At 72.6% G+C, this 56,285-nt stretch carries 53 protein-coding genes, 1 pseudogene and 1 riboswitch (2 of these 55 only partly in view); of the genes and pseudogenes, 16 read left to right on the plus strand and 38 right to left on the minus strand.

The window, feature by feature from the left end:
- The 5 genes in view from ACGFIS_RS07980 to ACGFIS_RS08000 are tightly spaced (at most 50 nt apart) and all read left to right on the plus strand, a layout consistent with a single transcriptional unit that may run on beyond the window.
- Positions 1-550, plus strand: partial view of a DUF2877 domain-containing protein gene (locus ACGFIS_RS07980; protein ID WP_392902776.1) — the 3' portion only. The gene continues 413 nt to the left of window position 1, outside the view; 550 of the gene's 963 nt are visible here — the last part of the coding sequence; the start codon falls outside the window, past its left edge; its stop codon occupies positions 548-550.
- A gap of 50 nt (positions 551-600) precedes the next feature.
- Positions 601-2,226 carry an FdrA family protein gene (locus tag ACGFIS_RS07985; protein WP_392902774.1) on the plus strand — a complete coding sequence of 542 codons (1,626 nt, stop codon included), beginning with the start codon at positions 601-603 and terminating at the stop codon, positions 2,224-2,226.
- On the plus strand, positions 2,223-3,647 hold the full coding sequence (locus ACGFIS_RS07990) for a DUF1116 domain-containing protein (protein ID WP_392969997.1): 1,425 nt from the start codon (positions 2,223-2,225) through the stop codon (positions 3,645-3,647). The genes ACGFIS_RS07985 and ACGFIS_RS07990 overlap by 4 nt, the downstream gene beginning before the upstream one ends.
- 29 nt (positions 3,648-3,676) lie before the next feature.
- Positions 3,677-4,585 (plus strand): aldose 1-epimerase family protein, encoded by a 909-nt coding sequence (locus ACGFIS_RS07995; protein WP_392902768.1) that lies wholly within the window; start codon positions 3,677-3,679, stop codon positions 4,583-4,585.
- Positions 4,586-4,632: 47 nt separating this feature from the next.
- Positions 4,633-5,847 (plus strand): DUF6986 family protein, encoded by a 1,215-nt coding sequence (locus ACGFIS_RS08000; RefSeq protein ID WP_392902765.1) that lies wholly within the window; start codon positions 4,633-4,635, stop codon positions 5,845-5,847.
- On the opposite strand, the gene ACGFIS_RS08005 is transcribed toward ACGFIS_RS08000, so the two are convergent.
- From ACGFIS_RS08005 to ACGFIS_RS08050, 10 genes are all read right to left on the minus strand, one after another.
- Positions 5,848-6,474 carry an NTP transferase domain-containing protein gene (locus ACGFIS_RS08005; RefSeq protein WP_392902763.1) on the minus strand — a complete coding sequence of 209 codons (627 nt, stop codon included), beginning with the start codon at positions 6,472-6,474 and terminating at the stop codon, positions 5,848-5,850.
- A gap of 18 nt (positions 6,475-6,492) precedes the next feature.
- Positions 6,493-7,617: an XdhC family protein gene (locus ACGFIS_RS08010; RefSeq protein WP_392902760.1), complete on the minus strand. Its 1,125-nt coding sequence runs from the start codon at positions 7,615-7,617 to the stop codon at positions 6,493-6,495.
- Positions 7,610-8,827: a VWA domain-containing protein gene (locus tag ACGFIS_RS08015; protein ID WP_392970000.1), complete on the minus strand. Its 1,218-nt coding sequence runs from the start codon at positions 8,825-8,827 to the stop codon at positions 7,610-7,612. Before ACGFIS_RS08015 ends, ACGFIS_RS08010 begins: the two co-directional genes overlap by 8 nt.
- On the minus strand, positions 8,824-9,702 hold the full coding sequence (locus tag ACGFIS_RS08020) for an AAA family ATPase (RefSeq protein ID WP_392902898.1): 879 nt from the start codon (positions 9,700-9,702) through the stop codon (positions 8,824-8,826). The genes ACGFIS_RS08015 and ACGFIS_RS08020 overlap by 4 nt, the downstream gene beginning before the upstream one ends.
- A 204-nt stretch (positions 9,703-9,906) precedes the next feature.
- The gene (locus ACGFIS_RS08025) at positions 9,907-10,485 is read right to left on the minus strand and encodes a Uma2 family endonuclease (RefSeq protein ID WP_392902756.1); all 579 of its coding nucleotides are present in this window, start codon (positions 10,483-10,485) and stop codon (positions 9,907-9,909) included.
- Positions 10,486-10,588: 103 nt separating this feature from the next.
- Positions 10,589-11,035 (minus strand): PH domain-containing protein, encoded by a 447-nt coding sequence (locus ACGFIS_RS08030; RefSeq protein ID WP_392902754.1) that lies wholly within the window; start codon positions 11,033-11,035, stop codon positions 10,589-10,591.
- Positions 11,028-11,903: an ATP phosphoribosyltransferase gene (gene hisG / locus ACGFIS_RS08035; RefSeq protein ID WP_392902751.1), complete on the minus strand. Its 876-nt coding sequence runs from the start codon at positions 11,901-11,903 to the stop codon at positions 11,028-11,030. The genes ACGFIS_RS08030 and hisG overlap by 8 nt, the downstream gene beginning before the upstream one ends.
- A 175-nt stretch (positions 11,904-12,078) precedes the next feature.
- The gene (ribH, locus tag ACGFIS_RS08040; RefSeq protein WP_392902749.1) at positions 12,079-12,585 is read right to left on the minus strand and encodes a 6,7-dimethyl-8-ribityllumazine synthase; all 507 of its coding nucleotides are present in this window, start codon (positions 12,583-12,585) and stop codon (positions 12,079-12,081) included.
- Positions 12,582-13,808, minus strand: coding sequence for a bifunctional 3,4-dihydroxy-2-butanone-4-phosphate synthase/GTP cyclohydrolase II (locus ACGFIS_RS08045; protein WP_392902746.1), 1,227 nt, complete (start codon positions 13,806-13,808; stop codon positions 12,582-12,584). Before ACGFIS_RS08045 ends, ribH begins: the two co-directional genes overlap by 4 nt.
- Complete coding sequence (locus ACGFIS_RS08050; protein ID WP_392902743.1) at positions 13,805-14,422, minus strand: riboflavin synthase; 618 nt, start codon at positions 14,420-14,422, stop codon at positions 13,805-13,807. The genes ACGFIS_RS08045 and ACGFIS_RS08050 overlap by 4 nt, the downstream gene beginning before the upstream one ends.
- Before the next feature lie 74 nt (positions 14,423-14,496).
- A riboswitch (FMN riboswitch) is annotated at positions 14,497-14,625 on the minus strand.
- A gap of 292 nt (positions 14,626-14,917) precedes the next feature.
- Between ACGFIS_RS08050 and ACGFIS_RS08055 the strand changes: the two genes are divergently transcribed.
- Complete coding sequence (locus ACGFIS_RS08055; RefSeq protein ID WP_392970003.1) at positions 14,918-16,669, plus strand: P-loop ATPase, Sll1717 family; 1,752 nt, start codon at positions 14,918-14,920, stop codon at positions 16,667-16,669.
- Here ACGFIS_RS08055 and ACGFIS_RS08060 read toward each other — a convergent pair.
- The 8 genes and pseudogenes from ACGFIS_RS08060 to ACGFIS_RS08095 all read right to left on the minus strand — a co-directional run.
- Positions 16,558-17,088: pseudogene (locus tag ACGFIS_RS08060) on the minus strand (HAD-IA family hydrolase); the annotation flags it as partial. The gene ACGFIS_RS08055 and the pseudogene ACGFIS_RS08060 overlap by 112 nt on opposite strands.
- Entirely contained in the window at positions 17,085-17,762 is a 678-nt protein-coding gene (gene rpe / locus ACGFIS_RS08065; protein WP_392902736.1) for a ribulose-phosphate 3-epimerase, read from the minus strand. The pseudogene ACGFIS_RS08060 and the gene rpe, both read right to left, overlap by 4 nt.
- 12 nt (positions 17,763-17,774) lie before the next feature.
- Positions 17,775-18,629, minus strand: coding sequence for a phosphatase PAP2 family protein (locus ACGFIS_RS08070; protein ID WP_392970006.1), 855 nt, complete (start codon positions 18,627-18,629; stop codon positions 17,775-17,777).
- Positions 18,630-18,727: 98 nt separating this feature from the next.
- Positions 18,728-20,134: an RsmB/NOP family class I SAM-dependent RNA methyltransferase gene (locus tag ACGFIS_RS08075; protein WP_392902732.1), complete on the minus strand. Its 1,407-nt coding sequence runs from the start codon at positions 20,132-20,134 to the stop codon at positions 18,728-18,730.
- Positions 20,134-21,057 (minus strand): methionyl-tRNA formyltransferase, encoded by a 924-nt coding sequence (gene fmt, locus ACGFIS_RS08080; protein ID WP_392902730.1) that lies wholly within the window; start codon positions 21,055-21,057, stop codon positions 20,134-20,136. Before fmt ends, ACGFIS_RS08075 begins: the two co-directional genes overlap by 1 nt.
- A complete protein-coding gene (def, locus tag ACGFIS_RS08085) occupies positions 21,058-21,603 on the minus strand; it encodes a peptide deformylase (RefSeq protein WP_392902727.1) in 546 nt (181 codons plus the stop codon).
- Positions 21,604-21,701: 98 nt separating this feature from the next.
- Positions 21,702-23,510, minus strand: coding sequence for a hypothetical protein (locus ACGFIS_RS08090; RefSeq protein WP_392902724.1), 1,809 nt, complete (start codon positions 23,508-23,510; stop codon positions 21,702-21,704).
- Between the two features lie 70 nt (positions 23,511-23,580).
- On the minus strand, positions 23,581-25,728 hold the full coding sequence (locus ACGFIS_RS08095) for a primosomal protein N' (RefSeq protein ID WP_392970009.1): 2,148 nt from the start codon (positions 25,726-25,728) through the stop codon (positions 23,581-23,583).
- A gap of 132 nt (positions 25,729-25,860) precedes the next feature.
- On the opposite strand from ACGFIS_RS08095, the gene ACGFIS_RS08100 reads away from it, so the two are divergent.
- Positions 25,861-27,534 (plus strand): MFS transporter, encoded by a 1,674-nt coding sequence (locus tag ACGFIS_RS08100; RefSeq protein ID WP_392902720.1) that lies wholly within the window; start codon positions 25,861-25,863, stop codon positions 27,532-27,534.
- A gap of 94 nt (positions 27,535-27,628) precedes the next feature.
- Here the strand turns inward: ACGFIS_RS08100 and metK are convergent, their stop codons facing one another.
- The 13 genes from metK to pyrR form a co-directional block, all read right to left on the minus strand.
- On the minus strand, positions 27,629-28,822 hold the full coding sequence (gene metK, locus ACGFIS_RS08105) for a methionine adenosyltransferase (RefSeq protein WP_392902718.1): 1,194 nt from the start codon (positions 28,820-28,822) through the stop codon (positions 27,629-27,631).
- 168 nt (positions 28,823-28,990) lie between these two features.
- Positions 28,991-30,211 (minus strand): bifunctional phosphopantothenoylcysteine decarboxylase/phosphopantothenate--cysteine ligase CoaBC, encoded by a 1,221-nt coding sequence (gene coaBC, locus ACGFIS_RS08110; RefSeq protein WP_392902715.1) that lies wholly within the window; start codon positions 30,209-30,211, stop codon positions 28,991-28,993.
- A gap of 64 nt (positions 30,212-30,275) precedes the next feature.
- The gene (gene rpoZ / locus ACGFIS_RS08115) at positions 30,276-30,530 is read right to left on the minus strand and encodes a DNA-directed RNA polymerase subunit omega (protein WP_021597645.1); all 255 of its coding nucleotides are present in this window, start codon (positions 30,528-30,530) and stop codon (positions 30,276-30,278) included.
- 26 nt (positions 30,531-30,556) lie between these two features.
- The gene (gene gmk / locus ACGFIS_RS08120) at positions 30,557-31,150 is read right to left on the minus strand and encodes a guanylate kinase (protein ID WP_392902895.1); all 594 of its coding nucleotides are present in this window, start codon (positions 31,148-31,150) and stop codon (positions 30,557-30,559) included.
- A 159-nt stretch (positions 31,151-31,309) separates the two neighbouring features.
- Complete coding sequence (gene mihF, locus ACGFIS_RS08125) at positions 31,310-31,636, minus strand: integration host factor, actinobacterial type (RefSeq protein ID WP_026405770.1); 327 nt, start codon at positions 31,634-31,636, stop codon at positions 31,310-31,312.
- A gap of 771 nt (positions 31,637-32,407) precedes the next feature.
- Positions 32,408-33,109, minus strand: a complete 702-nt coding sequence (pyrF, locus tag ACGFIS_RS08130; protein ID WP_392902713.1) for an orotidine-5'-phosphate decarboxylase — start codon at positions 33,107-33,109, stop codon at positions 32,408-32,410.
- Positions 33,106-34,098, minus strand: a complete 993-nt coding sequence (locus ACGFIS_RS08135) for a dihydroorotate dehydrogenase (RefSeq protein WP_392902711.1) — start codon at positions 34,096-34,098, stop codon at positions 33,106-33,108. Before ACGFIS_RS08135 ends, pyrF begins: the two co-directional genes overlap by 4 nt.
- Complete coding sequence (locus tag ACGFIS_RS08140) at positions 34,095-34,982, minus strand: dihydroorotate dehydrogenase electron transfer subunit (RefSeq protein ID WP_392902708.1); 888 nt, start codon at positions 34,980-34,982, stop codon at positions 34,095-34,097. Before ACGFIS_RS08140 ends, ACGFIS_RS08135 begins: the two co-directional genes overlap by 4 nt.
- A gap of 78 nt (positions 34,983-35,060) precedes the next feature.
- A complete protein-coding gene (gene carB, locus ACGFIS_RS08145) occupies positions 35,061-38,444 on the minus strand; it encodes a carbamoyl-phosphate synthase large subunit (protein WP_392902706.1) in 3,384 nt (1,127 codons plus the stop codon).
- Positions 38,444-39,562: a glutamine-hydrolyzing carbamoyl-phosphate synthase small subunit gene (carA, locus tag ACGFIS_RS08150; RefSeq protein WP_392902704.1), complete on the minus strand. Its 1,119-nt coding sequence runs from the start codon at positions 39,560-39,562 to the stop codon at positions 38,444-38,446. Before carA ends, carB begins: the two co-directional genes overlap by 1 nt.
- Positions 39,559-40,842, minus strand: coding sequence for a dihydroorotase (locus ACGFIS_RS08155; RefSeq protein ID WP_392902702.1), 1,284 nt, complete (start codon positions 40,840-40,842; stop codon positions 39,559-39,561). The genes carA and ACGFIS_RS08155 overlap by 4 nt, the downstream gene beginning before the upstream one ends.
- A gap of 61 nt (positions 40,843-40,903) precedes the next feature.
- The gene (locus ACGFIS_RS08160; RefSeq protein WP_392902699.1) at positions 40,904-41,845 is read right to left on the minus strand and encodes an aspartate carbamoyltransferase catalytic subunit; all 942 of its coding nucleotides are present in this window, start codon (positions 41,843-41,845) and stop codon (positions 40,904-40,906) included.
- Positions 41,845-42,417, minus strand: a complete 573-nt coding sequence (pyrR, locus tag ACGFIS_RS08165; protein ID WP_392902697.1) for a bifunctional pyr operon transcriptional regulator/uracil phosphoribosyltransferase PyrR — start codon at positions 42,415-42,417, stop codon at positions 41,845-41,847. The genes ACGFIS_RS08160 and pyrR overlap by 1 nt, the downstream gene beginning before the upstream one ends.
- 445 nt (positions 42,418-42,862) lie before the next feature.
- On the opposite strand from pyrR, the gene ACGFIS_RS08170 reads away from it, so the two are divergent.
- A complete protein-coding gene (locus ACGFIS_RS08170) occupies positions 42,863-43,357 on the plus strand; it encodes a transcriptional regulator (protein WP_021597992.1) in 495 nt (164 codons plus the stop codon).
- An 81-nt stretch (positions 43,358-43,438) separates the two neighbouring features.
- Here ACGFIS_RS08170 and ACGFIS_RS08175 read toward each other — a convergent pair whose 3' ends face one another.
- The gene (locus ACGFIS_RS08175; RefSeq protein ID WP_392902694.1) at positions 43,439-44,866 is read right to left on the minus strand and encodes an MFS transporter; all 1,428 of its coding nucleotides are present in this window, start codon (positions 44,864-44,866) and stop codon (positions 43,439-43,441) included.
- Between the two features lie 106 nt (positions 44,867-44,972).
- Here ACGFIS_RS08175 and ACGFIS_RS08180 point away from each other — a divergent pair, with 106 nt between their 5' ends.
- On the plus strand, positions 44,973-45,527 hold the full coding sequence (locus tag ACGFIS_RS08180; protein ID WP_392902691.1) for a hypothetical protein: 555 nt from the start codon (positions 44,973-44,975) through the stop codon (positions 45,525-45,527).
- 26 nt (positions 45,528-45,553) lie between these two features.
- Here the strand turns inward: ACGFIS_RS08180 and ACGFIS_RS08185 are convergent, their stop codons facing one another.
- Genes ACGFIS_RS08185 through ACGFIS_RS08195 form a run of 3 tightly spaced genes read right to left on the minus strand, consistent with a single transcriptional unit; the run spans position 45,554 to position 49,258 of the window.
- The gene (locus ACGFIS_RS08185) at positions 45,554-46,735 is read right to left on the minus strand and encodes a CoA transferase (protein WP_392902689.1); all 1,182 of its coding nucleotides are present in this window, start codon (positions 46,733-46,735) and stop codon (positions 45,554-45,556) included.
- Positions 46,732-47,817: a Zn-dependent alcohol dehydrogenase gene (locus tag ACGFIS_RS08190; RefSeq protein WP_392902687.1), complete on the minus strand. Its 1,086-nt coding sequence runs from the start codon at positions 47,815-47,817 to the stop codon at positions 46,732-46,734. Before ACGFIS_RS08190 ends, ACGFIS_RS08185 begins: the two co-directional genes overlap by 4 nt.
- A gap of 22 nt (positions 47,818-47,839) precedes the next feature.
- On the minus strand, positions 47,840-49,258 hold the full coding sequence (locus ACGFIS_RS08195) for an aldehyde dehydrogenase family protein (RefSeq protein ID WP_392902684.1): 1,419 nt from the start codon (positions 49,256-49,258) through the stop codon (positions 47,840-47,842).
- Between the two features lie 148 nt (positions 49,259-49,406).
- On the opposite strand from ACGFIS_RS08195, the gene ACGFIS_RS08200 reads away from it, so the two are divergent.
- Positions 49,407-50,138, plus strand: a complete 732-nt coding sequence (locus tag ACGFIS_RS08200; protein WP_392902683.1) for a GntR family transcriptional regulator — start codon at positions 49,407-49,409, stop codon at positions 50,136-50,138.
- 278 nt (positions 50,139-50,416) lie between these two features.
- On the opposite strand, the gene ACGFIS_RS08205 is transcribed toward ACGFIS_RS08200, so the two are convergent.
- On the minus strand, positions 50,417-50,914 hold the full coding sequence (locus ACGFIS_RS08205) for an SAV_6107 family HEPN domain-containing protein (RefSeq protein ID WP_392902680.1): 498 nt from the start codon (positions 50,912-50,914) through the stop codon (positions 50,417-50,419).
- 271 nt (positions 50,915-51,185) lie between these two features.
- Entirely contained in the window at positions 51,186-51,953 is a 768-nt protein-coding gene (locus ACGFIS_RS08210) for a peptidoglycan-binding protein (protein WP_392902677.1), read from the minus strand.
- A gap of 23 nt (positions 51,954-51,976) precedes the next feature.
- On the opposite strand from ACGFIS_RS08210, the gene ACGFIS_RS08215 reads away from it, so the two are divergent.
- The 3 genes from ACGFIS_RS08215 to ACGFIS_RS08225 all read left to right on the plus strand — a co-directional run bounded on the left by ACGFIS_RS08215 (position 51,977) and on the right by ACGFIS_RS08225 (position 53,510).
- Positions 51,977-52,441: a YbaK/EbsC family protein gene (locus ACGFIS_RS08215; protein ID WP_392902674.1), complete on the plus strand. Its 465-nt coding sequence runs from the start codon at positions 51,977-51,979 to the stop codon at positions 52,439-52,441.
- A 16-nt stretch (positions 52,442-52,457) separates the two neighbouring features.
- The gene (locus ACGFIS_RS08220) at positions 52,458-52,808 is read left to right on the plus strand and encodes an arsenate reductase family protein (RefSeq protein ID WP_392902671.1); all 351 of its coding nucleotides are present in this window, start codon (positions 52,458-52,460) and stop codon (positions 52,806-52,808) included.
- A 99-nt stretch (positions 52,809-52,907) separates the two neighbouring features.
- The gene (locus ACGFIS_RS08225) at positions 52,908-53,510 is read left to right on the plus strand and encodes a GNAT family N-acetyltransferase (protein WP_392902669.1); all 603 of its coding nucleotides are present in this window, start codon (positions 52,908-52,910) and stop codon (positions 53,508-53,510) included.
- Here the strand turns inward: ACGFIS_RS08225 and metF are convergent.
- The gene (gene metF / locus ACGFIS_RS08230; protein WP_392902668.1) at positions 53,447-54,382 is read right to left on the minus strand and encodes a methylenetetrahydrofolate reductase [NAD(P)H]; all 936 of its coding nucleotides are present in this window, start codon (positions 54,380-54,382) and stop codon (positions 53,447-53,449) included. The genes ACGFIS_RS08225 and metF overlap by 64 nt on opposite strands.
- Positions 54,383-54,531: 149 nt before the next feature.
- Here metF and ACGFIS_RS08235 point away from each other — a divergent pair, with 149 nt between their 5' ends.
- From ACGFIS_RS08235 to ACGFIS_RS08245, 3 genes are all read left to right on the plus strand, one after another.
- A complete protein-coding gene (locus ACGFIS_RS08235) occupies positions 54,532-55,584 on the plus strand; it encodes a polyprenyl synthetase family protein (RefSeq protein WP_392902667.1) in 1,053 nt (350 codons plus the stop codon).
- A gap of 78 nt (positions 55,585-55,662) precedes the next feature.
- Positions 55,663-55,794, plus strand: coding sequence for a hypothetical protein (locus tag ACGFIS_RS08240; RefSeq protein WP_392970014.1), 132 nt, complete (start codon positions 55,663-55,665; stop codon positions 55,792-55,794).
- Positions 55,794-56,285, plus strand: the start of a protein-coding gene (locus tag ACGFIS_RS08245) for a beta-glucosidase (RefSeq protein ID WP_392902664.1). It continues 1,650 nt past the right edge of the window; 492 of the gene's 2,142 nt are visible here — the first part of the coding sequence; its start codon is at positions 55,794-55,796; the stop codon falls past the right edge of the window. Before ACGFIS_RS08240 ends, ACGFIS_RS08245 begins: the two co-directional genes overlap by 1 nt.

The raw sequence follows: 56,285 nt of genomic DNA on the forward strand, positions 1-56,285 counted from the left end.
GGAGGCCGCGTTCACCGACGCCGGGATGGCGGGCGGCGGCCTGTCCGGCCACCCCGATCCGGACGTGCTCGCCGAGTGCTGCGCCGGCGGCGACCTCGCGGGCGCCGTCGAGGCGGCCGAGCGGATCGTGGGCCTCGGCCCTGGCCTGACGCCGAGCGGCGACGACATCCTGTGCGGCCTGCTGGTGTCCCTGCGCCTCGTCGGGGACGCGGTCCGGCACGGCAGGACCGCGGTGCGGCTGGCCGACTGGCTCGGCGCCGCCGTCACCGCCGACGCGGGCACCCGCACGACCGCGCTGGCCGCGACGCTGCTGCACTGCGCGGCGGCGGGCGGCGCGGGCGCCGAGGTCGCCGCGGTGCTGCGCTGCGTCGCCGGACATGAGCCGCCGACCGCGGCCGTCCGCCGTCTCCTCGCGGTCGGCCACACCTCCGGCACCGACCTGGCGCACGGGGTCCTCGCCGGCTGCCGCGCCACCCTCGCCCTCACGGCGCACACCGCGAACGCGGCGCACACCGCGAACGCGCGCCGCAGCCCGAGGGTTTCTGCATGAGCGAAGCGAACCGGGGGGTGTGGGGGGTCGCCCCCTCACAGGAGACGGGCATGAGCGAAGCGAACCGGGGGGTGTGGGGGGTCGCCCCCTCACAGGAGACGGGCATGAGCGACTGGGTCGAGGTGCGGCGGGGGAGATACCACGATTCGGTCACGCTCATGCGGGTGAGCCGGTCGTTGTCGGAGCGTCCCGGGGTGGCCGGGGCGATGGTGGCGATGGGCACCGAGCTCAACCGGGAGATGTTCGTCCGGATGGGCTTCGATGTGCCGGCGGACGCGGGGCCGGACGACCTGATCGTGGCGATCCGGGTGGACGGCGCCCAGGAGACCGGACCGGGCGAAGGCGCGCAGGGCGAAGGCGGGCAGGGCGGGGACGGGCGGGGCATCGACGAGGCGCGCGTGGCGCTGGACGGGCTGCTGCGCGAGGCGTCCCGGCCGCCCGCCGGGTCCGGGGTGCTGGGCGCGCCGGTGCCGGCGCGGACGACCGGGTCGGCGGCGGCCCGCGCGGACGCGACCGTCGCGCTGCTGTCGGTGCCGGGCCCGCACGTGTTCCCGGAGGCGATGGACGCCCTCGACGCCGGGCTCAACGTGATGATCTTCAGCGACAACGTGCCGCTCGCGCAGGAGGTCGCGCTGAAGGAGGCGGCGGCGCGGCGCGGCCTCATCGTGATGGGGCCCGACTGCGGGACGGCGATGATCGGCGGCGCGGGCCTCGGGTTCGCGAACGCGGTGCGACCGGGGCCGGTGGGGATCGTCGCGGCGTCCGGGACGGGCGCCCAGCAGGTGATGTGCCTGCTGGACGAGGCGGGCGTCGGCGTCACCCACGTTCTGGGCGTCGGCGGCCGGGACCTGTCGCCGGAGGTGAGCGGGCGGTCGGCGCTGGCGGCGCTGGCGGCGCTGGACGCCGACCCGCGCACCGAGCTGATCGTCCTGGTGTCCAAGCCGCCCGCGCCGCAGGTCGCGGACCTGATCCGGGAGGCGGCCCGGCGGCTGGACACCCCGGTCGTGTTCGCGTTGCCGATGGCCGCTGAGGACGATCTCACGCAGGCGGCGGAGAAGACGGTGAAGGCGCTCGGCCGGACCGTTCCGGAGTGGCCGCGCTGGGCGGCGGCCCGGCGTCCGGTGCCGGTCGCCGGGCGGGCGCTGCGGGGGCTGTTCGCGGGCGGGACGCTGCGGGACGAGGCGGAGATGATCGCGCGGGGCGCGCTGGGCTGGGATCTGGTGGCGCGGGGCACCGACGCACACGGTCACCGGTTCACCGACTTCGGCGACGACGCCTACACGCGGGGCCGCGCCCACCCCATGATCGACCCGACGCTGCGGCTGGAGGCGCTGGCCGCCGAGGCGTCCGGCGGCGAGTGCGGCGTCCTGCTGCTGGACGTCGTGCTCGGGCACGGCGCCGAGCCCGACCCGGCGGCGTCGCTGGCCCCGGCCATCGCCGCCGCGGTGAAGGACCGTCCCGGCCTGGCCGTCGTCGTGTCGCTGTGCGGGACGCCCGCGGACCCGCAGGACCGCGACCGGCAGGCCGCGGCGCTGAGCGGCGCCGGCGCGGACGTGTTCGCCTCCAACGCCGAGGCGACGCGGCACGCCCTGTCGATGCTGGAAGGGCCCGTGGAAGAGAGGCCCGTGGAAGAAGAGCCCGAGGAAGAAGAGCCCGAGGAAGAGGGGCCCGGATGAGCGACCAGCGGCACCTGCTCGGCGGGCTGCTCACGCGCGACCCCGTGGTCGTCGCCGCCGGGGTGGAGATACTCACCGGCGCGCTCGCCGAACAGGCCGTCCCGGTGGAGACGGTCGACTGGCGGCCGCCGCCCGCCGGGACCGAGCAGGCGCTCGCGGCGGTCCTCGGCGACCCGGGCCACGCCGGCGCCAACGCCCGCGCCGTGGAGCGCATGGTGACGGCCCGTCCCCACCTCGTGGACGTGCGCCCGGCCCGCGAGGTGCTCGGCCTGGACGCGGGAACGTTCCTGCACGCCGGCCCGCCGCTGGAATGGGAACGCGCGTCCGGCCCGATGCGCGGCGCGCTCATCGGCGCGATGCTCCTGGAGGGGCTGGCGGAGACGCCGCTCGGCGCGGAACGTGAGCTGGAGCGCGGGGCGGCGACGCTCGAACCGTGCCATCACCACGCCACCGTGGGGCCGATGGCCGGTGTCGTCAGTTCGTCCATGTGGATGTGGGTGGTGGAGGACGCCGAGCACGGCGGCAGGTCGTACTGCTCGCTCAACGAGGGGCTCGGGAAGGTCCTGCGGTACGGGGCGTACGGGCCGGAGGTCATCGAGCGGCTGACGTGGATGGGCGAGGCGCTCGGGCCCGCTCTCCAGGCGGCCGTCCGCCGGCACGGCCCGCTCGACCTGATGTCGCTCATCGCGCAGGCGCTGCAGATGGGCGACGAGCTGCACAACCGGAACCGGGCGGCGACGTCGCTGCTGCTGCGCGAGCTGGCGCCCGACCTGGCCGCCGCCGAGGACGTGCCGCGAGGCGTGGCCGCCGAGGCGCTGCGGTTCGCGGCCGGCAACGAGCACTTCTTCCTGAACCCGGGGATGGCGGCGGCGAAGGCGTGCGCGGACGCGGCCCGCGGCGTCCCCGGCTCCAGCCTGGTCGTGGCGATGGCCCGCAACGGCACCGACTTCGGCATCCAGGTGTCGGGGACGGGCGACCGCTGGTTCACCGGCCCCGCCGGGGTACCGGACGGCCTCTACCTGGGCGGCTACGGCCCGGACGACGCCAACCCCGACATCGGCGACTCGGCGATCACCGAGACGGCCGGGATGGGCGGGTTCGCGCTCGCCGCCGCGCCCGCGATCGTCCGGTTCGTCGGCGGCGAGGTACCGGACGCGGTGGCCGCCACCCAGCGGATGTACGAGATCACGCTCGCCGAGCATCCGTCGCTGCAGATCCCGCTGCTGTCGTTCCGGGGCACCCCCGCCGGCGTCGACGTCACCCGCGTCGTCCGCACCGGGATCCTGCCCGTCATCGACACCGGCATCGCGGGGCGGGAGGCGGGCACCGGCCAGGTCGGCGCCGGCCTGGTCGAACCGCCGGCGGAGATCTTCACCGACGCCCTGCACGCCCTGGCGGAGAGCGCTCACGGGCCCGCGTAGGGGGCACGGCAGCGGGTAACGTCCCGGACATGAGCGAGTCGATCACCGGGGAGCAGTACGCCCTCAGCGCCGGGCCGTACCAGGCCGTCATCACCGAGTCGGGCGCGAGCCTGCGCGAGCTCACGCACGAGGGGCGGCCGCTGGTGCTGTCGCACGGCGCCGACGAGCCGGCCCCGGCGGCGTTCGGGCATCTGCTGATCCCGTGGCCGAACCGCGTCGACCACGGCCGCTACGACTACGGCGGCGTCTCGCACCAGCTCGACATCTCCGAACCCGCCCGCGACTGCGCCATCCACGGCCTCGCCCGCTGGGCGCCGTGGCGGGCCGCCGAGCACGAGCCGCACCGGGTGCGGCTGACGCACCGCCTCCTCGCGACGGCCGGGTACCCCTTCCGCCTCGACCTGGAGGCCGAGTACTCCCTGGACGCGGCGGACGGCCTGCGCGTCCGCGTCACCGCCCGCAACCCCGGCACGGTGACCGCCCCGTACGGGCACGGCTCCCACCCCTACCTGACGGTCGGCGAGCCCATCGACGGCTGCGAGGTCACGCTCCGCGCGGACCGCTACGTCCCGGTGGACGAGCGGATGATCCCGTCGGGGCCGTCCCTCGACGTCACGGGCACCAAGTACGACCTGCGCGCCGGCCCGGTCCTCAGCGACCGGCGGATCGACACCGCGTTCGCCGGCCTGAACCGCGACGGCGACGGCCGCGTCTGGGTGACCCTGGCCGGCGGCGGCCGGACGGTGCGGCTCTGGGCGGACGAGGCGCACCCCTGGATGATGATCTACACCGCCGACAACGCCCCGGACCCCCGCGAGGGCCTGGGCGTCGAGCCCATGACCTGCCCGCCCAACGCGTTCGCGACCGGCGAGGGCCTCATCGACCTGAAGCCCGGCACCGGGCACACCGGCACCTACGGCATCGCCGCGGGCTCCTGACGCCCGGCGGGTTCCCTAGCCGGTGCGGGTTGGGGGATCATGGCGGGGTGAACTTCAGCGTCTCCTCGTTCGACGACCTGTCCGCGCGCATCGCCGCCGTCCGCGACGAGCACGGCGAGCGCCATCCCGGCGGCGCCGACGGCCGGCAGCCGGTGCACACGGTGTACGTTCCGGCCGACCGGTTCTCCCGCTCGACGCCGGCCGACTTCGGCGCCGAGGCACTGCGGCTGCTGAACACGCACACGCCGGGCGCCGGGTCGTTCGGCGCGGCGTTCGGGCTCGACCCGGAGATCGCCGGGCTGGTCCGCGAGCGGGTCGCGGCGAAGCTGTCCGCCGAGCCGGTCGAGGACGTGCGGATCGACTTCGAGGACGGCTACGGCGTGCGGCCCGACGCGGAGGAGGACGCGCACGTCGAACAGGTCGTCGAGGCCGTCGCCGCCGCGTACCAGGTCAAGGGCCTCCCCCACTACTGGGGGGTGCGGATCAAGTCGTTCGCCGACGGCGGGCACGAACGCGCGATGCGGACGCTCGACGGGTTCCTCACCGCCCTGCGCGACCGCCTCGGGCGGCTGCCCGGCGGGTTCACCATCACGTTCCCGAAGGTGGTCGCGGCCGAGCACGTCGCGCTGTTCGTGGAGTACCTGGACCGGCTGGAGACCGCGCTCGGCCTGCCGTCCGGCATCCTGCGGTTCGAGATCCAGGTCGAGACGCCCGAGGCGATCCTGGACGGCGACGGCCGGACCGCGCTGCGCGGCATCGCGGCCGCCGCCGGCGGCCGTCTCACCGCCGCCCACTTCGGCGTGTTCGACTACACCGCCGCGCTGGGGCTGCCGCCGCACGAGCAGCGCCTCGACCATCCCGCCTGCGACTTCGCCCGGCACGTCATGCAGGTCACGTTCGCGGGCACCGGCGTGCGGCTGTCGGACGGCTCCACCAACGTCATCCCCCGCAACGACGGGCCGGACGAGGTCAACGCGGCCTGGGCGACGCACGCCGGGCATGTCCTGCATTCGCTGCGGCACGGCTTCTACCAGGGCTGGGACCTGCATCCCGCGCACCTGCCGAGCCGCTACGCCGCCGTGTACGCCTTCCACCTGAGCGGCGTCGACGACGTCATCGGGCGGGTCCGGGCATGGCACGAGCAGGCGGCGGGCGACCCGGGCGTCCTGGACGAGCCCGCCACCATCAAGGCGCTCACGTCCCGCCTCCGCCGCGCCGTGGACTGCGGCGCCCTCGACGAGAGCGTCCTCCCGGTCTCGTGATCACGGGCGGGGCGGGCGGCGGGTGAAGGCGCCCCGTTCGTAGCTGAGCAGGTCGCCGGGGGTGTCTATGTCGTCGGGTGCCGCCACGTCGTCGCAGGGGACGTGCGTGGTGACGCCGGGGTGTGCGCGCAGGTAGCCGCGTGCGCCCATGTCGCCGACCGCGGCCTCGGCGGCGGCGGCGAAGTGCCCGGCGCGCAGGAGGACGGGGTTGCGCGGCGCTCCCCCGTAGGTCGCAACGGCGATCTCGGCGCCCTCCTCGTAGGCCGCGATCAGGCGTGTCACCGCCGCGGAGGTGACGAGGGGCTGGTCGACGAGCGCGACCACGACGGCGGGGCAGGCCGGCGGCAGCGCGGCGAGCCCGGCGCGCAGCGACGAGCCCATGCCGTCGCGCCAGGCCGCGTTGGGGACGACGACGGCGCCGATGACCTCGACCGGTTCGGCGCCGGCCACCACGAGGACCGGGGAGCAGCCCGCGTCCCGCAGCATCCGCACGCCCCGGTCGACCAGCCGTTCACCGTCCAGTTCGAGCGTCGCCTTGGGGCGTCCGAGGCGCCTGCCCTCCCCCGCCGCGAGCAGCAGGCCCGCGGGGGGCTCCGCACCGTGTCCCCCGAAAGACCGCACCGTCATCCTGTGAGGGTAGTCCGGTCACGGCGCGTCGGCGTGGATCCTGCCGGAGGTGTCGGTCAGCGGACGCCCGGACCCGCCCCAGCGGAGCTGGACGAGTTCGGCCGCGATCGAGACCGCCGTCTCCTCCGGGGTGCGGGCGCCGAGGTCGAGGCCGATCGGCGAGCGCAGCCGCCCCAGCTCCGCCTCGGTCATCCCGGCCTCGCGGAGCCGGGCGAGACGGTCGTCGTGGGTGCGGCGCGACCCCATCGCGCCGACGTAGCCGGCGCCGGTGCGCAGCGCGACCTCCAGCAGCGGGACGTCGAACTTGGGGTCGTGGGTCAGGACGCAGATCGCCGTCCGCTCGTCGATGGCGGCGCCCGTCTCCTGCAGGAACTTGTGCGGCCACTTCACCACGACCTCGTCCGCCTCCGGGAACCGCTTGGGCGTGGCGAAGACGGGCCGCGCGTCGCACACCGTCACGTGGTAGCCGAGGAACTTGCCGACCCGGGCCACGGCGGCGGCGAAGTCGATCGCGCCGAACACCAGCAGCCGGGGCGGCGGGGCGTACGAATGCACGAAGACGGTCAGGTCGTCCAGGCGCCGCTCCCCCTCGGGCCCGTAGTGGCGCTGCCCGGTGAGGCCCTGGGCGAGCATGCCGCGCGCGTCGTCGTCGACCGCGGCGTCGAGGCGGGCGGCGTGCGGGGCGTCCGGCGCGAGCGACCCGGACGCGCGGTCGGTCCAGACGACGCGGCGGGCGCCGATCCGTCCCGGGCCGGCGACGACGGTGGCGACGGCGACGGGGTCGTGCCGCTCGATCGACGCGGCGACGTCGGCGAACTCCGGAAACGTGCCGGGTCCGACCGGCTCCACCAGCACGTCCAGGATCCCGCCGCAGGTCAGGCCGACGGCGAACGCGTCGTCGTCGCTGACCCCGTACCGCTGCACGACCGGCTCACCGGTCTCCAGCACCGACTGCGCCAGCTCGTAGACGGCCCCTTCGACGCAGCCGCCGGACACGCTGCCCGCCACCTCCCCGCCGGGCGACACCGCCATCGCCGCGCCCGGCGGACGCGGCGCGCTGCGGAAGGTGTTCACGACGGTCGCGAGCCCGAACGTCTCCCCGGACGCGTACCAGCCGGCGATGTCGCCGAGGACGTCACGCATGTGCGTTCCCCTTCCCGGAGTTGCCGGAGTTGCCTGTGCTGCCGGAGTTACCTGTGCCGCTGGAGTTCCTCGGGCCCCGGCGCCCGGCGCCGGCCACGAGGCGGGCCAGCTCCTCCAGCGCCGCGAGGCTGTGCCCGGACGTGAAGTCGTCGACGTGCGGGAGCGCCGCGGCCATCCCCGCGGTCAGCGGCTCGTACCCGGGACGCGCCTTGTGCGGGTTCGCCCACACGACCCGGTGCGCGAGCCGGTGCAGCCGCGCCATCTGCTCGCCGAGCAGCGCCGCGTCGCCGCGCTCCCAGCCGTCGGACGCGATCACCACGATCGCGCCGCGGGCCAGGCCGCGCTGCCCGAACCGGTCGAGGAACTCCTTCAGCTCCTCGCCGAGCCGGGTGCCGCCGCTCCAGTCCGGGATGGCCGCGGACGCCGCCGCCATCGCCGCGTCCGGGTCGCGGTGCCGCAGCTCCCGGGTGAGGCGGGTCAGCCGCGTCCCGGCGCTGAACACCTCCACGTCCCGGCCGCCGGAGCGGGCGGCGGCGTGCGCGAACCGCAGCAGCGCGTCGGCGTAGGGGCTCATCGATCCGCTGACGTCCACGATCAGCACGACGCGGCGCGGGCGGGTGCGGTGCGTGCGGCGCCGCAGCAGGGACGTCTCGCCGCCGCGCCGCAGCGTCTCCCGGACCGTCCGGGCCGGGTCGAGGCGGCCCGTCGGCGACGGCGCGAACCGCCGTGATCTGCGCTGCTCGGCGCCCGCGTCCAGCACCGCGATCAGCCGGGCGACCTCGGCGCGCTCGGCGGCGCTGAGCCGCGCCATGTCGCGGTCGCGCAGCACCTCGGCCGCGCTGGCGGTGACGGCCTTCAGGTCCCCGGTCTGCTCCTCGCCCGCCTCCGCGCCCGGGTCGGGCATCGTCATCCGGCGGACGACCACGGGCGGCGGCGGGCGGCGCCCCGGGCGGACGGTCGCGCCGGAGAAGTACGCGGCGAAGCACCGGTCGTAGCGGGCGAGGTCGTCGGGGTCGGCGCACAGCGTCAGGCGTCCCGCCCAGTACACGTCGGACGGATCGAGGACCTCAAGGTGGTCGAGGGCCGCCAGCATCGCCTGCACCCGCTCGGGGTCGGCGGCGCCGCCCGCCGCGCGCACCGTCCTGGCGAAGCCGACCATCGTCTCGGTGACGTCCCGCTCCACGCCCGGCTCACCCCCCGTTGAGCTCACCCCCCGTTGAGCAGGGCCTCTAGGCCGCCGCCGAGCACCCGCTGCTGGTCCTCGCGGTACTTCAGGACGGCGCCGAGGGTCACCGCCGCGGTCCCCGGGTCCAGCTCGCGGACGCCGAGCGCGACGAGGGCCTCGGTCCAGTCGAGGGTCTCGGCGACGCCGGGGGGCTTCAGCAGGTCCGTCTCGCGCATCCGCTGCGCGGCGCCGGCGACCTGCCCGGCGAGGCGCTCCGCCGCGTCCGGCAGCCGCCGCCTGATGATGGCGACCTCGCGGTCGAACGACGGGTGCTCCAGCCAGTGGTACAGGCAGCGCCGCTTCAGCGCGTCGTGGACCTCGCGGGTGCGGTTGGAGGTGACCACGACGACCGGCGGGCGCTCCGCGCGGATCGTGCCCAGCTCGGGGACGGTGATCGTGAAGTCGCTGAGGACTTCGAGGAGGAACGCCTCGAACTCGTCGTCGGCGCGGTCTATCTCGTCCACCAGCAGGACGCTCGGCGAGGTTTCGAGGGCCTGGAGCAGCGGCCTGGCCAGCAGGAACCGCCGGTCGTACAGCTCGCCCTCCAGCCGGGTCACGTCGCTGACGCCCGCGGCCTCGGCGGCGCGCAGGTGCAGGAGCTGGCGCGGGAAGTCCCAGTCGTACAGGGCCTGGGACGCGTCAAGGCCCTCGTAGCACTGCAGCCGGATCAGCGGTGCGCCGAGCGCCCGCGCGAGCGTTTTGGCCAGCTCGGTCTTGCCGACGCCCGCCTCTCCCTCCAGGAAGAGCGGCCGCCCCATGCGCAGGGCGAGGAAGCACGCCGTCGCGAGCCCCTCGTCGCACAGGTAGGCGTGCCTGTCGAGCAGGCCCGCGAGCTCCGCGGGCGACCCGACCTGGTCCATCGTCACCTGGTCCACCGTCACCGGCGCCGTCTCCCCCACGGCTCTCAGGCTACTCAGCCCGAGGCGCAACTCACATGCTCGGGCCCCTTGCGTTTTCGCGGTCCGCCTCCCGCCATCACGGCGGCTCGGCGCCGGTCACCTTCACGGCCTCCGCCGCCACCTGGACGGGTCGCCGCGCCCGAGCCGCGCGAGATCGGCCCCTCGTCAGCGCCTGACCGCGGTGAGGTCGATCTCGATGTCGAACGGCACCGTCACCTTGAGCTGGTCGTGATGGATGCCGGTCAGAAAGAAGGAGTTGCTGGAGGGGTCGAGCTCATACACGTAGACAACTGCGCGGCCTTCGATTCTCTCCACCCGCCAGAAATTCCGGATCCCCGCGGCCGCATACCTCCGGGGCTTGGTGTCCCGATCGCGCTCCTCGGAATCCGGCGAGACGGCCTCGACCACAAGCACGAGATCTTCCGGAAGGTAGTACGTGTCCGGATCGTCACGATCGAAAGCCTCTCGAGTCACGACCATGACGTCCGGCTCCGGCACCTGGCGCCTGGCGAGTCTCACCGCCATCTCCCGGTCGGCCTTCAGGTGCTCGGGCGCCTGTCGGTTGAGTTCGTCCTTGAGTAGGTCGATCACTCCGACATGCCACTTGCGCTGCGGGCTCACGAAGACCAAGCTCCCGTCGATCAGCTCCGTGTGCCGGGGCAGACCACGCATGCGAAGGAAGTCATCAGCAGTGAAGCCGTCCGGCGGGGGGATCACCCAGTCTGGCAGCGATGCAGCACCCATGTAGCTACTTTCTGCATATGCCTCGACACTCTGAGCACTCACGGGGCCCACTGTGGCACACGACGGCGCTCTCGGACCGGACAACAGCCTAGAACAAGCCCGATCAGGTGGGGTCGGGGGCTTCGCCTCGGGTGTGGAGGAGCGCCTTGAGCTCGGTGAGCTGGCGGGCGGCGAGGGTCTTCTCGGCGCCGTTGATGCCCATCGCGCCGATGGACGTGCCGTCGGCCAGGTCGAGGGTGGGCCAGGGTTCGCCGATGGACATGGAGACGTCCACGACCTCCGGCCACTCGAAGCGCCGGGTCCGGAACGCATTGACGACGGTGAGGCCCGACTCGTCGGCGGCGACGCGGCAGCGCGCGAGCATGTGCAGGATCCACGCCATGAAGACGCCGAACGCGACCATGAGGACGCGGTCGAGCAACCCGAACTGGGGCGCCACCACCACGGCGAGCACGATCAGGCCCAGCACGATCACGCCCGCCGTGATGTAGGCGACGATCCGGGTGGTGCGTGGGCGCCACACGGTCGGCAGTGCCGGAACCTCAGTCAACGATCTTCGCGATCGGGATCTCGAGGATGTCGTGGGCGCCGGCGGCCTTCAGCGCCGGGATCAGCGTGTTGACGCCGCGCTTGGCGACCACGGACTCCACGGCGTTCGACTCGCCGCCCGCGAGGGAGGTCACGGTGGGCGACGCCATCGCGGGCATGATGTCGAGGACCTTCTGCAGGTCGCCCTGGGCGACGTTCAGCTTCAGCAGCACCTTGCCGCGCGCGCGGATCGCGCCCTGCAGGAGCAGGGAGACGTCCTCCATCGCGGCGCGCTTCTCCGCGTCCTCGTAGGCCTCGCGGTTGGCGACCAGCTCGGTGTAGCTCGTCAGGAGCGTGTCGAGAATGCGCAGGCCGTTCTTGCGCAGGGACGAGCCGGTCTCGGTGAGGTCGACGATCACGTCCACGATGTCGGGGACCTTCGCCTCCGTCGCGCCGTAGGACGGGACGACCGTGGCCTTCACGCCGTGCTGGTCGAGGAACCGCTTGGTCATCGCCGGGAACTCGGTGGAGATCCGGACGCCCTCCGGCAGGTCGGACACCGTCTGCCAGGGCGCGCCGTCCGGCACCGCCATGATCACGCGGACGGGGTTGGACGTCGCCTTCGAGTACTTCAGCTCGCCGAGGCTCACCACGTCGGAGTCGGTCTCGGTGATCCAGTCACGGCCGGTGATGCCGAGGTCGAACAGGCCCTGCTCGATGTAGGTCGGGATCTCCTGCGGGCGCAGGACGCGGACCCGGTCGATGCGTGGGTCGTCGATGGATGCGCGGTAGTCGCGGTCCGACGCCCGCTGGACGGTGAGGTCGGCGGCGTCGAACAGCTGCATGGTCGCCTTCTCCAGCGACCCCTTGGGCAGGACTAGTGACAGCACGGAATTGCCTTTCGGTGAGATGAGAGTGAGATACCCGGTTCGTTCAGGAGCGCTGATGCGCAGGTCATTCAGGGACGGAGCCCCTGGACCCCTACATATGCACGAGTCATTCAGGGACGGAGCCCCTGGACCCCTACATATGCACGAGTCATTCAGGGACGGAGCCCCTGGACCCCTACATATGCTCCATACCGTGCCCGGCGTGACCGTGATGCCGCAGACCTCGCAGGGTCAGTGCCGTGTCGAGTGCGGCCACAGTCGCCTCCCATCCCTTGTCCTCGGAGCTGTCGGGCAGCCCGCTGCGTTCCAGTGCCTGCTCAATGGTGTCACACGTGAGGACACCATTGCCCACCGGAGTCGCCTCGTCGAGCGCGACACGGGTCACACCCGCGGTGACGGAGTCGCAGACGTAGTCGAAATGGGCGGTCGCGCCCCGGATGACCGCGCCGAGGCAGACGACGGCGTCGAGGTCGCGGGCGAGCTGCTGCGCGATCACCGGCAGTTCGAGCGCGCCCGCGACGCGGGCGACGACGGGCTGGTCGACGCCGCACGCCTTCGCCGCAGCGAGCGCGCGGTCCAGGAGCTGGTCGGTGATGCGCCCGTGCCAGCGGGTGCAGACGACGCCGAGCGTGATGCCGGCGGCGTCGACGGTGATGTCCTCGGGGCGTCCCGCGCCGCTCAAGAGAGTCCCTCGATCTGGTGTCCGAGACGGTCGCGCTTGACCGTCAGGTAGCGCCGGTTGTGTTCGGTGACGATGACGGGCATCGACTCGCGTCCCCGGACGTCCAGGCCGAAACCGTCCAGGCCCCTGAGCTTGTCCGGGTTGTTGGTGAGCACCCTTACCGAGCGTACGCCGAGGTCACGCAGCATGTGGGCGGCGTTGGAGTACTCGCGCGCGTCGGCGGGGAGCCCGAGCTCCAGGTTGGCGTCGACGGTGTCGGACCCGTTGTCCTGGAGCGCGTACGCCTGCAGCTTGGCGAGCAGGCCGATGCCGCGTCCCTCGTGGCCGCGCAGGTACAGGACGATGCCGCGTCCCTCTTCCGCGATGCGTTCCATGGCGGCGTCCAGCTGCGTTCCGCAGTCGCAGCGCTCGGAGTGCAGGACGTCACCGGTGAGGCATTCCGAGTGGGCCCGGATCAGGACGTCCTCACCGTCGCCGATGTCCCCGAGGACCAGCGCGACGTGCTCGCCGCCGTCGATGGCGCTGGAGAACCCGACCGCGCGCCACGTCCCGTACCGGTTGGGCAGCCCGGTCTCCACGACGCGCGTGACCATCGCCTCGTGGCGCCTGCGGTACTCGACGAGCTGCTCGATCGAGATGAGCCTGAGCCCGTGCTCCTTGGCGAAGACCTGGAGTTCCGGCAGCCGCGCCATGGTGCCGTCCTCGTTCACGACCTCGGCGAGGACGCCCGCCGGGGTGAGCCCCGCCATCCTGGCGAGGTCGACGGAGGCCTCGGTGTGGCCCCGGCGGCGCAGCACGCCGCCCTCGCGGTAGCGCAGCGGGAAGATGTGGCCGGGGCGGACCAGGTCGCGCGGCTCCGACGCCGAATCGCACAGCGTCCGGATCGTGTGGGCCCGGTCGGCGGCGGAGATGCCGGTGCTGACGCCGAGCCGCGCGTCGACGCTGATCGTGTACGCGGTGCGCATGCGCTCGGTGTTCTGCGCCGTCATCAGCGGGATCTGCAGCCGGTCGAGGTCGCCGCCCTCCATCGGCACGCAGATGACGCCGCTGGTGTAGCGGATCGTGAACGTCAGCAGCTCGGGCGTCGCCTTCGCCGCCGCGAAGATGATGTCGCCCTCGTTCTCGCGGTCCTCGTCGTCGACGACCACGACGGCGCGTCCCGCCGCGATGTCGGCGACCGCCGATTCGATGGAGTCGAAGATCCCGTCGTCGTTGCCACTCATGAGTGCCTCCTGTAGGGGGACCCGGAGCGGTCACCCAGCATGCGTTCGACGTACTTGGCGACGACGTCCACTTCGAGGTTCACCGGGTCGCCGGTCTTCTTGTGGCCGAGCGTGGTGAGCGAGAGGGTCGTCGGGATGAGGGCGATGCTGAACCGGTCGGCGCCCGCTTCCACGACCGTGAGGCTGATCCCGTCCACGGTGATCGAGCCCTTGTCCACGAGGTAGCGGCTCAGGTCCGGGGGCAGGGACACGGTGACGACGTCCCACCGCTCCCCCGGCTCCCGGGAGATGATCTCGCCGACGCCGTCCACATGGCCCTGGACGAGATGCCCTCCGAGCCGGTCGGAGAGCCGCACCGGACGTTCCAGGTTGACCTTGGAGCCGGTTTCGAGCGCGCCGAGGCTGGACTTGTCCAGCGTCTCCTTGATGGCGTCCGCGGTGAAGACGTCGTCCTTGACGTCCACGACGGTGAGACAGACGCCGTTGACGGCGATCGACGCGCCGTGCACGGCGTCCCGGGTGACGAGCGGCCCGCGGACCGTGAGCTTGACCGAGTCACCCTGGGGTTCGATCCCCACGATTTCGCCGAGTTCCTCGACGATGCCGGTGAACATCCTCTCCCGGGCCTCCTAGATCAGGGCTCCGGGGACGTCCATACATCAGCGCACGCCCTGGTCAGGGGCGTACCGCGCGCCGCCTCCCATCCGGACTTTAACCGTCGGTCCCGGAGTTTCACCGGGTCAACCGGCCGATGGCTTCGGCCGGGTCGCGGACTGTCACCGCCGGTTCGGAATTTCACCGACCCCGGAGCACGCGTTTCATGCTTGGCAACCAGTGTGCCACGCCATCCATTCCCGCCCGATGTGACCATCGCCACCACCCGACGGCACATCCCGGTTAATTCAACGTTCAACGATCTTGAATGCGGGTAGAGCACGGGACGCAAGTGACGCATGACGACGGCCCCGCCGGCGGGGCGGGGCGTGCGTACGGGTTTCGGACCGTCCGGCGGACGTGCGCGAGGCGTCCGGTTTGTGGTGGGTCTTGCCGGGGCGAAGGGGGTGGGCGAAACTCGTTTGCGGAAGCCGTGCCGCTCGCTGGGGAGGCCCATGGGCAGGTTGAGCCTGTCGCCGAAGATCTTGGATGTTCTCGACTTCGGGACGCCGTCTGCCGAGCGGGACATCTCGCGGGGGCTGGAGAAGTACTTCGTCGAATCCGATGCCTACCAGCGGGTCCGGTCGGGGGCGAAGACGATCCTGATGGGCAACCGCGGGGCCGGGAAGAGCGCGATCTTCAAGGTGCTGGCCAAGCGGGAGCGCGCGGCGGGCAGCCACGTCATCGAACTGAGCCCCGAGGACTACTCCTACGAGCTGCTCAGCTCGACGATGGAGGCGGAGGACGCGGGGTCGTGGGCGAAGCACGGGGCCTATGCCGCCGCCTGGAAGTACCTGATCTACATCCTCGTCATGAAGGCGCTGGCGAGGAAGGGCATGCGGCTGACCAAGGGCGGCGGACGGGAGATCCACAAGTACATCCGCGACAACCACGGCGCCAGCCAGCTCGGCACGCTGTCGCTGCTGGTGTCGTATCTGAAGCGGCTGGAGGCCATCAAGATCGGGCCGATCGAGGCCGGTCTGCGGACCCGCGAGCTGGACCGCCTCTACAAACTGGAGGAGATCCAGAACCTGCTGCCGGCGCTGCGGAAGGTTCTGGACGGCCAGCGGGTCGTGGTGCTCGTGGACGAGCTCGACCGCGGGTGGGACTCGTCCGAGGACGCCAAGGCGTTCGTTTCGGGGCTGTTCCAGGCGTGCGTGTCGATCAACGCGCTGCACCCCAACCTGCGCGTCTACGTCTCGCTACGGCAGGAGCTGTACGACGACATCCCCGCCCTCTACGAGGACGCCCAGAAGCACCGGGACCTGCTGGAGAAGATCTACTGGTCCGAGGAGTCGCTGCTGGAGCTGATCGCCAAGCGGATCCGGTACTCGGCCCACGAGAAGGGCTTCGACGTGGAGGCCCTGGAACAGGCCGGCGACCGGGCCTGCTGGTCGGCGGTCTTCGCCTCGCCGCCGGGCCAGACGAGAGACGGATCCTTCCGCTACATGGTCGACAGGACGCTGTACCGGCCGAGGGAGATCATCCAGTTCTGCTCGGAGGCGCTGGCGCAGGCCAGGGGACGGACGTCCAGGCTCCCGGTGCCGTATTCGGCGATCGAGCGCTGCGAGTACGGCTACTCGGCCGAGCGGACCAAGGACATCGCCGCCGAGTACCGCTCCCAGTACCCGGGCCTGCTGAGCGTCTTCGAGGTCTTCCGCAACCATCCGCACACCTTCGGCCGTGACCAGATCGAACTGCTGTGCCTGGAACTGGCGGTCGGCGACATCCCCACGCACGGGACCGAGTCGTGGCTGCCGTTCTGCAACCCGAACGACCTCATCGAGGTCCTCTGGCGGGCGGGCCTGCTCACCGCGGAGGCCAACGCGAGCGGCAGGTTCCTGGGAAGCCACCAGGTGCAGCACCTCAACCTCGGGGCCGCCAAGCGCTTCCAGGTCCATGAGATGTTCCGCTCCGCCCTCGGCATCGGCACGGAGACGGGAGGCTCGTCACCGTGGCTCTGGCCGGGATCGCACCGGCTGCGGATTCAGCGGGCGGTGAGGTGTAGGGCGGTTCGGGTCGTGGTCACCACCGTCAGGTCCGGGATGATGCGGTGGGCTTCGGTCAACACGGCGGAATCGTGGCTGGTGGTCACGGCCAGGACGGTGGCGCCGGCGGCGCGGCCTGCGGCTATGCCTGCGGGGGCGTCCTCTATGACGATGCAGGCGGCCGGGTCCACTCCTAGCCGTCGGGCTGCCCGCAGGTAACCGGACGGGTCCGGTTTGCCGTTCTCGACGTCTTCGGCCGTTATCACCGTGGGCGGGAGCGGGATGGCGGCCACGTCCGTGCGGAGTTTCAGCTGCGCCCTGTCCATTGAGGTGACGAAGGCACAGGGCAGGCCGTTCATGTTGGTGAGGAGGTCCACGGCGCCGGGGAGGGCGGTTATGCCGTCGGTGCCGGAGGATTCCAGGGCGTCCAGGCGTGCGGCGGCCTCGCGGACCTGGTCCGGGGGGAGGAAGTCGGCCACACGGTCGCCTGTCCGGCGGCCGTGGGCGTCGGACAGGAACTCGTCGGCGTCGATGCCGTATTCGGCCGCCCATTCGCGCGCCGCCCATTCGACGAGGGGCGTGGAGTCGACGAGGGTGCCGTCCACGTCGAACAGGACGGCGGCGCAGGGCAGGATCACCAGTCGGCCTTGGCCGTCGCTTCCTCGGCCTGGCCGCGGAGCCTGCGGACGGCCTCGGCGGGGTCGTCGGCTCCGTAGACGGCGCTGCCCGCGACGAACACGTCGGCTCCCGCTTCGGCGCAGCGTTCGATGGTCTCCGCGCTGACCCCGCCGTCGACCTGGAGCCAGACGGGGAGGTCGCGGCCCTTGATGAGCTCGCGGGCGCGGCGGATCTTCGGCAGGACGACGTCCAGGAACTTCTGGCCGCCGAAGCCCGGCTCGACGGTCATGAGCAAAAGCATGTCGATCTCGCCCAGGAGGTCTTCGAACCCGTCGACGGGGGTGGCCGGGTTGACGCCCAGTCCCGCGCGCGCGCCCGCGGCGCGGATGGTGCGCAGGGTGCGGATGGGGGCCTTCGCGGCCTCGGCGTGGATGGTGACGCTCTTCGCGCCGGCCTCCGCGTACTCGGGAGCCCAGCGATCCGGGTCCTCGATCATGAGGTGGCAGTCGAGCGGCAGCGCGCTGTGCTTCAGCAGTGCCTTGACGATGGGCAGCCCCAAGGTGAGGTTCGGGACGAAGTGGTTGTCCATGACGTCGACGTGGACCCAGTCGGCGGAGTCGGCGACGCGCGCGACGTCGTCGGCCAGGCGGGCGAAGTCAGCGGACAGGATGCTGGGTGCGATCTGAGGAGCCATGATGTCCCGATCCTATTGCCGCAGTCCCGTCCGCTCATCACCCGGCCGGGTGAGCGCGGGGGTGGTGCGGCCGGCCAGGCGGAGGCGGACGAAGACCTCCGGCGCACCGGCCGTGACCCACAGGCCGAGCACCGCCTGGACGATGAACGACTGGACCACGTTCGCCCCGGCGAAGGCGGAGACGACGGCGGTGCCGAGGAGGCCCACCGGGAGGCGTGCCAGGCGTTGCCAGAGCTTTCCGCCGGGATCGAACCAGCCACGGGCGGCGAGCAGGGATATCCCGGCCAGGACTCCGCAGAACCCGCCCGTGGCTCTGGCCGCTTCGACGAGGTCGACAGGGTCGATGTCACCTCCGGCCGCTCGGATGGCGCGGACCCAGGCGCTCGGCCACTGCCAGTCTTGGAGCGGCTGCAGGGCCGCCCAGGCCGCGCCCAGCAGCAGCAGAGAGACCGCGAGGGCGAGCGCCATCTGCACGGCCAGGTGACGGCGTCTCCACCACGGGACGACGATGGGTTCCAGCGCCAGGGCGGCCACGAGAAGGGTCAGGCCGATGGCTCCGCCGCCCAGGACCTGGCCGATCGAGTGGACGCCCAGTTGGACCCGGGAGGCTCCGATCAGGACGACGATGACGGCCGCGGCCGCCCAGAGGAGCCGGCGCCGTGTCTGGGCGGCGAAGAAGCCCCAGGCCACCGGGGCGTTCTGGGCATGGCCGGACGGCATCCCGAACGACGAGTGCGACTGCTCGCCTTCGACCGCGGGGTCCGTCCAGTAGGGACGCGGATCGTGGAAGACGAGTTTGAGGAGCGTGTTGAGGAACGCGCCGAACAGCAGGATCACCGCGGCCCGCGCTGCCAGGCGTGGAGCCACGCACCAGAACAAGACCACTATCAGGGGGACGTAGAAAGCCGCGCTGCCCAGGAACGACATGACATGCCAGAAGCCGGTCAGCACGGAACCCCCAGAGGCTAGGTGCGACGCAGGAGGGCCAGGAACATCGCGTCCGTTCCGTGGCGATGCGGCCAGAACTGCGCGTAAGGCCCCTTCCCCAGGCCGGTGAGGTCATGCGCGAGCGACGTCAGGACGGCCGGGGCGTCGAGCCGTTCCACGTCGTCGCGGCCGCGCAGGACGTCGTCCACGACCACCCGGGTCTCGGCGAGATGGGGTGAGCAGGTGACGTAGGCGACCACGCCGCCGGGGCGGACGGAGTCGAGGGCCGATCCGAGCAGCCCGCGCTGGAGGGGACCGAGTTCGGCGACCGACTCGGGGCCGCGGCGCCAGCGGGCCTCAGGGCGGCGGCGCAGCGCGCCGAGGCCGGTGCAGGGCGCGTCCACCATGATCCGGTCGAAGGACCCGGGACGCCATGCGGGCCTGGTCCCGTCCGCGGCGACCACTCCGGCACGGCCGTCGACCGCGCCGCGGACGAGACCGGCGCGGTGCGGCTGGATGTCCGCGGCCAGGAGCCGCGCGTCGCGCTGGGTCGCGAGGCCGGACAGTAGGCCCGCCTTGCCTCCGGGGCCCGCACAGAGGTCCGCCCAGCGTGCGTCCGGGCCGTCCAGTGGCGCATCGGCCAAGGCGAGGGCGACCAACTGGCTGGCCTCGTCCTGGACGGCGGCGCGTCCTTCACCGACGGCGGCGATGGCCGCCGGGTCGCCCTCGGGCAGAAGGGCCGCGTAGGGCGAGTACGCGGCGGGCTCCGCACCCGTGTCGTACAACTCTTGGACGGTCGCCCGGCCGGGGCGGGCGACCAGGGTGACGCGCGGCCGCGCGTTGTCCGCGGCGAGGAGTTCTTCGATCTCGTCGGCGCCGACGGCGTCCCGAAGGGCGGACACGATCCACTTCGGGTGGCTGTGCGCGACCGAGAGGCGGGTCGTCGTGTCCGCGTCGGCCGGTGCCACGATCTCCAGCCACTCGTCCATGTCGCGGCCGGCGACCTTGCGCAGTACCGCGTTGGCGAACTTGGCCTGCCCGGGGCCGGAGACCGAGCGCGCCAGCTCGACCGTCGTCCCCACCGCGGCATGCGGTGGGATGCGGGTCGCGAGGATCTGGTGGGCGCCGAGGCGCAGGACATCCAGGAGGGGCGCGTCGATGCGGCGCAGTTCACGGTCGCTGCACAGCGCGAGCACCGCGTCGTAGGTGCCCCGGCCGCGCAGCGTGCCGTAGGTGAGCTCGGTGGCGAGGGCGGCGTCGCGGCCCGAGAGGCCGCGGTCGCGCAGGCGCGTGGGGAGCAGGAGGTTGGCGTAGGCGTCGCGTGTCTCGACCGCGCGGATCACGTCGAACGCGGTGCGCCGGACGAGGTCCTGGGGACGTCCCGTCTTGCGGGGACCGCCGGGCCTGCGGTTCGGTGCGCGTCGGCGGTTAGGGGCGGGCGGCATCAGTGCAGCGTGTCCTTGTCGATGTCGATACCGCGGGTCCAGTCGGCGGCGGCCATGCGGCGCTTGCCCTGCGGCTGGACGTCGCCCAGTGCGACGGGGTGCGTGGCCGTCCCCACCAGTACCTCGCTCTTTCCCGGACGCAGTTCGCCGGGTGACAGCTTCTCCGCGTCGGGTACCGGGCGTACCGGCCCCAGTTTGACCCGCGTGTCGCGGAAGTTCGTCCACGCGCCGGGAGCGGGTGTGCATGCGCGGATGAGGCGGTCGATGTGCAGTGCCGGGCTGCGCCAGTCGACGTGACCGTCCTCGGGCGTCAGCTTGGCCGCGTGGGACACGCCCTCCGTGGGCTGTGGCCGGGGCTCCAGTACGCCCTCCTCAATGCCGTTCACGGTGTCGAGGAGGAGGCTCGCTCCGGCGATGGACAACCGGCCCAGCAGGTCGCCGGTGGTGTCGGCCGGACGGATCGGCTCGGTGAGGACGCCGTAGACGGGACCGGTGTCCAGCCCCTCCTCGATCTGGAACGTGGCCGCGCCGGTCATGTCGTCGCCGTGCAGGATCGCACGCTGCACGGGTGCGGCGCCGCGCCAGGCGGGCAGCAGCGAGAAGTGCAGGTTCACCCAGCCGTGCCGGGGGATGTCCAGGGCCTCGCGGGGCAGCAGCGCCCCGTAGGCGACGACGGGGCAGCAGTCGGGCGCGATCTCGCGGAGCCGGCCGAGGAACTCGGGATCACGGGCCTTGGCGGGCTTGAGGACCTCGACACCGGCCTCGGCCGCGAGCTCCGCGACCGGGCTGGCGCTCAGATGGCGCCCACGGCCCGAACGTCCGTCCGGCCGGGTCACGACCGCGGCGACCTCGTGCGAGGACGCCAGAAGCGCTCTCAGGGACGGGAGCGCGGTCTCGGGTGTTCCAGCGAAGACGAGCCTCACCTAGATCGCCTTCCCGAAGGTGCGGTGCGGGGACTCCTTGACGATCGGGGCCGGGGCGCCGAACCACTCGGCCTCCCTGATCGCCTTCATCGCGGTCTTGCGCTGCTCGGGGTCCATCCGGTCGATGAAGATGACGCCGTCGAGGTGGTCGGTCTCGTGCTGGACGCAGCGGGCCAGCATGTGCGTGCCCTCCAGCGTGATCGGCTCCCCGTGCATGTTGAAGCCCTTCGCCACGGCCCGGACGGCGCGCACCGTGGGGAACGCCAAGCCGGGAAGGGACAGGCAGCCCTCGTCGTCGGTCTCCTGCTCGTCCGACAGGTCCAGGGTCGGGTTGACGACGTGGCCCAGCCGGTCGTCGACGTAGTAGGTGAACACCCGCAGGCCCACGCCGAGCTGCGGCGCGGCCAGGCCCGCCCCCGGAGCGTCGATCATCGTGTCGGTGAGGTCCTTGACGAGCTGCCGCAGCTCCTTGTCGAAGTCCTTCACCGGATCCGCGGGCGTGCGCAGCACGGGATCGCCGAAAAGGCGGATGGGCTTGACGGCCAACGAGGACTCCGTTTCCTGCGAGGTACCCGCGTTCGTGCACAGTGGGATGCACCGTGTGGGATGCACCGTCCCAGTCTACGGAGGCGTCCCGTGAACATTCACACGCTGCGGCGTGCCCCCTGGTACGCCGAACGCGCCTTGTAGGCGGCGGTGCGGGCCGCCTTGGCGGTCGCCTTGTCGGGGTGGTGCGCGCCCAGGGCCTCCAGGACGTCGGCCACACCGGGATGGTCGGTGCGCCAGAGGTCGTCGACCATCAGTTCCATTTCCGCACCCGGCGGCGCGTCGATGAGGGCCGCCTCGACCGCCTCATCGGGCTCGGCGGTCTCCAGCATCCCCGCGACGGTGTCGACGAACACCCACAGGTACTCCTCGCGGGCCAGTTCCCGCCCGGACGGGTCCCCCGCGGCGTTCAGCCAGAGCGCGGCGTAGGGCGAGACCAGCGGATGCTCCTGCGCGGCGCGGACCACGGCGGCGGCCTCCGGGCCGATGCGGTGCAGGACCGCCGCGGCGAGGTTGCGTGCGCCGGGGCCGCCCGTGCGCATGACGTCCAGCAGGTCGGCGGCGGCGTCCTTGGGGTCGTGGCGGGCCAGCCACCCGTCGATCTCCTCGTCGGCGGCGTCCGGCCGGTACCAGGTGAGGCCGGCGACCAGGTCTGACGCCCTGGAGCCGGCCAGCTCGCCGATGACCGGCGCGGTGAACCCGTCCGCGAGCAGCATCTCCCGGACGGCCCACACGCCCAGCGGCGTCAGGGCCCGCCCCTCGCCGGACGTTTCGACGACGCCCCATTCCTCAAGGACCGCCAGTTCGAGGAAGAACGCGTCCGACACGAGCGCGGGCATGGTCTCGGCGTCGGTGAGGTCGTAGGCCTCCTCGACGTGGTCGAGCAGGGCGCCGATGAGCGTTCCGGGCTCGGTCGGCTCCTCCTGCTCGTACAGGTGGATCAGGACGCCGGTCATCTCGTTCTGGACGAGTTCGACCGCGTCCAGGCCGTCCGCATAGTCGTGCCCGGGCACGACGAGCGCGTCGAACAGCGGCAGCCAGGCGGTGAGCAGCGCCGCGTCATCGCTGGAACGGAGGCCTTCCAAGGCGGGCCCTGGGGCGGACTTGCCGTCCTCGGCCGTGATGGCCTCCGCCTCTACGGCGGCCCACCAGATCCGCTCCAGTTCACCCGCGTCCTCCATCTGGCCGTGGCGCCGCGGGACCTCCATGCCCAGGGCGAGGCCCGCGGCCTCGGCGTCGGCCTCGGTGAGCGAGTCGTGCTCGGTGAGGTCGCGCTCGCCCGTCCAGTCGGCCAGGCCGAGGACGTTCCGGGTCAGGCGGGAGCGGCGGACGGCGTCCGCCAGCTCCGCCTCGGAGGCGAGCCGTACGGGCGGGACGACGAGTTCCTCGACCTGCCGCAGGTACCCCTCGGTGCGGGCGTAGCGCTCCTCCTCGGGGAGCGCCTCGAACTCGCGGATCCACGCGTCGACCGCCTCCTGGTCGTCCAGGGAGACGCCGTCGGCCCGCATCAGCCCGCCGATGACCTCGGCGGCCGCCTGCCGTTCCTCGGTGTCGAGCTCGGCGACCAGGTCCGCGAACTCGGGGCCGGTCCGTTCGATCTCGGCCTCCAGGCCCGCGGCGGCGCCGTCGGGGAGGGCGCGGGTGTCGTCCAGGTACGCGACGACCCTGCGCAGGACGTCCAGAACCGTGGGAACGTCGTCGCGCCCTGCGACCACGGACCCGGGAAACACCTCCAGCAGGAGTTCGCGGAGACGCTCCGGAGTGAGTGCCTCCGGGCCGGGCAGGCCCATCTCCTCCCGCGCGAGTTCGAGCAGGAGCCGAGCACCCGGCTCGTCCAGCGCCTCGCCGCGTTCGTCCGCCCACCGCCGCAGGTCGCCCACGGTGGTCTCCACCCAGTTGTCGGCCACCCGAGAACCCTATTGGTCAGATCAGCTCCAGGGGTCAGATCAGCTCCAGGGGTCAGATCAGCTCCAGGCGTCAGATCAGCTCCAGGGGGTCGATCTGCACTCGTACGGTCTCCGCCGCCTTGCGCGCACTGCGTACGCCCTGGGCTTCCTTCAGTGAGCGCGCAAGGGCGTTGCCCGCCGTCCGTGGGACCCGGATCAGCGCGCGTTCCTTCTGCGGCGCGTCGCCCCCGGCCTGCGGGCCAGGCGGCTGCGGGACGGGGACGGGCCCGAGCACCTCCGCCCCCTCGGGCAACCGGGCGTCGGCCAGGAGCTCCCGGATCGCCGTCGAGGACGCGGTCAGGGACGCCATCCGCGCGGCGGGCGGGAAACCCACGTCCCTGCGCTCGGCCAGTTCCCGCTCCGCGTAGGTGACCGGGTCCCACCGGACGAGGGCCTGCACGGCGGGCAGCGACCCCTCCGCGGCCACCACGACCGGCCCGTGCGGGCGGACGAGCGCCGCCGCGTTCATCCAGCGCCGCAGCGTCTCCTCCCCGGCGCGCAGATCCGGCCGGCCCAGCAGCACCCAGCCGTCGAGCAGCAGCGCCGCCCGGTATCCGCCTTCCGCGGGCGGTTCGGCGCCCGGCGTGGACACCACCAGGGCCCGCTCCGGGCCGACGTGTCCGAGGATCGCGTCCCGCCCAGAGGTGCGCACCGGAACACCGGGAAACGCCCTGCCCAGCTCCTCCGCGGTGCGTTTGGCGCCGACCACCACCGCACGCACCTGGAAGAAGCCGCATTCGGGGCAGTGCCAGTCACCCGCGATGCGTCCGCACCACCGGCAATGGGGGGCGGCGTGGGACGAGGGCAGCGACAGCGGCCCCTGGCAGGCCGCGCACTGGGCGGGTGTGCGGCAGCGCCCGCACGCTATGCCCGGGACGTATCCGCGCCGCGGAACCTGCACGAGGACGGGCCCGTCCGCCAGCGCCTGCCGCGCCGCTTCGAACGCGACGTTCGGCAGGCGCGCGGTCCGGGCGGCGGCGTCACGGGCGAGCTGGGCGTCCTCCCCCACGTAACGGACGCGCGGCATCGCCGTCCGGACACGTTCCCGGTCCGCGGCCAGCGTGTGCGCCCAGCCGGACTCGACGAGCTGGGTCGCGTCGGTGGTTCTGGTGAATCCGCCTATCAGAGCCGCCGCACCCGTTCTGTGTGCGCGCAGGGCGAGGACGTCGCGGGGGTGCGGGTACGGGCTGTGCGGTTCGGCGTGGACGTCGTCGCCGTCGTCCCACAGCACGGCCAGCCCGAGATCGGCGACGGGCGCGAACATGGCGGCGCGTGTGCCGACGACGGCCCGTGCGGAGCCGCGCAGGACCGCCAGCCACCTCCGGTACCGCTCCGCCGGGCCGAGCTCCGCCGTCAGGGCGACGTGGAGGCCCTCCCCCAGTTCCGCCTTCATCGCGGCGTCCATCCGCGCCACGTCGCGGCCGTCGGCCACGACGACGAGTGCGCCGCGCCCACCCCGCAGGGTCGCGGCGACGGCGCGCGCTATGGCCGCCGTCCAGTCAGGGCCGGGGAGGGCCGTCCACACCGCGCGCGGTGCCCTGCCCTCGGCCAGCGCGCTCAGGAACGACGGCCCCGCCGGATAATCACGCCAGACACCGATATCGGCCGTATCGGTTGGATCGGCCGTATCGCCGTCCCCGGACGGCTCGGACTCCTCGCCGTGGGGCGCGGCCACCGGTTCCGCTTCGACGCGCGCGTGGCGGGGCGGGACCGCCAGCCGGAGCACGTCCGCGAACGTTCCCGCGTACCGGTCGGCCACCTCCCGCACCAGTGCCGCGATCTCCGGGGTGAGCACCGGCTCGGAGGAGGTGACCCGCTCCAGGTAAAGCAGTTTTCCTTCGTGGTCGCTCTCGGTGACCCGCTCCAGCAGGAAACCGTCGACGAGCTGGCCGGCGAAGCGCACCCTCACCCGGCACCCGGGGACGGCCTTGGCGTCCATCTCGGCGGGCACCAGGTAGTCGAACGGACGATCCAGGTGCGGAAGGGACATGTCGACCGCGATCCGCGCGACGGGCCGCTCCTCGGCGGGACGACGCGCCCCCTTCTTCCCGGCCTTCCCGGCCTTCCCGGCCTTCCCGGACTTCCGCGGGTTGCCCGGTCTGCCCGGCTTCTCCGCCGGTGTCGTCGGCAGCTCGCCCAGCCCCGGGATCAGGTCCGTTCCCCCGCCGTCCTTCGTCACGCCCCCGTCCTACCAGATCAGCCCGACAACCGAACGTGCACGCTAGGGTTGATCCTTTGAACGGGGTGCGCACCCGCCGGCCCATCGCCCGATGCCTTCCGCGCCCCGCCATCCGACGAGCCCGTGCAGGCGATGACCACAGCGCATACCCACGAACGGGCGGACGCCCCGGTCCGGCACGGGCCGTCGCGCCGCCCCGGAGACCCGCGGGCCCGTCCGGCCTGGAGAAAGTGGGCGAACCCACGCCACCCGGTCGTGGCCGCCACGTTCGCGGCGGCCGTCCTCCACCTCGTGTGGGGGCTCTTCCTGGCGACCGAGGGCGGCGACCTCGCGGCACAGGCCGCCTGGACGGACTTCGCCTGGGAGCACCCCGACGCCGCGTACAGCTTCGCCTGGTACGGCGGTATGCACCCCGCCTCCTACAGCGTCATGTCACCGCATCTGATGGCGCTGTTCGGCATTCGCACGGTGGCGGTGGTGACCGGCACGGTCTCGGCCGCCCTCACCGCACATCTGCTGAGGCGATTCAGGGCGCCGGTGGCCTTGCCCGCCTCCCTGTGGGCCGCGTTCGCGCTGTCGTGCAACGCCGCGTCCGGCCGGGTCACGTTCGGCCTGGGGCTCATGTTCGCGCTCATGGCGGTGATCGTCGCGTTCACCCCGCGCGGCACCCCCGCCCTGCGCGCGGCCGGGATGGCCGGGCTCAGCCTGCTCGCCTCGCTCGCGAGCCCGGTCGCGGGGCTCTTCCTCCTGGTGCTGGCCGCCGCCATGATCCTGACCGGACGCCGCCGCGCCGGGATCTGCGTCGCCGTCGGCCTCCCCGTCGTGGTGGGCACGACGAGCCTGCTGTTCCCCTTCGACGGCATCCAGCCCATCTCGTTCACCGCCATCGTCCTGCCCGCCGTCACCAGCGTGATCGCGGTGCTGACGTGCGCGCCGAAGAGCTGGAGGTTCATCCGGATCGGCGCGGGGGCGTACCTGGCCGGGATCGCCCTGACCTGGCTGATCCCGTCCCCGGTCGGCAGCAACGTCGAACGGCTCTCCCTGCTGTTCGGCGGGATGTTCCTGCTGTCGGCCGTCGCGCGCGCGCACGGGCGGTTCCGGATCGCCGTGCTGTCCCTGGCGTTCATCGTCACGGCGTCCTGGCAGGTCGTGAAACCCGTCGACGACCTCATCCACACCGAACCCGCCGACGCGGCCGCCGCCCACGCCAGCGGGCTCGTCGCCGAACTGAACGCACTCGGCGCCGACAAGGGGCGCATCGAGGTCGTCCCGCTGCGCTCCCACTGGGAATCGTCCGGCATGAGCCGCCACTTCACCCTCGCGCGCGGCTGGAACCGGCAGGTCGACGCGGAACGCCACGAACTGTTCTACGAAGAGGGCGCGCTGACGCCCGGCGCCTACCGCGACTGGCTGAGCGAGTGGGCGGTGCAGTACGTCGTCCTGCCCGAGCAGGAAACGGACTGGTCCGCGCAGGAGGAGGAGGCGCTCGTCGAGGACGGCCAGCCGTACCTGACGGAGATCTGGCGCGACGAGCACTGGCGCCTGTTCCGCGTCCTGCGCGCGACGCCCCTGGTCGACCGTCCGGCGTCCGTGCACCGGCTCGACTCCGGCGAACTCGTCGTCGACATGCCGTCCAGCGGCTCCGTCCTGGTGCGCACCTACTGGTCCCCGTGGCTCAGGGTGACGGGCGGGGACGCGTGCCTGACGCGCGACGGCGACTTCGTCCGGCTGGAGGCGGCCACGCCCGGCCGGTACACCATCGCCGCCCGCTACGGCCTGCAGCGCGGCAACCACTGCGACCCCTGACCGGCCGCAGGATCCCGCGCACGGAGAGGCCCCGGGGAGGAGATCCCCGGGGCCCCGTCGTCACAGGCGGCCCGTGGTCACAGGCGGCTCGCCGTCACAGGCCGGCCGCGGAGGCCAGGTCCTTGGCGCGGTCCGTCGACTCCCAGGAGAAGTCGGGCTCGGACCGGCCGAAGTGGCCGTACGCGGCGGTCTGCTGGTAGATCGGGCGGAGCAGGTCCAGGTCGCGGACGATCGCGGCCGGGCGCAGGTCGAAGACCTCGGAGATCGCCTTCTCGATCTTCTCGGGGGCGACCTTCTCGGTGCCGAACGTCTCCACGAACACCCCGACCGGGTGCGCCTTGCCGATGGCGTAGGCGACCTGCACCTCGGCGCGGTCGGCGAGCTGCGCCGCGACGATGTTCTTGGCGACCCAGCGCATCGCGTACGCGGCGGACCGGTCGACCTTGGACGGGTCCTTGCCGGAGAAGGCGCCGCCGCCGTGCCGCGCCATCCCGCCGTAGGTGTCCACGATGATCTTGCGGCCGGTGAGCCCGGCGTCGCCCATCGGGCCGCCGATCTCGAAGCGGCCGGTGGGGTTGACCAGCAGCCGGTAGCCCTCGATGTCGAGGTCGAACTCGGCGAGCACCGGGTCGACGACGTGCTCCTTGACGTCGGGGGCCAGCAGTTCCTTCAGGTCGATGTCGGGGGCGTGCTGGCTGGACACGACGACGGTGTCGAGGCGGACGCCGCGGTCGCCGTCGTACTCGATGGTGACCTGGGTCTTGCCGTCGGGACGCAGGTAGGGCACGTCGCCGCTCTTGCGGACCGCCGACAGCCGGTGCGCGAGCCGGTGCGCCAGCGTGATCGGCAGCGGCATCAGGTCGGGCGACTCGTTGGTGGCGTAGCCGAACATCAGCCCCTGGTCTCCGGCGCCCTGCCGGTCCAGGTCGTCCACGCCCTCGCCCTCGCGGGCCTCGTAGGCGTCGTCGACGCCCTGGGCGATGTCGGGCGACTGCGCGCCGATGGACACCGACACGCCGCAGGAGTGGCCGTCGAAGCCCTTCTTGGACGAGTCGTAGCCGATCTCCAGGATCTTCTCGCGGATCACGCCCGGGATGTCCACGTAGGTCTCGGTGGTGACCTCACCGGCCACATGCACCTGACCGGTCGTGATCATCGTTTCGACGGCGACTCGGCTCTTCGGGTCGTCCTTGAGCATCGAGTCGAGGATCGCGTCGCTGATCTGGTCCGCGATCTTGTCCGGGTGTCCTTCGGTGACGGACTCGGAGGTGAACAGGCGGCGAGGCACGTACGTGAACTCCTTGCAGCGGCTGCTGACTGGCGTCGCAGGACGGATTTCTTGTCGAGTTCGGCAGGGGACCCCGCCCCCCGCCGGGGTTTCCCACGGGTGTTGGGCCGAAGTCTAGCGGGATCGTCGTCCAGCACCGCTAGCGCGGCGCTGGTGGGGCACCTCCGGTCAGTCGGTCGGCGGCGGGTCGAGGCGGGCGGCGACGAGGTCCCAGACGACCTCGGCGAGCGCCGCCTTGGCGCCGCGCGGCACCTCGGTCTGCGAGCCGTCGGCGCCGAGGATGACGGCGGCGTTGTCGGGGCGCCCGAACGTCAGGTCCTCGCCGACCTGGTTGACGACGAGCAGGTCGCTGCGCTTGCGGGCGAGCTTGGCGCGGCCGTTCTCCAGGACGTCGTCGGTCTCGGCCGCGAAACCGACGATCACCTGCCCGGGACGGCGGAGCCCGCCCAGCTCGGCCAGGATGTCGGGGTTCTTGACCAGCCGGATCGGCTCCGGCTCGCCGCCCTCGGTCTTCTTGATCTTCGAGCCCTGGTAGCCGGACGGGCGGAAGTCGGCGACGGCGGCGGCCATGACGACCGCGTCGGCCGTGCCCGCGGCCTCCAGGACGGCCTTGCGCATCTCCTCGGCGGACCCGGTGGTCACGACCTCGGCCCCGGCCGGGTCGGGGAGGGCGACGTTGGCGGACACGAGGGTGACGCGCGCGCCGCGTGCGACGGCGGTGCGGGCGAGGGCGTAGCCCTGCAGGCCGGACGAGCGGTTGCCGATGAAGCGGACGGGGTCGATCGCCTCCCGGGTCCCGCCGGCGGAGACGACGATGTGGCGCCCGGCGAGGTCGCGGCCGTCGGCGCCGCGGGCCAGGACGTGCCGGGCGACCTCGAACAGCTCGGCCGGGTCGGGCAGCCGGCCCGGCCCGGTGTCCTTGCCGGTGAGACGTCCCGAGGCCGGTTCGATCACGACGGCGCCGCGGGCCCGCAGCGTCGCCACGTTCGCCCGGGTCGCCGGGTGGTCCCACATCTCGGTGTGCATCGCGGGCGCGAACACGACCGGGCAGCGGGCGGTGAGCAGGGTGTTGGTGAGCAGGTCGTCCGCCAGCCCGTGCGCGGCGCGCGCGAGCAGGTCGGCGGTGGCGGGGGCGACGAACACGAGATCGGCGTTCTGCCCGAGCCGGACGTGCGGGACCGCGGCGACGTCGTCCCAGACCCGCGGGGAGACCGGTTTGCCGGACAGGGCCGCCCAGGTGGGCTCGCCGACGAAGCGGAGCGCGTCGGTAGTCGGGACGACGGTGACGTCGTGACCCGACTCGGTGAACCGCCGGAGCAGCTCGCACGCCTTGTACGCGGCGATGCCGGCGCTCACGCCGAGCACGACGCGCGGCTTGGGGGAGGTCATGTCGGCCACTGTCCCATCAGGCGCCCGGCGCCTCCGCGCCGGGGCCGCCCGAGGCCTCGCCGCCTCAGCCCTCGATGGGCTCGGCGTTCAGGAGGCCCTCGCGCGTCTCGCGCAGCGCGATCGACAGCGGCTTCTCCTGGACCTGCGTCTCGACGAGCGGGCCGACGTACTCCAGCAGGCCCTCGCCCAGCTGGGCGTAGTAGGCGTTGATCTGCCGGGCGCGCTTGGCCGCGATGCTCACGAGGCCGTACTTGGTGTCGACGACTTCGAGGAGCTCGTCGATCGACGGGTTGGTGATGCCTTCATTGCTGGCTGCCACTCGGTGGCCTTCCCCTGGATCGCGTGTTAACGAACAACCATCAAGGCTAGCAGCTCATCGCACACGTCCCGGACGGACGTGTTGACGAGCGTGACGTCGAACTCCTTCTCGGCGGCGAGTTCGACGCGGGCGGCCTCGAGGCGGCGCTCGATCACTTCGGCGGGCTCGGTGCCGCGGCCGGTCAGCCTGCGGACGAGCTCCTCCCAGCTGGGCGGCGCGAGGAACACCAGCAGCGCCTCGGCCATGGACCGGCGGACCTGCCGGGCGCCCTGCAGATCGATCTCCAGGAGCACCGGCTCACCGAGGGAGAGCCGCTCCTCGACGGGCCGCCGCGGGGTCCCGTAGCGGTTGCCCGCGAACTCGGCCCATTCGAGGAGCTCCCCCTCGTCGACGAGCCGGTCGAAACCGGCGTCGTCGACGAAGAAGTACTGCACACCGTGGGTTTCACCCGGCCGGGGGGGCCGGGTGGTCACCGAGACCGACAGCCACACCCGGGGGTGTGATCGCCGGATCTCGGCGACGACCGTGCTCTTGCCGACGCCCGACGGCCCGGACAGGACCGTCAGCCGCCGCGCGAGCGGGTCATGCGGCTTGGAGCCGTCCGGCGCGGGATTGGACATTCTCATCCGGCCTGTCCGCGAAGGCGTGGCCTGTGCGGGCCTGCCGGGGATGAGAAGCGTCCTCCGTGTGCGCCGGAGCCGGACGGGATGGAGCCGGATTCGGGTCGCCCCGAGCCGGCCGCGGCGGTCAGACCGCCGCGCCCGCCCGTGAGTCGCGCGTCAGCGGTTCGCACTTCCGCCGAACTCACGCTCCAGGGAGGCGCGCTGGTTCGCACCGAGGCCCCGCACACGGCGGGACTCGGCGATGCCCAGACGCTCCATGATCTGCTTTGCACGGACCTTGCCCACACCGGGCAGCGATTCAAGAAGGGCCGACACCTTCATCTTTCCGATGACGTCGTCGGACTGACCCTCTTTGAGAACCTCGGCGAGCGAGGTTCCCCCGTGCTTGAGCCGGTTCTTAACCTCGGCCCGCTCCTTGCGAGCCTTGGCAGCCTTCTCCAGGGCTGCGGCGCGCTGTTCGGGGGTTAGGGGCGGAAGAGCCACGCCGGGTCACCTCAGGTTTCCACTCGACGGAGTCGGACGGGTTGGGAAACTAGCGAGTTCACCGCCCATTAGGCAACGTGAAGTGCCGTTTAGCCCGCCACAAATTCATGAAAATCACTCCCCGGAGTGTCCTGAATACAGAGTGTACACAACTGCGGGCCCTCATTCGTGCATCACCCTGCCTTGCTGGGACTTTCGCATGATCGTGAAAATCCCCCCTTTCCGACCCCAAATGCGGCACTCGATACCGCTTTGCCGTACGGTCCGCGCCCCCGGCGGGCCGCCGCGCCACGCTCCCGTCCGCCGCGGGCGGACCCCCGCGGCGGCCCGCTGTGAGGTCCCCCACAAATGATCCCGACCGAGTGACACTCGTCACGCCACGCCGTTCCGCACGTCGCGACCGGACCGTTACTGTCATCCTCGACAGCACTCCAGCCCGCCAAGATCGCTCCCACACCGGAGGCCCCCGCCACCGCACCAGCTCCCCCGCCCACCGCCAGGGCGCCGAACCCGCCACCGAACCACCGGACCCGCCGCCGGCCATGAGCCGGAGACGATCCCGGGTGTGAATCGCCGCCCCGCGTGAACGAGTTCGCCCTTCACCACGTATCCCAATGTGGACGAGACCGTCTCCGCATTGGCATGCGACTAAAACCACAAAGTGCGATACCCCGCGCCCCGAGAACACTCAAAACTCACCTCGAAAGCACATCTCGCCACAGCGGCCGCACGCACCATTGAGCACCGCATCCGCTCCCCATGGGATCTCGTTCAGGGAGTCCCGGCCGACTTCCTGCGCAGGGCGGCGGCTATGGCGGCCGCCGCGGCGCCGGGGTCGGGGGCGGCGGTTATGGGGCGTCCGATGACCAGGAGGTCGGCGCCGGCGGCGAGGGCGTCCTCGGGGGTGGCGACGCGGGCCTGGTCCTGGTTGGCGGAGCCGGCGGGGCGGACGCCCGGGGTGATGAGCATGATGTCGGGACCGACCTCGGCGCGGACGGCGGCGGCCTCCTGCGGGGAGCAGACGAGTGCCTGCGCGCCCGCCTCGACGGCCAGGGCGGCCAGCCGGCGGACGGCGTCCGGGGCGGGGCCGGCGAGGCCGAGGGCGGTGAGGTCGGCCTCGCCGAGCGACGTCAGGACGGTTACCGCGGCGATCTTGGTGGCCGGGACCGCCTCGACCGCCGCGCGGATCATGGCGGGGCCGCCCGCGGCGTGCACGGTCAGGTAGGAGGGCTTGAGGCGGGCGACGGCGCGGGCGGCGCCGCGGACGGTCGCGGGGATGTCGTGCAGCTTGAGGTCCAGGAAGACCTGGACGCGGCTGGCGCCCCGGACGCTGGCGACGACGTCCGGCCCGTACCGCAGGTAGAGCTCCAGGCCCACTTTGACGGTGGAGACGTGCGGCGTCACCAGGGTGGCCCAGCGCGCGGCCGTCTCCAGGTCGGGCGCGTCCAGCGCGACGGCGATGGGGGCGGTCACAGCTTCTCCTTCTCGGGCTCTTGCGGGCGCACCTGGGGCGGGACGTACCCGGCGGGCTTGTGCGCGAGGCCGACGGCGTCGGCGAGACGTCCGATGCGTCGGGCCACGAGGGCCTCCTCCAGCTCGCGCAGGACGCGTGGCCCGGCCGTGGGGTCGTGGAAGACGGCGGTTCCGACGGCGACGGCGGAGGCCCCGGCGAGGATGAACTCGAGCGCGTCCAGGCCGGTGGCGACGCCGCCGACGCCGATGATGGGCGTCGTGGGCAGCGCGGAGTGCACCTGGTAGACGCAGCGGACCGCGATGGGCCGGACGGCCGGCCCGGACAGGCCGCCCGACACGCCGGTGAGGGCGGGACGGAGCGTCCGGGGGTCGATCGCCATGGCCTCGATGGTGTTGATGAGGGTGAGGCCGTCGGCGCCCGCGTCGACGCAGGCGAGGGCGATGGTGACGATGTCGGTCACGTCGGGGGCGAGCTTGGCGAAGATGGGGACGCCCGGCCGGGCGTTGTCGCGGACGGCCCGGACGACGGACCTGGCGGCGGCGGGGTGCCAGGCGAACATGCGGCCGCGGTCCTCGACGTTCGGGCAGGCGATGTTGACCTCGATGGCGGCGATGCCCGGGACGTTGCGGAGGCGGCGCCCCAGTTCGCCGTACTCCTCGACGCTGTTGCCGGCGACGGAGACGATCGTGCGGACCTCCTGCTCCATGAGCCACGGGAGGTCGCGTTCCAGGAACGACTCGACGCCTGGGCCGGGGAGGCCCATGGCGGTGAGGAGACCGCTGGGGGTTTCGGTCACGCGGGGTGTGGGGCGGCCCGCGCGCGCTTGGGCCATCACGGACGTGCTGACGAACGCGCCCAGGCGGGAGAGGTCGAAGAACTGGGCGAGCTCACGTCCCGACCCACCGCACCCGGAGGCCGTCATGACGGGATTGGGCAGCTCCAGAGGTCCCAGTGTCGTCCTGACCCGGTCGCTCACCCGGTCGCTCATTGGGAGCCCCCTTCCGAGACGCTCAGGACGCGCGGAGCACCGAGCGCGTCGAACGGGATGGTTCCGAGGTCGCCCCACCGGATGCGGTCGCCGCGCAGGACGGGACCGTCCGCGCAGGCGCGGACCATGCGGGTCACGCCGTCCTCCCCGTGGACGGGCAGCATGCACGTCATGCACACGCCGATTCCGCACGCGCCCGTCCGCTGCAGGAACTCCTCGACCGAGACCTGCGAGGGCAGGCCGAAGTCGCCGGCGACCTGCGTGACCGAGCGGAGCAGGTCCGTGGGCCCGCACCCGTAGACGACGTCGGCACCGGTCTCCTCGATCACGCGGGGCAGGACGTCGCGGACGGTGCCCCTCTCCCCCATCGACCCGTCATCGGTGGCGACGGCGGAGCTGTCACCGATGCGCTGCGCCATGCGGGAGCCGAAGACCTGCCGGGCGGACGGCCCGCCGAGCACGAAGTGCACCCGGCAGCCGCGCCGCAGCAGGGCGTCGGCGAGGGCGAACAGGGCGGCGGCGCCGGGGCCGCCGCCGACGAGCAGGCAGGTCACCGGGTCGCGGGGAAGCCGGAACGGGCGTCCGAGCGGCCCGACGAGGTCGATCTGGTCGCGGGAGCGGCGTCCGGCGAGCCAGGCGGTGCCGGGCTCGGTGTCGGCGAACACCAGCTCGACGGTGCCGCCGTAGTCGGACTTGACCTCGTGCACCCCGAAGCAGCGGCGGATCAGCCGGGACGTGTGCTCGCCGCCGACGGCGAGCGCCACGAACTGGCCGGGCCGGAACCGCTCGGCGATGGCCGGGGCCACCAGCGTCAGCGCGTGGTAGTCCTGCACCTGGCGGACCGTCAGAACCGTCCCCGACGTCTGCACCGGTGTGTCGGACACCCGTCTCCCTCTCCTCGTCGCATGCGCCGGGCGGGCGGGGACGCGGCGTTCCCGCCCGCCCCGCCCGCCCGGCTTCTGTCACTCGGGCGTCATGCTTCCTTCACCGCCCGGTGCGGGCCCGCCGGCGCGCCCGTGGGCGCCGCCGAGCCGCTCGGCGTGCTCCTGGAGGGAGCGGACGCCGACCTGGCCGCCGGCGACGGCCTCGATGCCCTGCACGGCCGCCGCGAGGCCCTGGACGGTCGTCACGCACGGTACGCCCCGCAGCACGGCCGCGGTGCGGATCTCGTAACCGTCGAGCCGCGGCCCGGACTGCCCGGGGCTGCCGAAGGGAGTGTTGACGATGAGGTCGACCTCGCCGTCCAGGACGCGCCGCACGATCGTGGGCTCGCCGGACGGGCCCGGACCCTCGCTGTGCTTGCGCACGATCTTGGCACGCACGCCGTTGCGGCGCAGGACCCCGGCGGTCCCTTCCGTGGCAAGAATCTCAAAGCCCAGGTCAGCGAGGCGCTTGACGGGGAACACCATGTGCCGTTTGTCCCGGTTCGCGACGGAGACGAACGCGCGTCCCTTGGTCGGCAGCGAGCCGTAGGCGGCCTGCTGCGACTTGGCGAAGGCGGTGCCGAACACCTCGTCGATGCCCATGACCTCACCGGTCGAGCGCATCTCGGGGCCGAGGACGGTGTCGACGCCCTGGCCGCGCTCGTTGCGGAACCGGTCGAACGGCAGGACGGCCTCCTTCACGGCGATCGGCGCGTCCGGCGGCAGCGTCCCGCCGTCGCCCGACTCGGGCAGCATCCCCTCGGCCCGCAGTCCGGCGATGGTGGCGCCCATCATGACGCGGGCGGCGGCCTTGGCCAGCGGCACGGCCGTCGCCTTGGACACGAACGGGACGGTGCGGGACGCGCGCGGGTTCGCCTCCAGGACGTACAGGACGCCCGCGGAGAGCGCGTACTGGACGTTCATGAGCCCGCGCACCCCGATGCCGCGTGCGAGCGCCTCCGTCGATTCCCGGATGCGGCGGATGTCGTCGTTCCCGAGGGTGATGGGGGGCAGCGCGCACGCCGAGTCGCCGGAGTGGATACCGGCCTCCTCGATGTGCTCCATGACACCGCCGAGGTACAGGTCCTCACCGTCGTACAGGGCGTCGACGTCGATCTCGATGGCCTCGTCCAGGAAGCGGTCGACCAGGACGGGATGCTCCGCCAGGGCCGCCGCGCCGAGCGTCTCGGCGGCGCGGGTCATGTACGACTCCAGCGTCGCGTCGTCGTACACGATCTCCATGCCGCGGCCGCCGAGGACGTACGAGGGACGGACGAGAACCGGGTAACCGATCTCGTCGGCGATCTCGCGGGCCTCCTCGTAGGACGAGGCGGTGCCGTGCTTGGGCGCGAGCAGCCCCGCCCGGTGCAGGACGCGTCCGAACGCGCCGCGCTCCTCCGCGAGGTGGATGCTCTCGGGCGAGGTGCCCACGATCGGGACACCCGCGTTCTTGAGCTTCTGGGCGAGGCCCAGGGGCGTCTGGCCCCCCAGCTGGACGATGACGCCCGCGACCTCGCCGGACTGCTGTTCCGCGTAGACGACCTCTAGGACGTCCTCCAGGGTGAGTGGCTCGAAGTAGAGCCGGTCGGAGGTGTCGTAGTCGGTGGAGACCGTCTCCGGGTTGCAGTTGACCATCACGGTCTCGTAGCCCGCCTCGGCCAGCGTGAACGACGCGTGGACGCAGGAGTAGTCGAACTCGACGCCCTGGCCTATGCGGTTGGGTCCGCTGCCGAGGATGAGCACCTTGGGCTTGGCACCCGGCGGCACTTCCGTCTCCTCGTCGTAGGCGGAGTAGAGGTACGGGGTCTGCGCCTCGAACTCGGCGGCGCAGGTGTCCACGGTGAGGTAGACGGGGCGGATGCCGAGGGCGTGGCGCAGTTCCCTGACCACTTCCTCGGAGAGGTTCCGCAGTTCGCCGATCTGCGCGTCGGAGAACCCGTGCCGCTTGGCGCGCAGCAGCTTGTCCCTGGTGAGCGCGTCGTCGGCGGTACGGATCTCTTCGGCGACCTCGTTGATCGCCGCGATCTGGTCCAGGAACCAGGGATCGATGCCGGTCGCCTTGTAGAGGTCGTCGATGCCGGCGCCCGCCCAGAGCGCGCGCTGCACGTCCTTGAGCCGCCCATCATGCGGGCGCTTGGCCGACTCGACCAGCTCGGCGGCGTCCGCCGTACCCGCCCAGCTGAACGACGAGCCCTTCTGCTCCAGCGACCGCAGGGCCTTCTGCAGCGCCTCGGTGAAGCAGCGTCCGATGGCCATGGCCTCGCCCACGGACTTCATGTGCGTGGTGAGGGTGCCGTCCGCGCCGGGGAACTTCTCGAACGCGAACCGCGGCACCTTGACCACGACGTAGTCGAGCGTGGGCTCGAACGACGCGGGCGTCTCGCGGGTGATGTCGTTGGGGATCTCGTCCAGCGTGTACCCGATCGCCAGCTTCGCCGCGATCTTGGCGATGGGGAAGCCGGTGGCCTTGGACGCCAGCGCCGACGACCGCGACACCCGCGGGTTCATCTCGATGACGATCATCCGGCCGGTGCCGGGGTGCACGGCGAACTGGATGTTGCAGCCGCCGGTGTCGACGCCGACCTCGCGGATCACCGCGATCGCGACGTCGCGCATGTTCTGGTACTCGCGGTCGGTCAGCGTCAGCGCGGGCGCGACCGTGATCGAGTCGCCGGTGTGCACGCCCATCGGGTCGAGGTTCTCGATCGAGCACACGATCACCACGTTGTCGTGGCGGTCGCGCATGACCTCAAGCTCGTACTCCTTCCAGCCGAGGATCGACTCCTCCAGGAGCACCTCGGTGGTCGGGGACGCGTCGAGGCCCGTGCCGGCGATGCGGCGCAGGTCGTCCTCGTCGTGGGCGAACCCGGAGCCGGCGCCGCCCATCGTGAACGACGGCCGGACGACGAGCGGGTAGCCCAGCTCCCCGGCGGCGGCGAGGCACTCCTCCATCGTGTGGCAGATGAGCGACCGGGCGGACTCGGCGTTCAGGCCCCGCTCCCGCGCGACCTTGGCGACGACCTCCTTGAACTTCTCCCGGTTCTCCCCGGCCTGGATCGCGTCCACGTCGGCGCCGATCAGCTCGACCCCGTACTGGGCGAGGACGCCGCCCTCATAGAGCGCGATGGCGGTGTTCAGGGCCGTCTGGCCGCCGAGCGTGGGCAGCAGCGCGTCCGGCCGCTCCTTCGCGATGATCTTCTCGACGACCTCGGGGGTGATCGGCTCGACATAGGTCGCGTCGGCGAACTCCGGGTCGGTCATGATCGTGGCCGGGTTGCTGTTGACCAGCGTCACCCGCAGGCCCTCGGCCTTCAGCACCCGGCACGCCTGGGTACCGGAGTAGTCGAACTCGCACGCCTGCCCGATGACGATCGGCCCGGAGCCGATGACCAGGACGGACTTCAGATCTTCCCTGCGCGGCATTACTTCGACGCCTCCATCAGTTCGCAGAAACGGTCGAAGAGGCCGGACGCGTCGTGCGGGCCGGCCGCGGCCTCCGGGTGGTACTGGACGCTGAACGCGGGACGCTCCAGCAGTCTCAGTCCTTCCACGCAACCGTCGTTGAGGTTGACATGGGTGACTTCGGCGGGGCCGTAGGGGGTGTCGAACGGGCCGTCCTTGGGGGCGTCCACCGCGAACCCGTGGTTGTGGGCCGAGATGTGGACACCGCCGGTCGCCCGGTCCTGGACGGGCTGGTTGACGCCCCTGTGGCCGAACCGCAGCTTGTACGTCCCGAGCCCGAGCGCGCGCCCGAATATCTGGTTGCCGAAGCAGATGCCGAAGAACGGGGTCCCGGCGTCGAGGACGCCCTTCAGCGCGTCCACCGCGTAGCCGGCCGCGGCGGGGTCGCCGGGGCCGTTGGAGAAGAACACCCCGTCCGGGCCGAGCGCGAGGATCTCCTCGGCCGTGCTGGTCGCCGGCAGGATGTGCACCTCGCAGCCGCGCATGGCCAGCCGGTTCGGCGTCATCGCCTTGATGCCGAGGTCGACGGCGGCGACGGTGAAGCGCCTGCCTCCCTGCGCCTGGACGACGTACGGCTCGGTGGTCGACACGTCCCGCGCGAGGTCGGCGCCCTCCATCGAGGGGCTCCGCCGCACGCGCTCCAGCAGCGCGTCCTCACCGGGCGCGACCGCGGCCGCACCGCTGAAGACGCCCGCGCGCATCGCGCCCCTGTCGCGCAGGTGCCGCGTCAGCGCACGCGTGCCGGGGATGGCGATGCCCACCACGCCCTGCTCGCGCAGCGCGGAACCCAGCGACCCGGTGGCGCGCCAGTTCGACGCCACACGGGCGGGTTCGCGCACCACGTACCCGGCCACCTGGATGCGGCGTGACTCGGGGTCCTCGCCGTTGACGCCGGTGTTGCCTATGTGGGGGGACGTCATGGCCACGATCTGCCGCGCGTACGAAGGGTCGGTCAGGGTCTCCTGGTAACCGGTCATGCCGGTGTTGAAGACCATCTCGCCGAAGGTCTCCCCCACGGCCCCGTACGCGGCGCCGTGGAACACCCTGCCGTCTTCCAGAACGAGTAGAGCAGGGGTCATTGGAGCTTCCCTTCCAGGACGGTCGGCTTGCCTCGCAGGAACGTGGCGACGATCCGCCCGGGCAGCTCCAGTCCCGCGAACGGGGTGTTGCGGCTCTTGGACGTCATGGCCGACGGGTCCACGGAACGGCGCGGCGACGGGTCGTACAGCGTGATGTTGGCGGGCGAGCCCGCCTCGAGCGGACGACCCTGTCCGGAGAGGCGGCCGATGCGGGCGGGACGGGCGGACATCCGGTCGGCGACCCCGGCCCAGTCGAGCAGCCCGGTCTCGACCATGGCCTCCTGGACGACCGGCAGCGCCGTCTCCAGGCCGATCATGCCCATCGCGGCCACCGCCCACTCGGTCTCCTTGGCCTCCACCGGGTGCGGGGCGTGGTCGGTGGCGACGCAGTCGATCGTCCCGTCCGCGAGGGCACCGCGCAGCGCGGCGACGTCGTCGGCGGTGCGCAGCGGCGGGTTGACCTTGAAGATCGGGTCGTAGGACCCGGCGAGCGCGTCGTTCAGCAGCAGGTGATGCGGGGTGACCTCGGCGGTCACCGGGCAGCCCCGGCTCTTGGCCCACCGGATGATCTCCACCGAGCCGGCCGTGGACACGTGGCAGACGTGCAGCCGCGACCCGACGTGCTGGGCGAGCAGCACGTCCCGGGCGATGATCGCCTCCTCGGCGACGGCGGGCCAGCCGCGCAGGCCGAGCGCCGCGGACATCTCTCCCTCGTTCATCTGCGAGCCCTCGGTGAGGCGCGGCTCCTGCGCGTGCTGGGCGACGATCCCGTCGAACGCCTTCACGTACTCCAGTGCCCTGCGCATGATGACCGCGTCGGACACGCAGTGCCCGTCGTCCGAGAAGACCCGTACCCGGGCGGCCGAATCGGCCATGGCGCCCAGTTCCGCGAGCTGTTCCCCGGCGATGCCGCGCGTGACCGCCCCCACGGGCTGGACGTCGCAGTACCCGGCCTCGCGTCCCAGGCGCCACACCTGCTCGACCACACCGGCCGTGTCGGCGACCGGGTCGGTGTTGGCCATCGCGTGGACGGCGGTGTATCCGCCGACCGCGGCGGCCTTCGTCCCGGACTCGACGGTCTCGGCGTCCTCGCGGCCGGGCTCGCGCAGATGGGTGTGCAGGTCCACGAGACCGGGCAGGGCGATGAGCCCTTCGGCTTCGACGGCCTGCGCCCCGGCCGCGTCCAGCCCGGAACCCACCTCGGCGATGACGCCGTCACGGACCAGGATGTCGGCGCCCTCCCCACCGAGAACGCGCACGCCCTTGATTAGAAAACTCATTGGGAGACCTCCTGGCGGATGGCGGGATTCGGAACCGTCGCCGAGGAGCAGGAAGGCCCCGTCATCCCGAGACCTCCTTGCCGATCGCCGCCTCGGAGCCGCCGAGGAGCAGATAGAGGACGGCCATGCGGGCGCTGACGCCGTTGGCGACCTGCTCGACGATGGTGGAGCGGACGGAGTCGGCGACCTCCGCGGCGATCTCGACGCCGCGGTTCATAGGCCCGGGATGCATGACGATGGCGTGGTCGGGCAGTTCCGCCATGCGCTCGGCGTCCAGGCCGTAGCGGCGGCTGTACTCGCGGACGGTCGGGAAGTAGGCGGCGTTCATCCGCTCCTGCTGGACGCGCAGCATCATGATGACGTCGCTCTTGGGGAGCACCCCGTCCAGGTCGTAGGAGACCGAGCACGGCCACGTGCCGATCGCGACCGGCAGCAGCGTCGGCGGCGCGACCACGGTGACGTCGGCGCCGAGCGTGTCGAGCAGCAGGACGTTGGATCGTGCCACCCGGCTGTGCAGGACGTCGCCGACGATCGTGACCTTGCGGCCCTCCAGGTCGCCCAGGCGCTTGCGCATGGTGAAGGCGTCCAGGAGCGCCTGCGTCGGGTGCTCGTGCGTGCCGTCGCCGGCGTTGACGACGCTGCCCTGGACCCAGCCCGCCAACCGGTGCGGGGCGCCCGAGGCGCCGTGCCGGATGACGACGCCGTCCGCGCCCATCGCCTCCAGCGTCAGGGCGGTGTCCTTCAGGCTCTCGCCCTTGGAGACGCTCGACCCCTTGACGGAGAAGTTGATGACGTCCGCGGACAGCCGCTTGGCGGCCGCCTCGAACGAGATGCGGGTGCGGGTGGAGTCCTCGAAGAAGAGGTTGACGACCGTCCGGCCCCGCAGCGTCGGCAGTTTCTTGATGGAGCGCCCCGCGATCTGCGCGAGCTCCTCGGCCGTGTCGAGGACGAGCAGCGCGTCGTCGCGGCTCAGGTCGGCGGCGGAGATCAGATGGCGGTTCATCAGGCACCCCCTGTCGGGCCGAGCGGCACCGGGCCCAGCAGCACCTCGTCGCGCCCGTCGTTCTCGTCCAGCAGGACCTTCACGGTCTCGCGCATCGAGGTGGGCAGGTTCTTGCCCACGTAGTCGGCGCGGATCGGCAGCTCCCGGTGCCCCCGGTCGACGAGCACGGCGAGCTGGACGGCGCGGGGCCGCCCGAGGTCGTTCAGCGCGTCGAGCGCGGCGCGCACCGTCCGCCCGGAGAACAGGACGTCGTCGACCAGGACGACGACCCGGTCGTCGATCCCGTCGGAGGGCAGCTCGGTGCGGCCGAGCGCGCGGGCGGGCCGCATCCGCAGGTCGTCGCGGTACATGGTCACGTCGAGCGAACCCCACGGCACCGGGCGGCCCTCGACCTCGCGCAGCGCCCCCGCCAGCCGCTCGGCCAGCGTCACGCCGCGGGTCTGGATGCCGAGCAGCAGGACGTCGTGCCCGCCCTTGGTCCGCTCAAGGATCTCGTGCGCGATCCGGGTCAGCGCGCGCCTGATGTCGGGTCCCTCCAGAACGGCCTTGGGCCGGGGGTCACCGTCCGCCACGCGCGCCCCGGCAGGCCGTTCCGGCCTGGAGGCAGCATTCACCACCGAACCTCCTTTCCCGCCTCACTGGACGGGCCTTAAAGGACGTCTTGTCGCCCCCACGTTAGCACCAGGCCGAAACCGCCCCGCACTCGGACCGCTCCACGTCTTCGCAGGTGAGAGGGGTCACATTCGATCGGCCGCCGGACCGCGGACCGGCCGTGTGACCGGCCGTTCACGCCCTGCCCACAGGGGTTGCGGACGATCCGGACCGTCCGGATCGAGTCCGGCGGATTCGACCGCTTTTTTCCAATCAGCTTGACCTAGGGCCTTCTCCGTTTTACCGTCACTGTCCGTAACCATCCCTGGGGACGGGTTCCTGTGGCGCAAAAGGTCCCGCAGAACTGTCCCCCTCCGGCGACCGCCGGAGTCCGACGACGACGAAAGTGAGCCTGGGGGCCGCACAATGCCGTCTGAATACGCTAAGGCTCTCGGCGCGCGACTGCGCGCCATCCGCACCCAGCAGGGCCTGTCCCTGCACGGTGTGGAAGAGAAGTCACGTGGCCGCTGGAAGGCCGTCGTCGTGGGTTCGTACGAGCGGGGCGACCGCGCCGTCACCGTTCAGAAGCTGGCCGAGCTCGCCGATTTCTACGGCGTGCCGGTTTCCGAGTTGCTGCCCGGCGGAGCCGCGCCGAGCCCGCTCGGGCCTACACCCAAGCTCGTGATCGATCTAGAGCGGTTGCAGCAGCTTCCGAAAGACAAGGCCGGTCCTCTCGCCCGTTACGCCGCGACGATTCAGAGCCAGCGGGGCGACTACAACGGAAAGGTCCTGTCCATCCGCCAGGAAGACCTGCGTTCACTCGCGGTCATCTACGACAAGTCCCCGACGGAGCTGACCGAAGAGCTCATCGGCTGGGGCGTCCTCGACCCGGAGGCGCGCCGCGCCGTCGAGTCGTTCTGAGAGAACCCGCACCACCGCGACGGGGCCCGGCACCGTGCCGGGCCCCGTCGCGCGTCCAGGCGCCCGGCGGGCCCCGCCCCGCTATCGCTCCGCCCGGGACATCATGAGCGCGGTGCGCGGCTCGTCCGCGAGACGCCGGGCCTCCCCGCCTCGGCGCCCCCGTCGCGGGACGAGGAGGGCGAGGGGGATGACCAGGGCCATGACGGCGGCGCTCATGCCGAACCCCGCGGTGTAGCCGCCGTCCCCGGGGACCGTCACGAGGATGACCGCGCTGATCTGGGGCCCGAGGGAGGCGCCGACCGTCCGGATGAGGGTGTTGATGCCGGTGGCGACGCCCGTCTCGCTCGCGGGGACGGCGGCGACGACGAGGTTCGCGACGGCGGCGTAGGCCAGGCCCAGGCCGATCCCGCGGGCCAGGCCGCCGGCGTAGAGCTGCCACATGGCCTCGTGCTGGGCGGCCACGAACGCGTACCCGAGACCCGTCATCAGCGCGCCGCCGAAAAGGACCATGCGCGACCCGATCCGCCGGTCGAGGAGGCCCGCCGTCATTCCCGCGGCGGTCATGCCGATGCTGGCGGGCAGTTGCAGCATGGCCGCCTGGGTGGCCGTTCCACCGAAACCGTAGCCGGTGCCCTCCGGGAGCTGGACGAGGAGGGGGAACAGAAGCCCGCCCGCCATGAGCGCGTAGCCGGACAGCAGCGACGCGGCGTGCGCCGTCCAGACGCCGCGTGCCCGCATCTGCCGCAGGTCGATGAGAGGTTCGCAGACGCGGCCCTCCACCCACAGCCAGGCGGCGGCCGTCACGAGCGACACGGCGAGCAGGCCGAGGACGCCCGGGGACGTCCAGCCCCACTCGATGCCCTGGGTGAGGGCGGTGAGGGCGGCGGCCAGCCAGGCGGCGAAGAGGAGCGCGCCCCACCAGTCGACGCTGGCGGCCTCCCGGGATTCGGCGCGCGGAACGATCCACCAGGCGAGGACGATCCCGGGCACCAGACCGGCGACCGGCACCCAGAGGAGCCACCTCCAGCCCAGGAAGTCGATGATCGGCCCCGCCAGGCACCAGGAGACGGCGCCGCCGAGCCCCAGCATGGACGACATCAGCCCGACCGCCGAGGCCCTGCGTGCGGCGGGGATGACGTCCCGGATGATCGTGTAGGCCAGCGGGAAGACGCCGCTGCCGACGCCGCCGAGGGTCCGTCCGGCCAGCATGACCGGCACGTCCGGCGCCAGGGCGGCGATGACCATTCCCACGGTGGCGACCGTGAGCACGGTCAGCAGGACGCGCCGCGGCCCGTACAGGTCCCCCAGGCGGCCGACCACCGGCGTGGCGACGGCCGCGGAGAGGGTCATCGCGGTGAGCGCCCACGCGGCGCCGGCGGGCGTCGTGTCCAGGCCCTCCTGGATCTGCGGCAGCGCGGGCGTCACGACGGCCATGGACAGCGAGTAGGCCATCACGCCGAGGAACGCCAGCAGCGGCACCAGCCCCCGCCCGCCCCGCGCCGACACCATGACCTCCCTTAGTTCGCCTGCCTAACAATCTCATACGCCGCCCGGGGGATGCGGCTCACCCGGCGGCGGGAGGCCCCGGCCGGACCCGGCGGGCATGATCGTGTCCATGACGACCGCAACCGCTCCCGAGGACGCCTTCGCCGGCGTAGGCGCCTCCCCCGGGCGCGGCGCCCGCGTCCGCCGCGCCCCCCGCTGGGCTCACCGGGCCGCGCACGCGATCACGCTGCTCGCGCTGCCGTCCGCTCTGTGGCGGCTCGGCCTCGCCATGGGCTTCCACCTCGGCTACACCGACAGCGGCCTCCAGGCGGTGCGCCCGCCCGGGTTCTCGGGGCCCTTCTACCTGATCATGCTCTCCGTGCTCACCGAGGGCGCCGCGCTGCTGGCGCTCGGCCTGGTCCAGCGGTGGGGCGAGGTGATCCCCCGCCGGGTCCCGTTCATCGGCGGCAGGAACATCCCGCCCATAGCGGTCCTGATACCCGCCTGGTTGGGCGTCGCCGTCCTCGCCTTCCTGTGGACGCCGCTACTGGCCTGGTGGGCGATGCCCCATGACGGCATGACGCCGGCCGGCCACACGCTCGTCGGCTTCCTCTACCTTCCCATAGCGGCCTGGGCGCCCCTCCTCGCCGCCCTGGCGGTCTCCTACCGGCGCCGCCGCCGCTGACCCGCCGCCGGGCCTCGGCGTCCCGGTCACGACTCGCCGGTGACGCGGCGGGCGCGGAGGGCCTTCACGCGGTCCGGGGAAAGGGACAGGACGTCCTGGAGGACCTCGTCCGTGTGCTCGCCCAGGGCCGGGGCCGGGACGGGGGGCGGGGACGTCCCGTCGAGGCGCAGCGGGGAGCCCGGGGCCAGATGGGGGCCTATGCCCGGCTGGTCCAGGGCGGCCATGAGGGGTTCGGTGCCCAGGTCCGCGGTCACTTCCGCGAAGTCCCGGTAGCGGGAGCACAGGACGGACGTGTTCTGCAAGGCGTCCTCGACCTGTGCGCAGGTGCGGGACGCGAACCACGGGGCGAGGACGCCGGCGATGGTCTCGCGGTAGGTGTAGCGGTCCGCGGCGCGGCGGAAATCGGCGTCGAGGGCGCGTTCTAGGGCGGCGGTGACCTCGCCGAACCCGGTGGCCTCCACCAGGTCGCGCCAGTGGCGGGGGGTCAGGGTGACGACCATGACGCGGCCGTCGGCGGTGGCGAAGTCGCGGCCGAAGTCGCCGAAGAGGTTGTTGCCGAGCCGGGGGCGGACCCCGCCGAGCTGGGCCTCGGCGAGGTAGCCGAGGTTCCCGGCCGTGGCCAGGGCGACGTCCTGCAGCGCGACGCGGAGGCTCCGGCCCTCGCCCGTGCGCAGGCGGTGCCGTTCGGCGGCGAGCAGGCCGATCGTGAGGTAGAGGCCGCACGCGATGTCCCAGGCGGGAAGTGCGTGGTTGACCGGGCCCGCCTGGCCGGACGGGCCCGTGATGGACGGGAAGCCCATGGCGGCGTTCACCGTGTAGTCGACGGCGTTGCCCCCGTCCCGGCGGCCCTGGAGCTGCACGTGGATGAGGTCGGGACGGGTCTCGCGCAACGCCTCGTAGGTGAGCCCGTCGCGTGGCGGCGCGTTGGTCACGACGGTGCCGCTCTCGGCGACGAGCCCCGCGACCAGTTCGCGGCCCTCCGGGGAGCGCAGGTCGACGGTGACGGACCGCTTGCCCTTGTTGAGCCCGGCCCAGTACAGGCTGCGGCCGGACGGGGCGAGGGGCCAGCGGTCGATGTCGGGGCCGCCGCCGACCTGGTCGACGCGGATCACGTCCGCGCCGAGCTGGGCGAGCGTCATCCCGCCCAGCGGGACGGCGACGAAGCTGGACAGCTCGACCACCCGCATCCCGGCGAGCGGGAGGGTCATCGGGCGACCTCGATGAGGGAGCGGGCGCCGTGCCCGGCCCGCATCCGGTCGAACGCCTCGGCGACGCCGTCCAGTCCGATGCGGTGGGTGACCAGGGTGGACAGGTCGAGCCGTCCCGCCTCGATCTCCTGCACGAGCAGCGGCACGTCCCGGTCGGGATCGGACGATCCGTAGACGGAACTGGTCAGGCGCCGGTTGAAGTGGAACAGCTCCAACGCGTTGAAGGTGGCGGCGTCGTCGCGGGCGCCGACGCCGACGACCGTGCACTGGCCGCCGCGGCGCACCGACTGCCAGGCCGTCCGGATCAGTTCGGCCCTGCCCACGCATTCGAAGGCGTGGTCGGCGCCGCGTCCTTCCGTCAGGGCGCGGACCTGCTTGGCCAGCTTGGGGTCGCCTTCCAGGTAGTGCGTCGCGCCCGCCGCCCTGGCGAGGCCCTCCTTCTCGGTCCCCCGGTCCACGGCGATGATGGTCCCGGCACCGGCGAGGCGCGCGCCCATGACGGTCGACAGCCCGATGCCGCCGAGACCGATGACGAGCACCGACTGCCCCTCACGGACCTGCGCGGTGTTGCGGACGGCGCCGATCCCCGTCAGCACGGCGCATCCGAGCAGCGCCCCCAGGTCGAGCGGGGCGGACGCGGGCAGCGGCACCACCGAGCGTTCCGGGGCGACCAGCTCTTCGGCGAACCCGCCGACGCCCATGCACGCGTAGAGCTCGGCGCCGTCCAGCGTGGCACCGGACGAGGGGCTCACGGCGCCCTCCACGGCGCTGCACAGCCACGGCTCGCCCTGCCCGCAGAACCAGCACTCGCCGCAGGCGGCCGCCCAGTTCAGCACGACGTGGTCGCCGGGCCGCACCTTCGTCACGTCCGCGCCCACCTCGGCGACCGTCCCCGCGGCCTCGTGGCCGAGGACGAGGGGGAACGCCGGCGCGAGCGTGCCGTTGATCATCGACAGATCGGAGTGGCACACCCCGGCCGCCGCCACCCGGACCCGCACGTCCCGGGGGCCGACCGGGGGCAGTTCGATGTCGCGGACCCGCAGCGGAGCGTCCGGCTCGGTGGCGACGACGGCCTTGACCATGGGTGTTCTCCTCGGCTGGGGATCAGAGCTGGATGGTCTTGATCTCGGTGAACTCGTCGAGGCCGAAGCGGCCCATCTCCCGGCCGACGCCGGACTGCTTGTAGCCGCCGAACGGGGCCATCGGGTTGAAGGCGCCGCCGTTGACGTCGATGGAACCCGTCTTCACCTGGCGGGCGAACGCGACGGCCCGGTCCTGGTCGGCCGCCCACACGGCCCCCGCGAGACCGTAGCGGGAGTTGTTCGCGATCTGGAGCGCCTCGTCCTCGTCCCGGAACGGGATGACGGACAGGACCGGCCCGAAGATCTCCTCCTGCGCGACCGTCGCGTCCTGGTCGACATCGGCCAGCACGGTCGCCGAGATGTAGTGGCCGCGGTCGAACCCGTCCGGCGTGGCGGTTCCACCCGTCACGACACGCGCGCCCTCGGAGACGCCGGTGTCGATGAAGCCGCGCACCCGGTCGAGCTGCGCCCCGGACACCATCGGGCCCAGCTTGGTGGACGGGTCGAGCGGGTCCCCCGGGACGAAGCCCTCCGCGAAACCCCGGGCGAGTTCGAGGGCCTGGTCGTAGAGGTCCCGGTGGACGAGCATCCGCGTCCAGGCCGTGCACGTCTGGCCACCGTTGAGGAACGCGTTGGAGACGCCGACCTTCACGGCGGTCTTGACGTCGGCGTCGTCCAGGATGACGTTCGCGGACTTGCCGCCCAGCTCCAGCGCGACCTTCTTGATCGTCCCGGCGGCCAGTTCGGCGACGCGGGAGCCCGCCCGCACCGACCCGGTGAACGACACCATGTCGACCTCGGGGTGGGTGGCGAGGGTCTCGCCGACGACCTGGCCGTATCCGGGGACGAGGTTGACCACGCCGGCGGGCAGCCCGGCCTCGTGGACGGCGTCCAGCAGCTCGTAGGCGACCAGCGGGGCGATCTCACTCGGCTTGATCACGATCGTGCAGCCGGCCGCGAGCGCGGGGGCGAGCTTGCAGGTGATCTGGTGCAGCGGATAGTTCCACGGCGTGATCGCGGCGACGACGCCGGCCGGCTCGCGGACGATCAGGGAGTTGCCGACGCGCTCGTCCGGCACTCCGCCGGCGATCATCTCGGCGTACCCGGCCACCACCGTCCGCGGCAGCCCGGCCTGGATGCGGGTCGCGATGCGCATCGGCGTGCCGACCTCGCTCGCGATCGTCCGCGCGATGGTCTCCTCGCGGCTCGCGAGCGCGTCGTGGAGGCGGCCGAGGAACGCCGAACGCTCCGCGTACGACGTCGCCGACCAGGCGGGCAGCGCGGCCCGGGCGGCCCGGACGGCGCGGTCGACGTCCTCGGCGGTCCCCTCGGGCACGGTGGCGAGGGTCTCCTCGGTCGCGGGGTTCTCGACGGCGATGACCCCGCCGCCCAGCGGGCTGGTCCACGCTCCGTCGATGTAGAGGGCGTCTCGGTCGCGCACAGCGGCTCCTCGCGGTGGATGTCGGCGGATTCTATAGAATATGCACCGCCCGTCCGGCGATGTCGCGCGCCCCCGCCCCGCACCGCGGGGCCGCGCGGTCACCCGACGATATGCTCACGTCGTTCCGGCAAGGAGAGCGGGGGAGACCATGCCCGTCGGCCAGGCGCCGCGCGCCGGGCGCCGTCCCGTGCCGGCCGTCAGGCACCAGCTCAGCGAGATGGTCGCCTCCCACGTCCGCGAGGCCATCATGATCGGCGAGCTGCGCGCCCCGGACTACGTCCGGACCGAGCATCTGGCCGCCGAGCTGGGCATCAGCGCGACCCCCGTGCGCGAGGCGCTGATGATCCTGCACAGCGAGGGCGCCGTCCGCTGGGAGCCGCGCCGCGGCTTCCGGGTGCTGCCCATCACCGCGCAGGACGTCACCGACCTGTTCGCCGTGCAGGCGTACATCGCCGGTGAACTCGCCGCCCGCGCCGCCGTCGCCCTGGACGGCGCCGAGATCGAGCGCCTCCAGCGGGTCCAGGTCCGCCTGGAGGCCGCGGCCCGCGAACGCGACGCCGAGCAGGTCGACCGTCTCAACCACGAGATCCACCGGACGATCAACCGCTCGCCGGGGTCGTCCCGCATGGCGTCACTGCTCAACCTGACCGTCCACTACGTCCCGCTGGGCTTCTTCGGCACCATCGAGGGGTGGGCGGAGGCTTCGGCGCACGACCACTCCGCCGTCTTCGACGCCCTCCGCGCCCGTGACGCCGGCGCCGCCCGCGAGGCCATGGCCGAACACATCAGGCACATCGGCCGTCTCCTGATCGACCACCTGCAGTCGCACGGGGTCCTCAGCGAACCGGCCTCCGGCGACCGCCCCGTCCACGGTCCCTGACCGCACCGCCGGCACCACCGGGACGGGCGGCACCACCGGCCACGACGCGAGCCGGCACGCCCGCACGCGAGCGCGGCGGCGCGGCGGCGCGGCCGGGAGCGGGCGGGAGCGGGCGGGATCGCGCCGGCGGGGCCGGCTCGGGGGGTTGCGGCCGTCGCCGGCGCGATCGCCCAGGGCGCCGGAGGCCGGGGCCGCCGCCCTGTGGTGAGATCGGCGGGACGGTCGCCCCGGCCTCCGGCGGGGCCGGTCCCGGGGAGGTGGGACGGCCCGAGGAGCGGCTAGCTGGCTTCGGGCACGGGCAGCGTCGGCTGGCCGACGATGCCGAGGGTGTCTTCGACGAGGGTGACGAAGACGTCGGCGTCGTGCAGGAGTTCCTCGGCCTCACGCGGAGTGACCGCGCGCGGCAGGCCCGCCTCCGCCGCGGCGCGCTTGTCGGCGCCGGCGGCGAAGAAGGCGGCCCACTCGCGCAGTGCGGGCTCGGCCTCGGGCAGCAGCACCCAGACGCTGCGGGGACGCCCGCGGCGGTGGGTCTCCAGCGGTTCCTTGGACGCCAGCACCGCGGCGGCGGCGCGCAGCGCGGCCAGGTGGGCGCAGACGTAGCGGACGGCGGGCGAGGTGGCCTCGGCGGCCTCCGCGAGGCCCATGCGGGCGGCATGCAGCTGGCCGACCGCCGTGTGCGCCGGGCGCGGCGCGGGCAGCGGACGGTGCCGCGGGCTCGGTGGCGGGACGGACTGGGCGGCGGAGTGGACTCCGCGTGCGGTCATCGGTCCGGACATTTCTGCCTCCTTCCGGGGCTCGGGCCGGCCGGGCGGAGAGCTTCCCCTCACTCCGCCCGGCCGTCCGTCCCGCCGAAACACCGCGAACGGCGGGGACGTCGCCCTGGCGCGGGCCGCGAGTCCCGCACCACGTCGAACATAAGTTCGACGCATGACCAGTAAACCGCCCTGACGACGATTCGTCAACGTGTTCGAACGGGTGTCGCATCCCGCAGGTCAGCGGGCATGACGGCAGGAGAACAACGGGGTACGACGGTTCCGCGGCGGGACCTCAGCGAGGCCGCCTGACGTGCACGGGGACGTTGGTTCCGAGCAGGTCCGGGAAGTACTCGGCGATGTGCATCGGCATCCGGACGCAGCCGTGCGAGGCGGGGTCCCTGGGCACGCTCAGGGCGCCGTGGAAGGCGATGCCGCCGTTGAAGTAGACCGGGTTGTAGAGCCGTCCCAGGGGCGAGGTCTCCCAGCCGGAGAAGCGGCGTCCCGTCCGGAAGTCGCCCGTGCCGGTCGTGGCGTACCGGCACCCGCGGTCCTCGGTGCAGAAGAGCTCGCCCGAGCCCGACGAGACGTGCGTGATGAGGCGCGGCGTGCCGTCCTTGTAGACGACGAGGTACTGGCGCTTCAGATCCACGTCGACGCGGTCCTTCTCGCGCTTCTTGGCCACCGGGCGAGGTTCCTCGGGGTCGGCCAGGGCCTCCCGGAACGACTTGCCGAGCGTGCCCTTCTGCTTCATGCGGTTGACCGCCTGGAACGCCCAGACGGCCATCTGGGTGGACGGCCCGTACTTCCCGTCGATCTTGCCCGGGTCGTAGCGCAGCTGCTTGAGGCGGCGCTGAAGCTCCTCGACATCGGAGCCCTTCGCGCCCGGCTTCAACTCGCGGTGCGTGGGGGTCGGCGTGGGCGTCGGCGTGGCCGGCTTCGCGGCCGGTGAGGTCTTCGGCGGCGGCGGGGCCGCTTCGTCCGTCCCGCTGCAGCTCGCCAGGAGGACGGCCGCAATCGGCAGAACCGCGCTCTTCCGCATGCCCATCGGTCTTCCGCGCATGCGCTGAGCTTAAAGTGCTTCCCATGCACCCGAATGCCGAACGCGTCGCGAAGGCCCTGCTCGACCAGGGCGCGACGGGAGCCGTCGTCGAGCTGCCCGACTCCGCGCGGACGGCGCAGGCCGCCGCGGAGCAGCTGGGCTGCGAGGTGGGGGCCATCGCCAACAGCCTGCTGTTCGACGCCGACGGGGCGCCGCTGCTGGTGCTGACGAGCGGCGCGCACCGCGTCGACACGGCGAAGGTCGCGTCGCTGGTGGGGGCGGCGAAGGTGAAGAGGGCGTCGCCGGAGTTCGTCCGGGAGGCGACGGGGCAGCCGATCGGCGGCGTCGCGCCGCTGGGCCACCCCGCGCCGGTCCGGACGCTCGTGGACGTCTGGCTGGACAAGTACGAGCGGGTCTGGGCGGCCGGCGGGCACCCGCACACCGTCTTCCCCACGTCGTATGAGGAACTGCTGAGGATCACCGGGGGCACCCCGGCGGAAGTGGAGTGACGCGAGAATGAGTGACATGGAGCTCTGGCACAACCCGCGCTGCTCGAAGAGCCGGGCCGCGAAGGCGGCACTGGACGAGGCGGGCGTGGAGTACACCGAGCGCCGTTACCTGGACGAGCCGCCCACGGCGGACGAGTTCGACGCGGTGCTCACCCGGATCGGCGCCGAGCCGTGGGACGTGGCACGCCTGAACGAGCCGGTCGCCAAGGAACTCGGGCTGAAGGACCTCGAACGCGACCGGGCCCGGTGGATCGAGATCATGGTGGCGAACCCCGTGCTGATCCAGCGTCCGATCGTCCTGACCGGCGGGGCCGCCGTCGTGGCCCGTGACGACGCATCGGTGCGCAGGGCTCTCGACGGCCGGTGACACGGACGGCCGGAAAGGCCGCCGGCCGCGTCACCTGGGGCGCCGGCGATCGGCTCTGCGCTGCACCGCGGACCATCCCCCGGGTCTAGTCTCAGTCGCGTGAGGGACCCGAAGCTGCGCGAGATCGACGAACGCGCCTTTCTGCGCAGGCTCAACCCCATGCTGGACGTGTACGCGGCCGCGATGGAACCGCCGAACGAGCAGATTCCCGGCCGCCACACCATCATGGAGCGGCACGCGTCGCATCCCGGTTTCCGGGCGTTCGTGGTGGAGCGGCGTGGCGCGCTGCCCGTGCTGGCGGGCCCCGTCCAGGGGTTCGCGTACGGGTTCCACGGGACGCGCGGCCAGTGGTGGCATGACGTCGTCTTCCAGGCGCTCAGCGATCTGGAGGGGCCCGGACACGCCGAGCGGTGGCTGGACGACACGTTCGAGGTGGCGGAGCTTCACGTCCACCCGGACTCCCAGGGCAGGGGCCTGGGACGGGGCCTGCTCAACGCGCTGTGCGAGGGCAGGCCGGAGCGGACCGTCGTGCTGTCGACGCTGGACAGGCGGCCGGACACGCCGGCCCGCTCCCTCTACCGCTCGGTCGGCATGGTCGATCTGCTGACCGGCTTCGAGTTCCCCGGCGGCGGGCCCCGCTACGCGGTCATGGGCGGGGCGCTGCCCTTGACGCCGTACGCGCCGGCGTCCAGCAGCCCGTAGACCTCGCGCGTCGCCGTGGACTTGTTGAAGGTGATGAAGTGGATGCCGGGGGCGTCCTGGTCGAGCAGTTCGCGGCACAGCTCGGCGGCGTGTTCGACGCCGAGGCGGCGCACCGCCTCCGGGTCGTCGGCGACGGCCTCGAAGCGGGCCCTGACCTCGGGCGGGAACGGCGCGCCCGACAGCTGCTCGGACCGCTCGATCGTGCTCATCTGGGTGACCGGCATGATGCCGGGCAGGATCGGCACGTCGCAGCCGGCGGCGTCGACGCGGTCGCGGAGGCGGAAGTAGTCCTCGGCGCGGAAGAACATCTGCGTGATCGCGTAGTCGGCGCCGGCGCGGCACTTCTCGACGAAGTGGCGGACGTCGCTGTCGACGTCGGGTGAGCGCGGGTGCTTGTAGGGGAACGCGGCCACGCCGACGCAGAAGTCGCCGTAGGAGCGGATCATCCGGACGAGGTCGGAGGCGTACGCGACGCCGTCGGGGTGCTTGACCCACTCCCCCATCGGGTCGCCGGGCGGGTCGCCGCGCACGGCGAGGATGTTGCGGACGCCGACGGAGGCGAACCGCCCGATCAGGTTCCGCAGCTCGGCCTGGGAGTGGTTGACGGCGGTGAAGTGGGCGACGGGGGTGAGCGTGGTGTCGGTGGCGATCCGCTCGACGATGTCGACGGTCTTGTCGCGGGTGCCGCCGCCGGCGCCGTAGGTCACGGACACGAAGGTCGGGTGGAGGGACTCCAGTTCCCGGATGGCACGCCAGAGGTTCAGGGCGCCCTTGTCGGTCTTGGGCGGGAAGAACTCGAACGAGAAGGACCTGCCGCCGGAGGCCAGGAGCTCCCGGACGGTGGGGGGACGATTCGGCCGCAGACGTCGCATTCCCCAAGCCTACAGAAGCCCGGCGCACCCGCCGATCGGAGTGATGCTCGGCACACCGCACGGCCATAATGGGCGCATTTCTGAAGATCTAACGACATCTCACGTTTCCGATGGACGGTTGAATCCACCCACGTGGATACGATCACGGCATGTCGACCAGCCGCATCCGCAAGGAGGTCGACGAGGCGCTCCTGGCCTTCGTCGACCGGCAGCGCCCGGCCCTGCTGACCATCAGTGACGATCTCACGCCCATGGTGTCCGCCCTGGACGCCCTGCTGGGCGGTGGCAAGCGGCTGCGTCCCGCGTTCTGCTACTGGGGGTGGCGCGCCGCGGGCGGCGAGGACGGCCCCGGCATCGTGGCCGCGGCCGCGTCCCTGGAGCTGCTGCAGGCGAGCGCGCTGATCCACGACGACGTCATGGACTCCAGCGACACCCGGCGCGGCCAGCCGTCCGTCCACCGCAGGTTCGAGGCGCTGCACCGCGCGCAGGCGTGGCCGGGCGACGCGGAGGCGTTCGGCGGCGGCGCCGCGATCCTGCTCGGCGACCTGTGCCTGGCCTGGTCGGGCGAGATGTTCGAGACGTGCGGGCTGGACGGCGACCGCAGGCGGCGCGGCCGGGCGGTGTACGACCTGATGCGCACCGAGGTCATGTGCGGGCAGTACCTCGACATGCTGGAGGGCACGCGCGGCGAGGCGACGGTCGCCACGGCGCTGCGGGTGGTGGAGTACAAGAGCGCCAAGTACACGATCGAGCGCCCCCTGCATCTCGGCGCGGCGCTCGCCGGGGCCCGCCCGGACGTGACCGCCGCACTCACCGGCTACGGCCTGCCGCTCGGCATCGCGTTCCAGCTCCGCGACGACGTCCTCGGCGTGTTCGGGGACCCGGCCGAGACCGGCAAGCCCGCGGGCGACGACCTGCGCGAGGGCAAGCGGACGGTGCTGGTCGCCCTGACCCTGGAACGCGCGTCCGCGGCGCAGGCCGCGGCGGTGCGGCGGCGCCTGGGCGACCCGGAACTGGACCGCGCCGGCGTGGACGAGCTGCGCGCGATCATCGAGGAGGCCGGCGGGCTCGCCGCCTGCGAGGAGATGATCGAGCGCTACCTGGCCGAGGCGGAGGAGGCGCTGCGCTCCGCGCCCGTCGACGGGGAGTCCCACGCGGCACTCTCGGAACTCGCGGTGGCGGCCACCGCACGCAGCACCTGAGCCCTCAAGTGACACGATCCGGTCAAATTTCCCCGGTGGACTAGAACTTTCCCACCGATTGGTGGCAGAAATGTCGCCATGTGTGCCGACACCCCGGGCGACCGCGTCCCGCGCTTCGACCCTGCGCCGCGACGTGGACCGAGCCGTCCACGCCGGTTCGGCGAGCGCGTGCAGGACGAGGGGCGCGTGCGGAACGAGGAGGAGCACTGATGCGGGTGGGGAAATGGCTGCCGGCCGCGGGCGTGCTCGCGTCCGTCCTGGCGCTGGCGGCGGTGTCGGCCCCCGATGACGCGCGCGCGGACACCGGACGGTGCGGCGACCCGGCGCAGCGGCCGTGGTGCGACACCTCGCTGACACCGGACCGGCGGACGGACCTGCTGCTGCCGGAGATGACCGCCGACGAGAAGATCGCGATGCTCGCGGCGGACGACATCTTCGGCGGCCCGCTCGGCGGGTACTTCGAGACCGCGCACGCCGACACCAACAACGGGATCGAGCGGCTCGGCATCCCCCCGGTCTACATGGCCGACGGGCCCGCGGGCGTCCGGCAGGGCAAGGCGACGGCGCTGCCCGCGCCGATCGCGCTCGCGGCGGGATTCAGCGCGGAGACCGCGAAGCTGTACGGCCGGACGGTGGCGTGGGAGGCCAGGCACCGCGGCAACGACGTCGTCTTCGGCCCGACCGTGGACGTCCTGCGCACC

Source organism: Spirillospora sp. NPDC048824, assembly GCF_043198455.1.
In the GTDB taxonomy this organism is placed as follows: Bacteria; Actinomycetota; Actinomycetes; order Streptosporangiales; family Streptosporangiaceae; genus Spirillospora.

Bases quoted from the DNA above. Each gene is read 5' to 3' on its own strand.
- ACGFIS_RS08045 (WP_392902746.1), bottom strand. From the start codon at position 13,808: ATGAGTGGCAACGACGACGGGATCTTCGACTCCATCGAATCGGCGGTC.
- ACGFIS_RS08185 (WP_392902689.1), bottom strand. From the start codon at position 46,735: ATGACCCTCCCGCTCGCCGGGATGCGGGTGGTCGAGCTGTCCAGCTTC.
- coaBC (WP_392902715.1), bottom strand. From the start codon at position 30,211: ATGACCTCCCCCAAGCCGCGCGTCGTGCTCGGCGTGAGCGCCGGCATC.
- rpe (WP_392902736.1), bottom strand. From the start codon at position 17,762: ATGGCTCCTCAGATCGCACCCAGCATCCTGTCCGCTGACTTCGCCCGC.
- ACGFIS_RS08160 (WP_392902699.1), bottom strand. From the start codon at position 41,845: ATGAACCGCCATCTGATCTCCGCCGCCGACCTGAGCCGCGACGACGCG.
- ACGFIS_RS08175 (WP_392902694.1), bottom strand. From the start codon at position 44,866: ATGGTGTCGGCGCGGGGCGGGCGGGGGCTGGTGCCGCTGCTGGCGTTC.
- ACGFIS_RS08170 (WP_021597992.1), top strand. From the start codon at position 42,863: ATGCCGTCTGAATACGCTAAGGCTCTCGGCGCGCGACTGCGCGCCATC.
- ACGFIS_RS08205 (WP_392902680.1), bottom strand. From the start codon at position 50,914: ATGTCCGGACCGATGACCGCACGCGGAGTCCACTCCGCCGCCCAGTCC.
- ACGFIS_RS08005 (WP_392902763.1), bottom strand. From the start codon at position 6,474: ATGACGGTGCGGTCTTTCGGGGGACACGGTGCGGAGCCCCCCGCGGGC.
- ACGFIS_RS08190 (WP_392902687.1), bottom strand. From the start codon at position 47,817: ATGGTCAAGGCCGTCGTCGCCACCGAGCCGGACGCTCCGCTGCGGGTC.
- ACGFIS_RS08210 (WP_392902677.1), bottom strand. From the start codon at position 51,953: ATGCGCGGAAGACCGATGGGCATGCGGAAGAGCGCGGTTCTGCCGATT.
- ACGFIS_RS08235 (WP_392902667.1), top strand. From the start codon at position 54,532: ATGTCGACCAGCCGCATCCGCAAGGAGGTCGACGAGGCGCTCCTGGCC.
- ACGFIS_RS08055 (WP_392970003.1), top strand. From the start codon at position 14,918: ATGGGCAGGTTGAGCCTGTCGCCGAAGATCTTGGATGTTCTCGACTTC.
- ACGFIS_RS08155 (WP_392902702.1), bottom strand. From the start codon at position 40,842: ATGAGTTTTCTAATCAAGGGCGTGCGCGTTCTCGGTGGGGAGGGCGCC.
- ACGFIS_RS07990 (WP_392969997.1), top strand. From the start codon at position 2,223: ATGAGCGACCAGCGGCACCTGCTCGGCGGGCTGCTCACGCGCGACCCC.
- carB (WP_392902706.1), bottom strand. From the start codon at position 38,444: ATGCCGCGCAGGGAAGATCTGAAGTCCGTCCTGGTCATCGGCTCCGGG.
- ACGFIS_RS07995 (WP_392902768.1), top strand. From the start codon at position 3,677: ATGAGCGAGTCGATCACCGGGGAGCAGTACGCCCTCAGCGCCGGGCCG.
- ACGFIS_RS08025 (WP_392902756.1), bottom strand. From the start codon at position 10,485: ATGGGTGCTGCATCGCTGCCAGACTGGGTGATCCCCCCGCCGGACGGC.
- ACGFIS_RS08135 (WP_392902711.1), bottom strand. From the start codon at position 34,098: ATGAGCGACCGGGTGAGCGACCGGGTCAGGACGACACTGGGACCTCTG.
- ACGFIS_RS07985 (WP_392902774.1), top strand. From the start codon at position 601: ATGAGCGAAGCGAACCGGGGGGTGTGGGGGGTCGCCCCCTCACAGGAG.
- ACGFIS_RS08010 (WP_392902760.1), bottom strand. From the start codon at position 7,617: ATGCGTGACGTCCTCGGCGACATCGCCGGCTGGTACGCGTCCGGGGAG.
- carA (WP_392902704.1), bottom strand. From the start codon at position 39,562: ATGACCCCTGCTCTACTCGTTCTGGAAGACGGCAGGGTGTTCCACGGC.
- ACGFIS_RS08240 (WP_392970014.1), top strand. From the start codon at position 55,663: ATGTGTGCCGACACCCCGGGCGACCGCGTCCCGCGCTTCGACCCTGCG.
- ACGFIS_RS08100 (WP_392902720.1), top strand. From the start codon at position 25,861: ATGACCACAGCGCATACCCACGAACGGGCGGACGCCCCGGTCCGGCAC.
- gmk (WP_392902895.1), bottom strand. From the start codon at position 31,150: ATGTCCAATCCCGCGCCGGACGGCTCCAAGCCGCATGACCCGCTCGCG.
- ACGFIS_RS08200 (WP_392902683.1), top strand. From the start codon at position 49,407: ATGCCCGTCGGCCAGGCGCCGCGCGCCGGGCGCCGTCCCGTGCCGGCC.
- ACGFIS_RS08020 (WP_392902898.1), bottom strand. From the start codon at position 9,702: ATGGACCAGGTCGGGTCGCCCGCGGAGCTCGCGGGCCTGCTCGACAGG.
- ACGFIS_RS08050 (WP_392902743.1), bottom strand. From the start codon at position 14,422: ATGTTCACCGGCATCGTCGAGGAACTCGGCGAAATCGTGGGGATCGAA.
- ACGFIS_RS08220 (WP_392902671.1), top strand. From the start codon at position 52,458: ATGGAGCTCTGGCACAACCCGCGCTGCTCGAAGAGCCGGGCCGCGAAG.
- ACGFIS_RS08180 (WP_392902691.1), top strand. From the start codon at position 44,973: ATGACGACCGCAACCGCTCCCGAGGACGCCTTCGCCGGCGTAGGCGCC.
- ACGFIS_RS08075 (WP_392902732.1), bottom strand. From the start codon at position 20,134: ATGCCGCCCGCCCCTAACCGCCGACGCGCACCGAACCGCAGGCCCGGC.
- ACGFIS_RS08215 (WP_392902674.1), top strand. From the start codon at position 51,977: ATGCACCCGAATGCCGAACGCGTCGCGAAGGCCCTGCTCGACCAGGGC.
- metF (WP_392902668.1), bottom strand. From the start codon at position 54,382: ATGCGACGTCTGCGGCCGAATCGTCCCCCCACCGTCCGGGAGCTCCTG.